Below are 54,466 nucleotides of genomic sequence, written 5' to 3' on the forward strand. Positions count from 1 at the left end.
CGCTTCAGGGTCTTGATGACGAAGCCGTAGCCGCTCTTGGTGGTCGTGCCTTCACCCCAATCGCGGGTCAGGATCAGGGTGTCGGGGTCCAGCCACTCGATCGACTGCTTGCTCTCGGGCAGCACGAAGCCGCCGGCGGCGGGGTCGACGAAGCTCTTGGTGGTCAGGTCGAACTCGCGGACCGTCACGGCGTCCTTGCCGCCGTTCGACAGGTTCACCAGGCAGCGGTCGTGGGTCTTGGGACGGCAGTCGGCGCCCTTCCAGATCCAGTTCTTGCCCTCGGCCTTGGCCAGGGCGTCCAGGTCGAGGACCGTTTCCCACTGCGGGGCGGCGGTCTTGTAGGACTCCAGGCTCGTGCGCCGCCACACGCCGCGCACATGGGTCTCGTCCTGCCAGAAGTTGAACACCGTCTTGCCGATGAAGTTCGGCATGGCGATCCGGTCCTTGGTCGACAGGATCTTCAGCGCCTCCGCCTGCAGGCCGGCATAGCGCGGATCGCCCGACAGGACCGGCAGGGTCTTGTCGTTCTGGGTCTTTACCCAGGCCAGGGAGTCGGGGCTTTCCACCGCCTCCAGCGCCAGATGCGGATCGGCGTCCTGGGCGAAGGCAGGCGCGGCGAGCATGGCGGCCAGGGCCACGACGGAACAGGTGCGGAGCAGGGTCATGGGGGGGGACGGTATCGGAAAATTTTCCCCGCGCCAGAGCTAGGCCGGGCCGATCACGCGCCGTCGTCCGGAATGTTCAGCAGGACGCCACAGGCCTTGCAGTGGACGGCGTCGGGATCGTGCCGGCGCAAGCCGCAGGCGTGGCACTGATAGATGACCTTGTGCGGCCGCAGGATCGACTGGATCAGGCCGATGAACAGCGACACCCCGCCCAGCATCACCGCCATGGACAAGAGCTTGCCCCACACGCCCGGCAGGGTGACGTCCCCATAGCCGGTGGTCGTCAGGCTGGTAACGGTGAAATAGAGGGCGTCGACATAGCCGGCGATGCCCTCGTGACGGCCGGCGAAGCTGGAATAGACGAAGCCCGTGACCACGAAGACGAAGGTGACCAGCGAGCTGGCCGCCCGGGTGATGTCCTCGATCCGCGTGTCGTCATAGCGCCGGCCGACCGTGCGCCAGAAGAACTCGCTATGGATCAGGGTCCACAGGCGCAGCACCCGCAGGAAGCCGAAGTTGAACAGCCAGGCCGGGAACAGCAGGGTGGCCAGCACGAACAGGTCCAGCCAGCTGATCGGCTTCTTCAGCCAGGATCTGATGTCGCCGTGGGCGATGGCGCGCGCGACAAGGTCCAGCGCCAGGAAGGCCGCCACCCCGTAGTCGATCAGATAGAAGGTCAGGCCGTGCCGCTGCATCAGCGGGGCGGCGATGAAGAAGGCGATGATCGCCACGTCGATCAGGATGATCGCATAGCGAAACCGCACCGCCGTCGGTGAAGCGCCGTGATAGAGGGCCCGCAGTCGGGCGCGAAGGCGAAGACCGCCCTGGTCCTGTTCGTCGCGGTGCATTTCGCTCGACTTTCCACTATATAGCCCGGCTATGAGCCGCACCTTCCTGAAGATGAACGGGCTGGGCAACGACTTCGTCGTCATCGAGACCCAGACCCAGACCTTTGAACCGACCCCCGAGGCGATCCGCGCGATCGCCAAACGGCCGGATTCTGAAGGCGACAACGGCGGGATTGGCTGCGACCAGGTGATCGCCATCGATCCGCCCAAGGCGCCAGGCGCCTCGGCCTATGTGCGGTTCTGGAATGCCGACGGCGAGGAGACCGGCGCCTGCGGCAACGGCACCCGCTGCGTGGCGTGGCTGCTGATGCAATCCGCTGGAAAGGACGCGGTGACGTTCGACACCGTGGCGGGCCGCCTGTCGGGCGTCGCGGCCGGTGATAAGCTGGTCACCGTCGACATGGGCCAGCCGGGCCTGGACTGGACCCAGATCCCGCTTTCGGAAGAGATGAACACCGAGCGAGTCGAGCTGCAGGTTGGCCCGATCGACGCGCCGCTGGTCCACACGCCGGTCTGCGTCTCGATGGGCAATCCGCACGTGGTGTTCTTCGTCGACGCGCCGGTCAGCGACGCCTTCGCCAAGGGGACGGGCAGCCTGGTCGAGCACCACCCGCTGTTCCCGGAAGGCGTCAATGTCGGCTTCGCGCATATCGCGGCGCGCGATCATATCCAGCTGAAGGTCTGGGAACGCGGCGCGGGCCTGACCGCCGCCTGCGGCACCGGCGCCTGCGCCGCCCAGGTCGCCGCCGTGCGGCGCGGCCTGACCGACCGCAAGGCGACGGTCGCATTCGAGACCGGCTCCCTCGTCATCGAATGGCGCGAGAGCGACGGTCACGTGATCATGACCGGGCCGATCACCATGGAATATGCCGGCAAGCTGCCGGAGACGGTCGCGGCCTGAGGTCATGACCACCTACACCGTCATAAAGGCGACACCGAAGCCCAAGCCCGCCCAAAATGAAAATGAGCGGGGCGAGGAAGGCGGTCCGGCCACGACGATGTCCGGCCCCGACGGCGTCGACGTGGTCACCTTCGGCTGCCGCCTGAACGCCTATGAGAGCGAGGCGATGCGGGCCCGCGCCGCCGCCGACGGTCTGTCGGACGCGGTGGTGTTCAACACCTGCGCCGTGACCAACGAGGCCGTGCGCCAGGCGCGTCAGGCGATCCGCAAGGCCCGCCGCGAGCGGCCGGGCGCCAGGATTATCGTCACCGGCTGCGCCGCTCAGGTCGATCCGGCCGCCTTCGCCGCCATGCCCGAGGTCGACCTTGTGCTCGGCAACGCCGAGAAGGCCGCGCCGGGCGCGCTGACCGACACCTCGACCCGCGTGCGGGTCAACGACATCATGTCCATCAAGGAGACCGCCGGTCACCTGATCGACGGCCTCAAGGACCGCGCCCGGGCCTATGTCGAGGTCCAGAACGGCTGCGACCACCGCTGCACCTTCTGCATCATCCCCTACGGCCGGGGAAACTCGCGCTCGGCTCCGGCGGGCGAGGTCGTCGAGCAGGTCCGCAAGCTGGCCGCCGAGGGCTATCGCGAGGTCGTGCTGACCGGCGTCGACGTGACCTCGTGGGGCACGGATCTTCCAGGCGCGCCGACCCTGGGCCAGCTGGTCGGCCGAATCCTGCGCATGGTCCCCGACCTGCCGCGCCTGCGGCTGTCGTCGATCGACGCGGCCGAGATCGATCCGGACCTGTTCAAGCTGCTCGAGACCGAGCCGCGCCTGATGCCCTATCTGCATCTGTCCCTGCAGGCCGGCGACAACCTGATCCTCAAGCGCATGAAGCGTCGCCACAGCCGCGAGGACGCGCTGAAACTGGTCGCCGAGGTGCGCCGCGTGCGTCCCGACACCGCCTTCGGCGCCGACCTGATCGCCGGCTTCCCCACCGAGACCGAAGAGGCGTTCCAGAACACGCTGAACCTGGTCGAGGAGGCGGGCCTGGCCTTCCTGCATGTCTTTCCCTATAGCGCCCGCCCGGGCACGCCGGCCGCGCGGATGCCGCCGGTGAAGGGGCCGCTGATCAAGGAGCGGGCCCGGCGCCTGCGCGAAGCCGGCCAACGCGGCCTGGAGCGTCACCTGCGGCGTCAGGTCGGCCGCACCCTGCCGGGCCTGGTGGAGCGCGACGGGGTCGCCCGCGCCGACGATTTCACCGAGATCCGCTTCACGGGCGAAGCGCCGCTGGGCGAGATTGTAACCTTCACGGTCACCGGCCACGACGGGACCCACGTCATCGCGGAGCGTGCAAACTGATCCGGTCAGCCTGGGCCCTTCTGGCGCTAGCCCTGCTGACCGCCTCGCCGGCCCGCGCCGACACCGTGAAGCCCGTGACCCTCAGCGTCATGACCTACAATGTCGAGGGCCTGCCCTCGCTGGTCCGCAAGGGCCGAGGAAAGGCGCTGAAGCAGATCGGCCGCGAACTGGCCGAAATGCGCGCCAAGGGCAAGGAGCCCGACGTCGTCCTGATCCAGGAAGGCTTCCGCGACGAGATCTGGGACCTGGTCGACCAGAGCGGTTATCCCTACGTCGCCAGAGGACCGCGCAAGGGCCAGCGCGACACCAACTATCTGAAGGACGAGAAGACCGACTACCGGCGCGTGAAGTATCGCCGCCAGGGCGAGGGCTGGGGCAAGTGGGGCTCCAGCGGCCTGTGGGTGCTGTCCAATCATCCGATCGACTGGGTCAAGTCGCACGCCTATCGCTACTGCGCGGGCCTGGATTGCCTGGCCAACAAGGGGGTGATGCTGGTCTCGATCCAGGTCGCCGGCCTGCCCACCTCGGTCGAGATCGCCGACACCCACCTCAATTCGCACGGCGCCTCGAAGGTGCCGCGGAAGCGCTACAACGAGGCGCACTTCCTGCAGACCCAGGAGCTGGGCCGTTTCCTGCAGGCCAGCCGCACGCCCGGCGCGCCGCTGATCGTCGGCGGCGACTTCAATATCCGCCGTTCGCCCGATCGCTTCGACAAGATGATGAGCGACTATCCGTTCATGGTGGTCAGCCGCTGGTGTCACGAGAACCCGGGCGCCTGCGACACCCAGATCTCTTACACGGGCGAAGCGCCATGGCTGAACACCCAGGACCTGATCGGCTTCCTGGGCGGCGACGCCGTCGAGGTCACGCCCAAGGCGGTCGAGGCCACCTTCGACGGGGCCGATGAGCCGGTGCTGTCCGACCACAACGGCTACAAGGTGACGTTCAAGCTGACGCCGAAGGGGTAGGCCTACTCGGCCTCTTCGCCGATAAAGCCCGGCAAGCTCCACCCGAACTTGATCGCGCAGGCCCGTAGGCCGAACGCCGCCACGAACCCCGCGATACCCGCCGGCCAGAACGGCGCGCCCAATAGCTGCAGCACGGCGAATACGCTGGCCCCCAGCAAGGCGGCGGTGATGTAGATCTCCCGGCGCAGCAGCAGGTTCGGCTCCTCGGCCAGCACGTCGCGGATCACGCCGCCAAAGGCGGTGGTCAGCACCCCCATGACCACGGCGCTGAACGGATGGACGCCCAGGCTGAGCGCCTTGGCGGTGCCGACCACGGCATAGGCGGCCATGCCCAGGGCGTCGAGCCACAGAAGGGCGCGGAACCGCCAGCCGCGCTTGCCCAGCAGCCAGACCACGGTGGCCGCCGCCAGGCAGGCGATGATGTAGCCCGGTCGTTGCACCCAGAAGACCGGCGCGCCGATCAGCAGGTCGCGCAGCGTCCCGCCGCCAACCCCGGTGATCGCCGCGAAGAATCCGAAGGTGATGATGTCATGTTTGCGCCGAGCGGCCGCGAGGGCGCCCGTTGCCCCGAAAACGGCCACGGCGGCATAGTCGAGCCAGGAAAGGGCGGTTCCAAGCGGGTCAAGGTGCACGTCCATGCCCGTACATCGCATGCGTCACGCCACCGCGCTAACCCCGCCCCGGTAATATCCGATTTACACTTTCGCCCGTTCCCCTAAAGGAGCGCGCATGAGCGATAAGCCCGAGCAGAAAAAAGGCTGGTTTCAGCGCCTCACGTCAGGCCTGACCCGGTCGTCCCAGCAGATGACCGACCAGGTCACCGGGGTCTTCACCAAGAAGCCCCTGGACCAGGAACAGCTGGACGCGCTGGAAGAGATGCTGATCGAGGCCGACCTTGGCCCGCAGATCGCCGCCCGTATCACCGAAGCCTTCGGCAAGGCGCGCTTCGGTAAGTCGTCCAGCGACGACGAGGTCAAGGAAGCCCTGGCCGAGCTGATCGCCGCCGAGCTCTCCGACCGCCAGGGCAGTTTCGATCCGCTGGCCGGTCCGCGCCCCTATGTGGTGCTGTTCATCGGCGTCAACGGCTCGGGCAAGACCACGACCCTGGGCAAGATCGCCGCCGACCTGACCGAGAAGGGCGCGCGCGTCCTGATCGCCGCCGGCGACACCTTCCGCGCCGCCGCCGTCGAGCAGTTGAAGGTCTGGGCCGACCGGGCCGGGGCCGACTTCATGTCCAAGCCGACCGGCTCCGACGCCGCCGCCCTGGCCTACGAGGCCGTCGAGCGCGCCAAGGCCGAACACTATGACGTGGTGCTGATCGACACCGCCGGCCGCCTTCAGAACAAGCAAGGCCTGATGGACGAGCTGCTCAAGGTCATCCGTGTCGTGAAGAAGGTCGATCCGGACTATCCGCACGAGACCCTGCTGGTGCTGGACGCCACGGTCGGCCGCAACGCCCTGGCCCAGGAGAAGATCTTCGGCAACCAGGTCGGCGTGTCCGGGATTGTCATGACCAAGCTGGACGGCACCGCGCGCGGCGGGGTGCTGGTGCCGGTGGCGCGCGCCTCCGACAGCCCGATCAAGCTGATCGGCGTCGGCGAGGGCGTCGAAGATCTGCAACCGTTCGACGCCCGCGCCTTTTCGCGCTCCCTCGTCGGCCTGAAGGACTGATCCGTGAGCGAAGCGTCCGCAGAGACTCCGAAGAAGAGCAACGGCTGGGTCCGGACGGTCGTCGACTACGGCGCGGCCATCGCTTTCGGCGTCGCCTATTTCGTCACCAAGGATTTCCAGAAGGCCACCTGGGTGCTGGTCGCGGCCTCGGCCGCCGCCCTGGCCATCGGCTTCGCGGTCGAGCGTCGCCTGGCCCTGCTGCCGCTGTTCTTCGGCGGCATGGCGCTGATTTTCGGCGCGCTGGGCCTGATCTTCCACTCCGACGTCTTCGTGAAGATCAAGGTCACGGTGATCAACCTGGCCCTGGCCGGCTTCCTGTTCGGCGGCGTCTTCACCGGCCGCCAGCCGCTGAAGCTGATCATGGGCGAGGCCCTGCACCTGTCCGACGCGGCCTGGCGCACCCTGACCCTGCGCTATGGCGGCTATTTCGGTGTCGTCGCCCTGCTGAACGAGATCGTCCGCAACACCCAGGACACCGACACCTGGGTGAAGTTCCGTCTTGGTCTCTTGCCCTTGGCGCTCGTGTTCGTCGCCACCCAGGTGCCGTTCATGATGAAGCACATGGCCAAGGGTGATGAGCCTGCCGCGGCCGAACCCCCGGACGCAGGCTTCTAGGGACGCGTCTTTCCAGAGACGCTAGCCTTCCGGTATCCGCCGTCCACGGACCGTTGTCGTCAAATCGACGTGTAAGAGTGCTAGCGTTCGTCCGTCGGCCGAGTACGGCCTGCGGGAACGGGGGCGCGAGCATGGCCAAGAGCAAGGGCGAAAAGACGGTCGGCGGTCTCCTGGAGCGCTCGCCCAGCCACCTGCTTCACCGGGTCCTGCAACTGGCCCTCGACATCTACGCCGAAGAGTGCGGCGAGGCCGGGGTCACCCAGCGCCAGTTCGCCGTGCTGGCCGCCGTGGCCGAGAACGAGGGCGTCACCCAGACCGCCCTCGTCCGCGCCACCGGCATCGACCGTTCGACCCTGGCCGACATGGTCGCCCGCATGATCACCAAGGGCCACCTCGAGCGTCAGCGCTCCAGCGAGGACGCCCGCGCCAATAGCGTCCGCCTGACCGACGCCGGCCGTGAGGCGCTGGAGGCCATCCGCCCGATGGTCGGCATGGCCGACGCTCGGATCCTGGCCCTGCTGAAGCCCGGCAAGCGCGAGGGCTTCCTCGACCTGCTGTCCGACATGGCCGGCGCCGAGCTGCACCCGGCCGAAGCCGAGCCCAAGGCCAAGAAGCCCAAGGCGGTAAAGGCCGAAAAGCCGAAAAAGGACAAGAAGCCCAAGAAGGACAAGGCCGCCAAGAAGGCGGCCTGACCCTCGGGTTAGACCACGATATTCAGCAGCGAGCCCGGACGCAGGATCCTCGTGGGCTGCGCGTCCGGCTGCACGAACGGCTTGGCCGGCGCCTGGCGCTGCTGCGGCTGGGCCATTGTCTGCATCTGCACCGTCGACGGCGCGACGGCCGGACGGGTCGGGGCCGCATCGCCCAAGGCCTGCTGGAAGAACGCCGCGCGCGTCTGGGCGACCGGACCCGCGCCACCTACACTATTAGGAGTGGCGACGGCGGTCTTCGACGGGACGGACGGCCAGCCGGCCGGGCGAACGTTGCTCATGACGCGGACTGTAACATGGTTAACAGAGGTTCGGCGAGTATGGTCAACGCCGCGTTAACGCGCTAGCTCCGCGACCTGAGAGCGCACCCTTGCGCGAGACCTGGCGTCTGGAGACCCCGTGAACCGGCAGAAGATAATCTTCCTGATCGTCCTGGGCGCGGCCGGGCTGTTCATCGCCTCGATGGTCGGCTCGATGATTCCGAGCAAGCAGGTCCTGCCGAACGGCTACCAGGTCACGGTCGGCGGGAAGGGCGAGACCTGGGTCCGTTCGCCCGACCGCCAGATCCTGGTGACCGACGTCAGCTCGGTCTGGACCTCCGCCGGCCAGATGCTGGTCGAGCGCCACACGACCGATGAAAAGCCGCCGTTCCAGCTTCTCGACTGTGACTATCAGGTCGCCGACGGGCGCGGCGCCTTGCACCCGGTCGCCAAGGCCGAGGCCCTGGCCATGCTCGCCGGCATGGAGCGCCAGACCGTGTCGCCCAAGACCTGCGTGAAGTAGCGGGCTCTAGCTTGTTGTTTTGACGCATTTTCTGACGACGAACCGGTATCCACTTCGTCGGAAAATGCTCTAGCGCGCCTTCTTCAGCAGGTCCTCGGCCGCGTCGGGCGTCAGCGGGCCGGTGTGCTTGGCGATGATCACGCCGTCCGAGCCGACGAGATAGGTCTCCGGCACGCCGGTGACCCCGAACTCAAGCCCAGCGCGGCCGTCGCGATCGACCAGCCGCTCGGCGAAGGGATCGCCCAGGCGGGTCAGGAAGGCCTGGGTGTTGGCCGGAGCGTCCTTGTAGGCGATCCCGACCACCTTCACGCCCTGAGCCTTCAGCGCCATCAGCTGCGGGTGCTCGACTTCGCAGGGGGCGCACCAGGAGGCGAAGAAGTTGACCAGGATCGGGCCGTCCGTCGAGGCGCGGATCGGAGCCGGGCGGCCGCTGTCGAGCTCGGGCAGCGACAAGGCCGGCATCGGCTTGCCGACCAGGGCGTGGGGCTGGACGTGCGGGTCGCGCTTGAGGGCGAAGCCGGCGAACAGGGCCGCCAGGGCGATCAGCACGATCAGCGGCGCGAAGGCCAGCCAGCGCTTCACGAGGCCTGCTCGTCGAGCTCTGCCTGCAGGCGCTGGGCCTCGCGCTTCCAGCGGCGGGCGGTGAGCAGGCTGTCGCCGATCATCCAGGCGAAGGCCAGCGCCGAGATGGCGAAGGCGGGCCACAGATAGACGGCGTACTTGCCGGCGTCGAAATCGAAGCTCATCGCTCGCCCTCCGCCAGCTTCATGGAGAGGCTCCGGGCCTTGCGCCGCCAGACCAGGGCTCGGATACGGACCAGCCACAGGGCGCCGAACGCCCCGAGATAGGCCAGGCCCATCAGAGCGGCCGGCCAGGCGTAGATGGCCGGCAGGCCGTCGCCGTCCTTGGCCATGAACGTCGAGGAGCCTTGGTGCAGGGTGTTCCACCACTCGACCGAGAACTTGACGATCGGCAGGTTGATCAGGCCGACCAGGGCCAGGATCGCGGCGGCGCGGGCGGCCTTCTGCTCGTCTTCCAGGGCGCCGCGCAGGGCCATGTAGCCGAGATAGAACAGCAGCAGGACCAGCACCGAGGTCAGGCGCGCGTCCCACACCCACCAGGTCCCCCACATCGGCTTGCCCCACAGCGAGCCGGTGATCAGGGCCAGGGCGGTATAGACCGCGCCGATCGGGGCGCAGGCCTGGGCGGCGAGGTCGGCCAGGGCCTGGCGGAACACCAGGGCCAGGAAGCTGGCCACGCCGAGGCAGACATAGATGAAGATGGCGAGCGAGGCGGCCGGGATGTGGATGAACATCATCCGTACCGTGTCGCCCTGCTGATAGTCCTCGGGGACCAGGAAGGTCATGACGAGACCAGCGAAGCCAGCAAGGGCCGACAGCGCGCCCAGCCACGGCGCGGCCCACCGCGAGAAGGCCATGAACCGCTCGGGATTGGTCAGGAAGTCGAACGTGTGGCGCGCGTCCATATCGGCTGCTTAGAGCGCGGCGAGAGCGTGGGCAATGGTCGTATCGCTACTGAAGCGGAGAAGGCGCGGCGGTCGCAGGCCCGCCGCGCCTTCGTGCTCGGTCGGGGTCAGCCGACCTTGCGCTCAATGACCACCTTGCGCTGGCCGTTTTTGAACACGGCCGGCCCGCCGCCGGTCTCGAAGCGGCGGACGAAGACGTGCTGGTCGCCTTCACCCTCGCCCATGCCCAGGATGTCGAAGGTCTTCTGCTGAGCCGGGGTCAGGGCCGTGTAGAAGGCGCGGGTGGCCTCGGCGCGCTTCTTCATGGCGTCCGCGGCCTTGGTCATGCGGTCCAGGCGCTCCAGCGTGGTCGGCGGGGCGCGTTCGGCGCGCTCCATCCTGTCGCCGTCCTTGTCGCCCTTGGAGACTTCGCGCTTCTCGATGACGATCTTCGGCGTGGTGGCCTCGACATAGGCCTTCAGGGCGCCGTCCTGGTCACCGCGCAGCTGCAGGATGTCGCGCAGGCGCTGGGCGCGCTTTTCGGGATCGACGTGCCGGCCCTGGTGCATGAACATCGCGTCCGGCCCCATGGCCATCATCATCTCCATCGGGGGCAGCGGCGGAAGCGGCGGCAAGGGCGCCTCGGGCGGCGGCGGCGGCGCCGGCGGCGCCGGGGGCGGCGGAACCTGGGCCAGGGCCGCGCCGGCCAGAAGCGTGGTGGCGGCGCCCGCGAGCGCCAGGCGGGTAAGGGTTTTACGCATGGTTGTGAGCTCCCTGTCGTATGATGACGAGAGCTTGGCCATCGCGATATGGCGCGAAAATGTCCGAAAACATGAACAATGTTCCATGTTTGACGAACGCCCGAAAAGGTTCCGGGCTTGCCCTCCAGCGGGCGTGCTTTATGTCAGCTGCCAGTTCCGGGATCGCCATGATCTAGAGGACGCCGGTCCCGCCGCGCGTCCGCGCCGGTCTGCCCGCGTTTCCGGCCCGGAGTCCTTGCATGAAGTCGATCGCTTTCGTCGCCCTGGCGCTGGCGGGCCTGTGTTGGGGCCTCGGCTTTCCCACCGGCAAGCTGATCCTGACCGAAATGGACGCGGCCCACATGGTGCTGCTGCGCTTCGGGGTCGCGGCTCTGGCCGCCGCGCCGTTCGCCCTGCGCTCGCCCGAGGTCCGGGCCCTGTTCAAGTCGCCCGTCGTGCTGCTGGCGGGGGTGCTCTACGGGATCGCCTTCATGGTCCAGTTCGAAGGTCTGGCGCACGTATCGGTGACGGTCGCGGCTCTGCTCGTGGGCGCCATGCCGGCCCTGATCGCGGTCAGCGCCAAGGTGCTGGGCGAGAAGGTTTCGCGGATGTCGTGGGCGGGCGTGGCGGCGGCGACCCTGGGCGCGGCCCTGATCGCCGGCAAGCCGGACGGCGCCAGCTCACCCTGGGGCGTGGCGCTGTCGCTGGGGGCGCTTTTCCTGTTCCTAGCATGGCTGCTGACCCTGCGCCGCGCGCCGAAGGCTCCGAACGCCATGGCCATCCCGGCGGTGTCGATCATCATCGCCGCCGTGACCGTCCTGCCCCTAGCCTTCGCCATGCATGGCCCGCCGAAACTGACCCTGAGCGCGCCCGTCTGGGCCGCGATCCTGGCCCAGGGCGTCCTGGCCACCCTGCTGGCCACCGCCGCCTGGCAGTACGGCGCCGCCCGCGTCGGGGCGGCCAGCGCCGGGGTGTTCATCAATATCGAGCCGCTGATCGGCGCGTGCTGCGGCGTGTTGCTGTTCGGCGACCACCTGACCGCGGCCCTGTTCGCCGGCGGCCTGCTGATCATCGGCGGCTCATTGGCGGTGGTGCTGGGCGAGAAGGCGGCGGCGCTGGGCGACGTGCAAGCGACGGTGGCCCCCACCCCCTGATCCTGGCTCCCTAGTCCAGCGCGTTCCGGCACGCCGCGCCCATGGCCAAAGGCGACAGGGCGATGGCGCCGACGCAATAGGCCAGCAGCAGCAGCAGCCCGCCCGTCCACGGCAGGCCGGCCGAATAGCCGTCCAGCGCCCCGGCCCCGAAGATCACCGGCGGGGCGAACAGCGGCAGGACGATCACCGCGACCAGCAGGCCGCCGCGCTTGCTGCCCAGGGCCAGGGACGCGCCGAGACCGCCGAGGAAGGCGAAGGCGAGACCGCCGGCCAGGGCGCACAGCACCAGCAGCGGCATCACCTTGAGATCAGCGCCCAGCATCAGGGCCGCGACGGGCGCGGCCAGGGCCAGCGGCGCGCCGGTGGCCAGCCACTGGGCCAGACACTTGGCGACCGCGACGGCTTCCAGCGGGGCGGGGCCCAGCGCCAGCAGGTCCAGGGTTCCGTCCTCGTAGTCGCGCTCGAACAGGCGCTCCAGCGACAGCAGCGCCGCCAGCGCCAGCGCCAGCCAGGCGATGCCGGGCGCGATCGCCGCCAGCCGTTCGGGCGCGCGGCCCGAGGCCATCGGCAGCAGCACGACGACGCAGGCATAGAAGGTCAGGGCCAGCAGCGGCCCGCCGCCCTTACCCCAGGCCAGGGCCAGCTCCCGCTTCAGGAGGACGCCGAACGCCTTCATGCCCCGACCTCCACGCTACGCGCCGGGATCGGCAGCGGATCGTGAACCGAGGCCAGGATCATGCCGCCGCCGGCCAGGTGTTCGGCCATCACCGTTCCGAACGCCGCGCGCTGGCCGGCGTCCAGCGGAGCCATCGGCTCGTCCAGCAGCCACAGCGACCGCGGACTGGCCGCCAGCCGCGCCAGGGCCAGGCGGCGGCGCTGGCCGGCCGACAGGCGGCGGACCTCCAGGTCCAGCAGGCGATTGAGGTCGAAGCGTTTGGCCGCGGCGCGGGCGCTGTCCTCGGTTCCGCCGGTCCACAGGGTCTGGAAGCGCAGCTCTTCCCAGGCCGTTCGGCTGGACTTCAGCCCATCCTGGTGACCCAGCAGGTGCAGGTGCTCGGCCCGCGCCGTGTCGGCCTCGATCGGCCCGGCCTCGCCCTCGAAGGCGATGGTTCCCTCGACCGGCCGCAGCAAGCCCGCCACGGCCCGCAGCAGGCTGGTCTTGCCCGCCCCGTTGCGGCCCACCAGCACCGCCGCCTCGCCGGCGCCCAGGGTCAGATTCATCCCGGAAAACAGCGTGCGTTCGCCCCGCGCGATCGCCAGTTCCTTAATGAGAACAACTCTCAACATGCCAAGACCCCGCGCGCGACATGGACGTTCGGCGGAGGTGGCGCTAAGAAGCGCGCGGTCGTCCCCCTCCAGTCGTTTTGGGTGGTACGCGGCGCGGAGGCGGAACCTGTGTGTCCCCTTCGATCAGCGCGTGATCCCGGGAGCGGTTTTCGGACGGCCGTGGACAGAGAAGGATCCTTGAGCATGGCGTCTGTTGACAGCCTGAAAGCCCGCCGCGAACTGAAGGTCGGCAACAAGTCTTACGTCTATTACAGCCTTCGCGCCGCTGAGGAAGCCGGTCTGACCGGAACTTCGTCGCTGCCGGTGTCGATGAAGGTTCTGCTGGAGAACCTGCTCCGCAACGAAGACAGCGTTTCGGTGTCGGAAGACGACCTGAAGGCCGTCGCCGCCTGGCTGCAGAACAAGGGCTCGGTCGAGCACGAGATCAGCTTCCGCCCAGCCCGCGTCCTGATGCAGGACTTCACCGGCGTTCCCGCCGTCGTCGACCTGGCCGCCATGCGCGACGCCATGGTCGCCCTGGGCGCCAACCCGGCCAAGATCAACCCGCTGAACCCGGTCGACCTGGTCATCGACCACTCGGTGATGGTCGACAACTTCGGTAACCCGAAGGCCTATGACGACAACGTCAAGCGCGAGTACGAGCGCAACATCGAGCGCTATCGCTTCCTGCGTTGGGGTTCGTCGGCGTTCAACAACTTCCGCGTCGTGCCGCCCGGCACCGGCATCTGCCACCAGGTGAACCTCGAATACCTGGCTCAGACGGTCTGGACGAACGAAGTCGACGGCGATGAAGTCGCCTATCCCGACACCGTCGTCGGCACCGACAGCCACACGACCATGGTCAACGGCCTGGCCGTTCTGGGCTGGGGCGTGGGCGGCATCGAGGCCGAGGCCGCGATGCTGGGCCAGCCGATCCCGATGCTGATCCCGGAAGTCATCGGCTTCAAGCTGACCGGCGCCATGCCGGAAGGCGCGACCGCGACCGACCTGGTGCTGACCGTCACCCAGATGCTGCGCAAGAAGGGCGTGGTCGGCAAGTTCGTCGAATTCTACGGCGACGCCCTGGCCAACCTGACCCTGGAAGACCAGGCGACCATCGCCAACATGGCGCCGGAATACGGCGCCACCTGCGGCTTCTTCCCGATCTCGGCCTCGACCATCGCCTATCTGAAGGGCACCGGCCGCACGGCCGAGCGCGTCGCCCTGGTCGAAGCCTACGCCAAGGAGCAGGGTCTGTGGTGGGAGCCGGGCACGGCCGAGCCGACCTTCACCGACACGCTGGAGCTGGACCTGTCGTCGGTGCTCCCGTCGCTGGCCGGCCCCAAGCGTCCGCAAGACCGCGTCCTGCTGTCGGAAGCCTCGTACAAGTTCCATGAATCGCTGGTCGGCGAGTTCGGCAAGAGCGACCAGCCCGACCTGCGCGCGCCGGTCGAGGGCGAGACCTTCGACGTCGGCCACGGCGACGTGGTCATCGCCGCCATCACCTCGTGCACCAACACGTCCAACCCCTCGGTCCTGATCGCCGCCGGCCTGGTGGCCAAGAACGCGGTGGCCAAGGGCCTGAAGGTCAAGCCGTGGGTGAAGACCTCGCTGGCCCCCGGCTCGCAGGTCGTCACCGACTATCTGGCCAAGGCCGGCCTGACCAAGCACCTCGATGCTCTCGGCTTCAACCTGGTGGGCTACGGCTGCACCACCTGCATCGGCAATTCGGGCCCGCTGCCGGAAGCCATCAGCAAGACGATCAACGACGCCGACCTGGTCGCGTGTAGCGTGCTCTCGGGCAACCGCAACTTCGAAGGCCGGGTGAACCCGGACGTGCGCGCCAACTACCTGGCCTCGCCGCCGCTGGTGGTGGCCTACGCCCTGGCCGGCACGATGAAGATCGACCTGGCCACCCAGCCGATCGGCCAGGACAAGAAGGGCAACGACGTCTTCCTGAAGGACATCTGGCCTTCGAACGAAGACATCGCGACCCTGCAGCGCAAGGCCATCAACGAGAAGATGTTCGCCACCCGTTACGGCGACGTCTTCAAGGGCGACAAGAACTGGCAGGGCATCAAGGTGACCGGCGGCCAGACCTACGCGTGGGAAGGCGACTCGACCTACGTCCAGAACCCGCCGTACTTCCCCAACATCTCGATGACCCCGACCCCGGTCACCGACATCGTGGAAGCCCGCATCCTGGCCGTGTTCGGCGACTCGATCACCACCGACCACATCAGCCCGGCCGGTTCGATCAAGACCAGCAGCCCGGCCGGTCAGTACCTGATCGACAACGGCGTTCAGCCGGTGGACTTCAACGGCTACGGCGCCCGCCGCGGCAACCACCAGGTCATGATGCGCGGCACGTTCGCCAACATCCGCATCCGCAACAAGATCACCCCGGAGATCGAAGGCGGCGTGACCAAGCACTTCCCGACCGGTGAAGTGATGCCGATCTACGACGCGGCCATGAAGTACCAGGCCGAAGGTCGTCCGGCGGTCGTGTTCGGCGGCAAGGAATACGGCACCGGCTCGTCGCGCGACTGGGCCGCCAAGGGCACCAAGCTCCTGGGCGTCCGCGCGGTGATCTGCGAAAGCTTCGAGCGTATCCACCGCTCGAACCTGGTCGGCATGGGCGTGCTGCCGCTGCAGTTCGTGCAGGACGGCTGGCAGAAGCTGGAGCTGACCGGCGAGGAGATCGTCTCGATCCGTGGTCTGACGGATCTGGCGCCGCGCAAGCAGCTGATCGTCGAGCTCTACCGCCCGACCGACGGCCGCATCGCCCGCTTCCCGGTCCGCTGCCGCATCGATACGCCGACCGAGCTCGAGTACTTCAAGAACGGCGGCGTGCTGAACTACGTGCTGCGCAACCTGGCCAAGTCGGCCAGCTAAGCGACGCGTTCAGACGCACGAATAGGCGGCCGGCCCCCTCGGGGGTCGGCCGTTTTCGTTGGCGGAGCGCGTGACAACGATGTCTCCCGCTTTTCTCCCCATGGACCGATGCTATTCACGGCCTCGTGAACGGCTATCTCGGGCGTTCTTGGCTTAAGTGACCCGCAATGCGTAAGGCCGCCCTCTCCCTGTTCGCCCTGGCCCTGTCCGGCGTCATCGTTCCTGCCGCCTGGGCCCAGAAGGCTCCGGTGGTGGTCGAGCTGTTCACGGCCCAGGGCTGCTCGTCCTGCGGCAAGGCCAACCAGCTGGCGGCGGATCTGTCCAAGCAGGACGGCGTCCTGGCCCTGACCTATGCGGTCGACTACTGGGACTACCTCGGCTGGAAGGACACCTTCGCCAAGCCGGGCTTCGCCGAACGCCAGCGCGCCTACGCCAAGAAGTTCGCCCTGCGCGACGTGCCCACGCCCCAGATGGTGGTCGGCGGTCGCGTCCAGGTGTCGGGCGCCAAGGCCGAGGCGGTCGAGGACCTGGTCAAGACCGCCCGGCGCTCACCCATCGATCCGCCGGACATGCTGTTCGTGGGCAAGGCGCGCGTCGCCGTGGGCTCGGGTCCGGCCCCGCGCGGCGGCGCCGACGTCTGGCTGGTCCGCTACGACCCGCGTGAGCAGGACATCGTCGTCAAGCGCGGCGACAACAAGGGTCAGACCCTGGTTCACCGCAACGTGGTGCGCGAGCTGGTCAAGCTGGGTCCCTGGGCTGGCCGGCCCAAGCTCTATCGCCTGCCGGCCTCGGCCGATGACGGGCTTGAAAGCGTGGTCCTGGTGCAGGGCGCCAAGGGCGGCCGCATCCTGGGCGTGCTGGAAGCCGCCACCCCCGAACACTGAGGTCTCCGGACTTCAATCAAAAGAAAACCCGCGTGGCCGGAGGGGACGGGCCACGCGGGTTCCTTTGCATGCCGACGAGAAGCGTCTCGTGACCGGGCGGGCTGGGGGGGCTGGACAGGAACCCCGTCCGCTCTTCGTCGACGCATCCCTTATCGCGGCTCAAACGGGCGAGGGCTGGACCAAACAAAGGTCGTTTCGGGGCGACGCGTGTCAGGTCTGAGGCAGGCGCGAACGCAAAAAAGCCCGCGCGGTGGGGGGGAATCCGCGCGGGCTCATTAGGGGGAGGGGATATAAAGTTTGTCGGCTGACCGGCCCGCGATCTGGGGGCTGGGGGGGCTGTTCAGGATCCTGGACCACAGGGTGTCCGATCAGCCGACAGTCACTTTATCGACCCGCAAACAGGCGGGCGAAGGACCGAATTAAGGTCATATCGGGGCGCGACATGGCCGTGGCGTGTCTTTTCCGCCGAGCGTGACCGGCGTGACACGAACATCGGGGTTTCGTGGCGCGAGGCTGTTCCAATCGTCCGATTTGGGACTAGATTCCGCCGATGGCCTTGGAATCCCAATCCGCGCCCCCCTCTGGTTCCGGCAGCGGCGGCGTCGTGTTCTTCGAGCGGCGCGAGCTGGACCAGCTGATGCGCCTCTACGGCCGCATGGTGGCGGCCGGCGAGTGGCGCGACTACGGCATCGCCGGCCTGTCCGACCACGCCGTGTTCTCGATCTTCCGCCACGCGGCCGAGGCGCCGCTCTATCGCGTCGAGAAGCGTCCGGCCCTGGCCCGCAAGCAGGGCGCCTGGGCCGTGACCGGCCAGGGCGGCCAGATCCTCAAGCGGGGCCACGAACTGGCCCAGGTGCTGAGGGTGTTCGAGAAGGGCAAGTTCTCGGTGGTCGACTGAAGCGCGTCAGGCGAAAGTGTGAGCGGTTTCGCCGCCCGACGCGCGCCAACAAAGAGTCCCTAAAACGAGAAGCCCAGCTTGGCGCCGACGAAGCGGCCGTCATTGTCGTAGCCGCGGGCCGTGCCGATCCCGCTGGTGTCGGCGCTGGGCTGGATGCCGCACAGAACCCCGATCCCGCCTGAAACGCCGCCCTCCCGGTGCTCGATCGCCGTCCGCGCCACGCCGCGCGGCAGGGGCGGGCGCGCCTGGGCGTAACGCAGCTCGACCGGGCCGATCGGCTTGAGGTTCAGCGGCGTGGAGAGGTTCGGCGCCTTGGCGACCGGCGGATAGGCCGGGATCGCCGTCTCGGCATGGGCGCCGGTCGCGATCAACAGGGTCGTGGTCAGGGCGAGCGCTCGGATCATCGTCGTCTCCATCCCAGTCAATGTGGGCGCGGCCGGGTCAAAGAGCCAGCGGCGCCACAAGAAAAAGCCCCGGCGGTTTCCCGCCGGGGCTTCGTCGTTCCGTAAAACCGATCCGCGTCTTAGCGACGGCTGCCCAGGATGCTGAGCAGGAACTGGAACAGGTTGATGAAGTTCAGATAGAGGTTCAGCGCGCCGTAGTTGGTGGCGACGGCCATCGACTGCTGCTCGCCGCCCAGCTGATAGTAGGTCAGCTTCAGGCGCTGGGTGTCGTAGGCGATCAGGCCCGCGAAGATCAGCACGCCCAGGACGCTGATGATGAAGCTCAGGCCCGGCAGGTGCAGGAACATCTGGACCAGCGAAGCCAGAACCAGGCCGATCAGGCCCATGATCAGGAAGCTGCCAAAGCCCGACAGGTCCTTCTTGGTGGTGTAGCCGACCAGGCTCAGGCCGCCGAAGGCGATGGCGGTGATCAGGAAGGTCGAGGCCACCGAAGCGCCGGTATAGGCCAGCAGCCACACGCCCGCGCCCGCGCCGATCGAAGCGACCAGGGCCCAGTAGAGAATGCCCGAAGAACGCGCCGTCGGGTTCTTCATGGCGAACATGGCCACCAGCATCATGGCCAGCGGCGCGAAGCGGACGATGGTGCCCAGCATGGTGAAGCCGGCCAGGCGGCCGTCGGGGGTCAGCACGTAAAGCTGGCTGGCGACCGGCACATAGGCGCTGGTCAGGAAGGCCAGGCCCGCCGACAGCAGGAGACCCAGCGCCACCTTGTTGTAGACGCCGAGCATGAAAGTACGCAGGCCGGCGTCAACCGACATGTCGGCGCGATCCGCCGGGATCGAGCGCGCGTAGTCGCGGTTGAAGTCGTTCATCGAAATAAGCCCTTGAGCTAGAGCGCCCATGATGGACGCCTGACGAATATCGGGTCTCCCGGCCGGCCGCGCAATCCCCTCACGAAAGTGTTCATGGTATGCGCTCGCGAAAAGGACGCGCCCGCCGAGGCCTCCATCGACGCGGCTTGCGGTGACGCGACGGCAGCCCTTAGAAAGCTTCCGCGAAGAAGCCGCCCAATAGGGCAAAAGAGGGGCTTGCCCATGGAGTACGCCAAACTCGGCCGCACGGACGTCTCGGTCTCGCGCTGCTGCCTGGGCACCATGACCTGGGGCTCGCAGAACACCGAGGCCGAGGCTCACGAACAGATGGACTACGCGCTCTCGCGCGGCGTCAACTTCTGGGACACGGCGGAGATGTACGCCAGCCCGCCCAGCCCCGAGACGCAAGGGCGCACCGAGCAATATATCGGCACGTGGCTGGAAAAGACCGGCAAGCGCCACGAGATCGTGCTGGCCTCCAAGGTCGCCGGCCAGGGCGCGGCCTTCGGCGGCCTGACGTGGATGCGCAAGGACGGGTCGACCACGCGCCACACGCGCGCCCAGATCGACGAGGCCGTCGAGGGCTCGCTGCGCCGCCTGAAGACCGACTATCTCGACCTCTACCAGCTGCACTGGCCCGACCGGAAGGTGCGGGTGTTCGGCGGCCAGTCCTACCGCGACTACGACCAGGACTTCGAAGCGTTCGGCGACATCCTCGAGGCGCTGGACGCCCACGTGAAGAAGGGTTCGATCCGCCATGTCGGCGTCTCGAACGAGTTTCCCTGGGGCGTGATGAAGTTCCTGGCCGAAAGCGAAGCAAAAGGCCTGCCCCGCATCGCCTCGATCCAGAACGCCTATCACCTGGCCAACCGCACCTTCGAGTTCGGCCTGGCCGAGATCGCCATGCGCGAACAGGTCGGCCTGCTGGCCTATTCGCCCCTGGCCCAGGGCCAGTTGACCGGCAAGTATCTGGACGGCGGCCTGCCCGAGGGCTCGCGCAAGGCGCTCTACAACCGCATGCAGCGCTATGAGGGTCCGGGCGCGGTCGAGGCCTTCCGCGCCTATGTCGCCCTGGCCAAGGAGAACGGCATGGATCCCGCCCAGCTGGCGCTGAAGTTCTGCGACGCCCGCCCATTCGTGACCGCCACGATCATCGGCGCCACCTCGATGGCCCAGCTGAAGACCGACATCGACGCCTTCGACCTGACGTGGACCGACGCGCTGGAAAAGGCCGTCAACGACATCCACGCCCGCCAGCCGAACCCCTGCCCGTAGGCGGTCTCCCGGGATGATCCGCCTCTTCACCGCCATCGCCATCCCGCCGGAGATCGGCCAGGGCCTGCTGTCGCGCCAGCACGGGATCGAGGGCGCGCGCTGGCGGCCGCTGGAGGCGTTCCACATCACGCTGAAGTTCATCGGCGACGTGCAGGAGCCGGTGGCGGCCGAGCTGGACGAAGCGCTGGCGGAGATCGCCGCGCCCGCCTTCGACCTGGAACTGGCCCGCGCCGGCCACTTCGGCGAGGGCGCCGACATCCACGCCGTCTGGGCCGGGGTCGAGGACAGCGCGCCGCTGCGCCGCTTGGCGAAGGCCAACGAGAGCGCCGCCCGATCGGTCGGGCTCAAGCCCGAGAGCCGCCTCTACACGCCGCACGTCACCCTGGCCTATCTGAAGCGCGCCTCGGTCACGGAGGTCGGGGCCTGGATCCAGGCCAACAACCTGATGCGCGCGCCGACCTTCACGGTCGATCGCTTCGGGCTCTATTCCAGCTGGCGGACCAGCGAGGGCTCGGCCTACCGGCTGGAGCGGGAATATCCGCTGGGGTGACGGCTGTTTGTGGGGACTGAGGGGCCTCTTTCCCCGGCGGTAGCGGCGCCGAGCCCCACGAAATCAACCGCTTCCCACTTTTTCGCACCCCTGGATCATCGGCGTTCAACACCACCGCATACTCAATGCGTCCCCGTCGCGGGGGAGGGCGTTTGGATCCGGCCCAAAACGGCGGCGGGGGTAGGTTGAGCGGGGCCGCTGGCGGTTCCCGGCGGAGCCTTCACGCCACGTCGCTTACTCTTTAGGAGCGCACGTGGGTGACGGGATCGTCCGGGATCAAAGCCATCAGCGGAGCGACAGGGCGGTGATCGTACAAGCCGCCTATCGTGGATCGTCGGGGTCGAGACGGATGTAGCCGATCGACTTGGTCCGCGCCCGTCCGGGGGCTAGTGGGGTCCCGAGCTGAAAGACGCTCACGCCCCCCATCCTCACGGGCAAGAACAGCCTGGCGGAGCGGTCTGCGAGCCGAAACACAAACAAACCCTACGGTCCCCGGGTTCGCCCGGCCGCTCCGTCGCCTCCCCAACACCTTCAGCGGCCGCGCCGCGTGAAGCCGCCAAGCCGTGCCGACTCAGCACAGGCCCCCACCTGACCTGCTCACGCAGGTCTGTCCGCCCCCAAGCGGGGCGGAGAAGGGAGCCTGGACCCCTTCTCTCCTCCCCCTGTTGGGGGAGGGGGACCGGCGAAGCCGGTGGAGGGGGTCAGCGCCACCCTTGACGCCCCTCGCCCGAGACCCCAGAAGCCGCAGGTGACCGACACCATCCCCGCCGCTCCCGCCGAAGACATCCCGCCCGCGCCCCCCCCGGCGCCCAAGAAGGGTGGCTTGCTCAAGTCGTCGGCGATCTATTCCGGCCTGACCCTGGTCAGCCGGTTCATGGGCTTCGCGCGCGATCTCGCCGTCTCGTACCGCATGGGGGCCAGCGCCACCCCGGCGGCCGACGCCTACAACGCGGCCCTGGCCTTCCCGAACCTGTTCCGCCGGTTCTTCGCCGAGGGCGCCTTCGCGGCGGCCTTCGTGCCGGCTTACGCCAAGTCGCTGCAGCGCGACGGCGAGGAGAAGGCCGACATCCTGGCGGCCGACGCCATGGCCACCTTGGCGGCCTCGACCATCCTGATCACCGTCGTCTGCCAGCTGGCCATGCCGTGGCTGATGATGCTGATCAGCCCGGGCTTCGGCTGGGGCACCGAGAAGTACAAGCTGGCGGTGCTGCTGACCCAGATCACCATGCCCTACCTGCCGTGCATGGCGATCGTGGCCCACCTGTCGGGCGTTCTGAACGCCCGCGACCGCTTCATCCTGTCGGCCGGCGCGCCGATCCTGCTGAACCTCTGCACCCTGGCCTTCATCCTGCCCCAGACCACGGCGGTGGGCGCGGCGCAGTGGGGCTCGATCGGCGTCGTGGTGGCGGGCGTCGCCCAGGCCGCCCTGCTGACCTGGGGCGTCAACAAGTCCGGCGCCCAGGTCCATTGGCGCCTGCCGCGCCTGACGCCGGAAGTGCGCGAGCTGATCGGCAAGGCCATCCCCGGGGCCCTGGCGGCCAGCGCAACCCAGGTCAACATCTTCATCTCCGGCAACCTGGCCAGCCATGTGCCGGGCGGCCGGACCTGGCTGGCGACGGCCGATCGCCTCTACCAGCTGCCGCTGGGCCTGGTGGGCGTGGCCATCGGCGTGGCCCTGCTGCCGCGCCTGTCGCGCGCCGTCCACTCGGGCGACCGGGCGGACGCCCAGAGCGCCATGGACCAGGGGATCACCCTGGCCATGGCCCTGACCCTGCCGGCCGCGGCGGCCCTGATCGCCATGCCCGGCTTCCTGTCGGACGGCCTCTATACGCGCGGCCAGTTCACGGCGTTCGACGCCAGCCAGACGGCGGCGGCCCTGTTCTTCTACGGCCTGGGCACCCCGGCCTTCGTGCTGCAGCAGCTGTATTCGCGGGCCTTCTTCGCCCGCGGCGACACCAGGAGCCCGATGCGCTTCGCCCTGATCTCGGTGGCGGTGAACATCGTCTTCGGCGTGATCCTGTTCAAGCTGGTCGGGGTCAAGGGCATCGCGGCGGCCACCGCCATCGCCTCCTGGATCAATGTCGGCCAGATGGCCTGGGCGCTGTCGGCCAAGAAGGAATACGGCCCTTCGCTGCAGACCTGGTCGCGCCTGGCGCGGATCCTGGCCGCCAGCCTGGGCATGGGCTTGCTGCTGGCGGGCGCGGCGCACTATCGCGACCTGATCGAGGCGCCGCTGCGCGGCCTGGGCCTGACCGGCCACGCCATTGGCGCCAAGGAGTTCGCCCTGGCCCTGACCTGCCTGGCGGGCGTGGCGGTCTATCCGCCGCTGCTGTTCCTGTTCGGCGGGGTCAAGCCGGCCGAGCTGAAGGCGGTCCTGCGGCGGGGCAAGGCTTGATCCGTGGCGGCGGGAAGGGTAACGAACCGGGCATGGCTCCGATCGGTCTCTTCTCGCCGCGATGGCGCGGCTCCAACTGACCTTGATCTTCGCGCTTCGGCGCGATGCGCTTTCGCGCCCATAGCCATCCCATCCGAATTCGACAGCCAAGGCTCACAGCCATGACCGATCAAGCCCCCGTCACCTATACGGGTCCCGCCCGCGTGCTCTCGGGCGTCCAGCCCTCGGGCGCCCTGCACCTGGGCAACTATCTTGGCGCGCTGGTGAAGTTCTCCCGCCTGCAGCACGAGATCGACACCTTCATCTTCGTGGCCGACCTGCACGCCATCACCGTCTGGCAGGACCCGGCGCTGCTGGCCCAGCAGACCCGCGAGATCGCCGCCGCCTACATCGCCTCGGGCCTGGACCCGGACAAGGCGACGATCTTCCCGCAGTCGGCGGTGCGCGAGCACGCCGAACTGGCCTGGATCTTCCAGTGCGTCGCCCGCCTGGGCTGGCTGGACCGCATGACCCAGTTCAAGGAGAAGAGCGGCAAGCACAAGGAGCGCAGCTCGGTGGGTCTCTATACCTATCCGGTGCTGCAGGCGGCCGACATCCTGGTCTACAAGGCCACCCACGTGCCGGTGGGCGAGGACCAGAAGCAGCACCTGGAGCTGACCCGCGATATCGCCGGCAAGTTCAACCACGACTTCGGCGTTCCGGGCGGGGCGCCGGCCTTCTTCCCGCAGCCCGAGCCGCTGATCCAGGGGCCGGGCGCGCGAGTCATGTCGTTGCGCGACGGCTCGGCCAAGATGAGCAAGTCCGATCCGTCGGACTATTCGCGCATCAACCTGACCGACGACGCCGACACCATCGCGGCCAAGATCAAGAAGGCCCGCACCGATCCCGAACCGCTGCCCGAGACGCTGGAAGAGTTGACCGCCCGCGCCGAGGCCGACAACCTGGTCGGCATCTTCGCGGCCCTGGCCGGCAAGACCAAGGCCGAGGTGCTGGCCGACTACGCCGGCAAGGGCTTCGGGACCTTCAAGCCGGCCCTGGCCGAGCTGGCGGTCGAAAAGCTGGCCCCGGTCGGCGACAAGATGCGCGGCCTGTTGGGCGATCCGGCGGTGCTGGACGCCATCCTGGCCAAGGGCGCGGCCAAGGCCTCCGAGGCCGCCGCCCCGACCCTGGCCGAGGTCAAGAAGCTGGTCGGCTTCTGGGGGGCCTAGCTTCTGGGGGGGCTTGAGGTTGCGATTGAAGCGGCGTCATCTCGCGATATGACCGACGCCGCTTCAAGTCGCCGCAAGTTCCTCGTCGTCGCCGACGACTCGCCGGAGTTCGCGGCGGCGCTGAAATACGCCTGCCGCCGCGCCCGCTCGACCAACGGTCATGTGGCGCTGCTGAAGGTGATCTCGCCGGCCGAGTTCGAGCACTGGAGCGGCGTGCGCGAGGAGATCGAGCGCCAGGAGCGGGAGGAGGCCGAGGCGCTCTTGCAGAGCCTCGCCGCCCAGGTCGTGGCCGCCACCGGCCTGCCGCCCGAGTTCATCATCAAGCACGCCGACAGCGTCCGCACGGCGCTGAGGCTGGTCATCGCCGCCGACCCGGCCATCAAGATCCTGATCCTGGCGACCTCGACGGCCGGCCGTGGCCCCGGTCCCCTGATCTCGGCCATCGCCAAGGAGGGCGTCGGCTTCGCGGGCCGCAAGCTGCCGGTGACCGTCGTGCCCGGGGACCTGACGGACGCCGAGATCGAGGCGTTGGCGTGACGCCTCCCGCCAAAGTGGCCGCCGGTTTGGCGTCAGGAGGCGTCAAAACAGATCAGTTCCGCTCCGGGATCCGGACCATCATCCGCTCGTAGCCCTTCACGAAGGTCGAATAGACCCGCTTGGGCTCTTCCAGCACCTCGATCCGGGGGAAGCGCTTGAGAATCTCTTCCCAGACGATCTTCAGCTGCATCTCGGCCAGACGGTTGCCGACGCAGCGGTGGATGCCGAAGCCGAACGACAGGTGGCGGCGGGCCTGGGGGCGGTCGATGATGAAGGCGTCGGCGTTCTCGATCACCGTGTCGTCGCGGTTGCCCGAGACGTACCACATGACGACCTTGTCGCCCTTCTTGATGGTCTTGCCCGACAGCTCGAAGTCTTCCAGCGCCGTGCGGCGCATGTGGGCCAGCGGGGTCTGCCAGCGGATGATCTCCGAGACCATGTTCGGGATCAGGCCGGGGTCGGCGCGCAGCTTGGCCTCTTCCTGAGGGTTCTTCGACAGGGCGTAGAGGCCGCCGGTCAGCGAATTGCGGGTGGTGTCATTGCCGCCGACGATCAGCAGGATGACATTGCCTAGATACTCCATCGGCGGCATGTCGCGGGTGGCCTCGCCATGGGCCAGCATCGAGATCAGGTCGTTGCCAGGCTCGGTCTGGTTGACCCGCTGGTTCCACAGATTGGTGAAATAGCCCAGGCACTCCAGCAGCTCGGCGCGGCGGGCCTCTTCGCTCTCCACCAAGCCGCTTTCGGGCGAGGCGGTGGCGACGTCCGACCAGCGGGTCAGCTTGCGGCGCTCTTCCCAGGGGAAGTCGAACAGGGTGGCCAGCATCTGGGTGGTCAGCTCGATCGAGACCTTGTCGACCCAGTCGAACGGCTCGTTCAGCGGCAGCGTATCGAGGATATGGCAAACCCGCTCGCGGATGACGCCTTCCAGGCGGCCCAGGTTCTGCGGCGAGACGATCGGGCTGACCGTCTTGCGCTGGATGTCGTGCTTGGGCTGGTCCATCGCGATGAACATCGGCAGGACGAAGTCCTCGTCGAAGTTCCGGATGGTGATGCCGCCCAGGTGCGCGTCCGACGAGAAAACCTGGTGGGTCGTGTCGACGGTCATGATGTCGTTGTAGCGGGTGATCGACCAGTAGGGACCGGTTTCCTCGTCGCCTTTCGACCAGTGGACCGGGTCTTCCTTCCGAAGCCGTTCGAAATAGGGCCACATGGCGTCGGCCTGGAACAGGGCCGGGCTGGCCACATGGATATCTTCCAGGGGCATCGCGTAGGCTTCAGCCCGCGCGGCTTCCTTTAGGTCAACCGAACCATCGCTCATCTTCAGGATCCTCCCGCGGACCATTGTTATGCCGCCATACCGCCAGAAAATGACGCCTGTGTCACTTTTAAAATTCGCCGGTCTACGGTCTTGTGAACGCGGCGGACGGTCTTGCGTCACGAGGCCGCGAGGTCCATTTCAGGGCGATGTTCATTCAGACCGAAACCACCCCGAACCCCGAGGTCCTGAAGTTCCTGCCCGGCCGCGAGGTGTTGGGTGAAGGCGCGCGGGAGTTCCGGACCCCGGAAGAGGGCGAGGTTTCGCCGCTGGCCAAGGCCCTGTTCGAGCTCGGCGACGTGTCGCGGGTGTTCTTCGGTCCCGATTTCCTGACCGTGACCAAGGGCGAGGACGCCCAGTGGCCGCACCTGAAGGCGCCGATCCTGGCGGCGATCATGGACCACTTCACCAGCGGCCGGCCGGTGTTGCTGGACCAGGCCTCGGGCGCCGATGGCGGCCATGACGAAGACGGTGTCTATGACGAGGACACCGCGCAGATCGTCGCCGAGATCAAGGAACTGCTCGATACCCGCATCCGTCCGGCGGTGGCCCAGGACGGCGGCGATATCGTTTTCTCGCGCTTCGAGCCACAGACGGGCGTGGTCTGGCTGCACATGCGCGGCGCCTGCTCGGGCTGCCCGTCCTCGTCGGCGACCCTGAAGGCCGGCGTCGAGAACATGCTCAAGCACTATGTGCCGGAAGTGACCCGGGTCGAGCAGACGCTCTGATCGCCAAGGGTTGATCCCGTCGCGCGGGCGTCTATATCGTAACCTGTAGAGTTACAGATAGCCTTCCGAAGGATCCATAATGGCCAAGATCGACGACGGCGCGCTCGCCCAGCTGTTCACCGAAGCCCGCACCCGCAACGGCTGGGACCCGACCCCGCTGCCGGAAGAGACGCTGCACGCGCTGTACGACCTGGTGAAGTTTGGCCCGACGGCCGCCAACGCCAGCCCGGCCCGGTTCTATTTCCTGACCTCGCCGGAAGCCAAGGAGCGCTTGGCCAAGCTCGCGTCGGGCTCGAACGCGCCGAAGATCCGGCAGGCGCCGGTGACGGTGATCGTCGGCTACGACCTCGATTTTCCGGAAACCCTGCCCAAGCTGTTCCCGCACGCCCCGGGCGCCAAGGACTGGTTCAGCGACATGACGGCGCGCGAGTGGGGCGCGCTGCGCAACAGCTCGCTGCAGGGCGGCTATCTGATCCTGGGCGCGAGAGCCCTTGGCCTGGACGCCGGTCCGATGTCGGGCTTCGACAATGCCGGCGTCGACGCCGAGTTCTTCGCGGGCACGAACATCAAGAGCAACTTCATCGTCTCGATCGGCCACGGTACGGACGAGGGCCTGTTCCCGCGCAATCCGCGCCTCGCCTTCGATGAGGCGGCGAAGATTCTGTAACGCACCCAAGCTTGTCATCCCGGAAGCCTCGCAGAGGCTGTCCGGGACCCAGGGCCGGCGCACCGCGGTTACCCCTGGGTCCCGGCTCTCCGCTTCGCCGCGGTCGGGATTGTCTATGAAAGGTGAGGCATATTGGTTTGGCCGGAAGCGGATCCGGGGCCGGCCAGCCTCGGATCCGCGCCCGTCGCCGCGACCGTTCCGGGATCGGGCCTCAAGCCCGTTGTCATCAAGGTCCGGCGGCGGACCGGCTTCGTTCGCTTGTTGACTTGACTGGGCCGCTAGGCGCGCCCGCAGACAATCCGAAGCCGAGACGATCATGCCTCAAACCCCTGCGCCGGCCAATGCCGGCCCGCGTGTCCTGGGCGCCGATGTGGCCAAGGACGCCATCGTCTTCCACGACAGCCTGACACGGCGCTACTGGAGCGTGGACAACGCCCCCGACGCGCTGGCAAAGGCCCTGAGACCCTACGCCGACTACGACTGGCTGGTCTGCGAGACCACCGGAGGCCATGAGCGCCGGTTGCTGGACGCCGCCGCCGTGGTGGGCCTGCGCGCCTGTCGCGCCGACGCCGCCCAGGTGAAGGCCTTCATCGCCTCGCACGGCGGCCGCGCCAAGACCGACCCGATCGATGCGGCCTGGCTCACGCGCTACGGCCAGGACCGAGCCGCTCAGCTCAAGCCCTGGCGCGCCCCAGAGCCCGAGCGTGAGGCCTTCGCCCAGCTCCTACGCCATCGCCAGGACCTGCTGGCCCAGCGCGTCCAGGCCAGGAACCGCCGCGGCGCTCCTGGCGCGGCCCGCCTGCAAGACCTGCTCGACGAGCAGATCGACTTCCTCACCCGCCAGATACGTCATATCGACGCCCAGCTGGCTCAGCTCATCCAGGCCCTGGCCGACCTGGTCCGAGACGAGCAGGCCTTGCGCGCCATTCCCGGCGTAGGCCCCGTCACCGCCCGCACCCTGCTGGCCCTTCTACCCGAGCTGGGCCGCATGGGACCAAAGCAGGCCGCCAGCCTCGCCGGACTGGCGCCCCATCCCCATCAGTCCGGACAAACGCAGCGACGGCGGCCCATGAGCGGCGGCAGAACCGGTCTACGCCCGGTTCTCTTCATGGCCGCCCTCACCGCCGCAAGGGCCCATCCGACCCTCGCCCCCGTCTATAAACGCCTCATCGACGCCGGAAAACCAAAGCGTCTCGCCCTCGCGGCCATCGCCCGAAAGCTCGTCGTCATCGCAAACGCCGTCCTGCGCGATACCCACAAATCAAGCCTCGCACTGACTTGATGACAAGCATTTTGTGCGTATCGCGAACATTGGCTAGAAGAGGGTCATGACCCTTCGCCACACCCTCCTCGCCCTGCCGCTCGTGCTGCTCGCCGCCTGCGGCCCGGCCAAGACGGACGAGACACAGCCTTCAAACGGTGCGGCGCCCGTCGCCGAGACCGGCGCGACAGCCCCGGTCCACGTCGCCATGGCGCCCTATGTCGGCGGACCGCTGAAGATCAGCAACGACGGCGTCGGTCCGATCAACGGCTCGGTCGCCTTCGACTTGCCGACTTTGAAGGTGCTGTTCCCGAAGGCCAAGGTCGACAGCGCCTTCCTGCACTTCGGCGAGGGCCCGCCCCAGCCGATCATCAATGTCGAGCAGGACAACGTTCCGCTGGCGGAGATCGGCAAGAACGATGAAGCCGAGATCGCCTATGTCCGGGTCGAGGCCGGTGACGCCCGCGGCCCAAAGGGCGAGACGCTGCTGGCCAAGTGGGCCGATCTCGGTTTTACCGTAGACCAGTGCCGCGCCGGCGAGGGCCGGGAGATCAACCAGACGATCTGCGTCCGTCCCGAGACCCCGAACGTCTCCTACGTGTTCGGCGTCCCCGGCTATACGGGCAAGACCGTGCCGCCCGAGGCGACCCTGAAGGCCAAGGGCCAGTTGAACGCGTTCATCTGGCGTCCGGCCGAAGGCGCGGTCGTCGGCGCCGGCTGACCCATGATCCTCTCGATCGACACCTGCCTCGGCGCCAGCTCGGTCGCCGTGCTGGACGGCGAGCGCGTGCTGGCCGTGCGGAGCGAAGCCATGACCCGCGGTCACCAGGAGCGCATCGGCGTCCTGGCGCGGGAAGCCGCCGCCGAGGCCAGCGTGGCCTTCACCGACCTCACGCGCATCGGCGTCACGGTCGGCCCCGGCTCGTTCACTGGCATGCGCGTTGGCCTGGCCTTCGCCAAGGGCTTGGCCACGGCGCTGTCGATCCCGTGCGTCGGGATCAATACGCTGGAGAGCCTGGCCTACGGGACCAAGAACTTCGTCGCGGCCGTGATCGATGCGCGGATGAGCCAAGTCTACATCCAGGTCTTCGCCGACGGCGTGTCGCTGATGGCCCCAGACGCTCTGGGCCTTGGCGAAGCCGCCGCGCGGCTGGCCGAGCTCTATTCCGGCGGGCCGGCGACCCTGATCGGTTCCGGCGCGCCGCTGCTGGCCGACGCGTTGAGCCAGGCGACCGTCCTGACGCCCGTCTCCCCGGATCCGGTCGCTGTCGCTCGCCTGGCCGCCACCAGGCCCGCCCCGACCCATTCGCCGCGGCCGCTGTATCTGCGCGCGCCCTATGCGACGCTGCCGACGGCCCAAGCCGAAACATGAACCTGCGTCCCGTTGGGCCCGAGGCCTCCTTCGATCTGGCCGACATCCACGACAAGGCCTTCGACCGGCCCTGGACGGCGCTGGAGTTCGACGAACTGCTGAAATCCCCGGGCGCGTTCGCGGTGCTGGGCGAGGCCGGCGAACCCGCCGAGGCCAAGGGCTTCATCCTGTGCCGCTCGATCGCCGGCGAAGCCGAGATCCTGACCATCGCCGTCGATCCGGCCGCGCGCCGTCGCGGCTGGGGCGCCGCGCTGGTGGAAATCGCCGCCGGGATCGCCGCCGAGACCGGATCCGAGGCGATGTTCCTGGAGGTCGCCGCCGACAATCTGGCGGCCATCGCCCTCTACCAGACGACTGGTTTCGCCAAGGTCGGCCTGCGGAAGGGCTATTATCCCCACCCGGATGGCGCCAAGGACGCGCTTGTCATGCGCCGGGCGCTTAACACTTAGCAACCAACCCCCTATCTTGCCGCGACTCAGACGGAGCTCCGCCGTGGATCGACTCGAAAAGGCCTGTATCGAAAAAGGCATGCGGATGACGGACCAGCGCCGCGTGATCGCGCGCGTGCTGTCGTCGGCCGACGACCACCCGGACGTCGAGGAGCTGCACCGCCGGGCCCACGCCATCGATCCGCACATCTCGATCGCCACGGTGTACCGCACGGTCCGCCTGTTCGAGGAAAGCGGCATCATCGAGCGCCACGACTTCCGTGACGGCCGCTCACGCTATGAAGAGACGCCCGACCACCATCACGACCACCTGATCGACATGAAGACCGGCAAGGTCGTCGAGTTCGTGGACGAGGAGATCGAGGCGCTTCAGAACGCGATCGCCCGCAAGCTGGGCTACAAGCTAATCGATCACCGGCTGGAGCTCTACGGGGTGCCGCTCGAGGACTGAGCGGTCGAGGGTGTGACCCTGACGAACTTGCGCCCGGGGCCGCGTGACCCCATAACCTCGCGCATGAGCGAGACCCCGCAAAAGCGCCTCTATATCAAGACCTACGGCTGTCAGATGAACGTCTATGACAGCGAGCGCATGGCCGATGTCCTGCGCCCGCTGGGCTATGGCGTGGTCGATGATCCGGAAGGCGCGGATCTGGTGGTGCTGAACACCTGCCACATCCGCGAGAAGGCGACCGAGAAGGTCTATTCCGAGCTCGGCTACATCAAGCAGATGAAGGATCGCAAGGCGCTGGACGGCGGTCGCATGACCATCGCCGTGGCTGGCTGCGTGGCCCAGGCCGAAGGCAAGGAGATCATGCATCGCCAGAAGGCGGTCGATCTGGTCGTCGGTCCCCAGGCCTATCACCAGCTGCCGGAGCTGATCGCCCGCGCCCACCGGGCGACCGGCGAGCGACTGGCCGCCGACTTCGCCGCAGACGAGAAGTTCGACGCGCTGCCGGCCGAGCGCCATGTCACCGGGGTCACGGCGTTCCTGACCGTGCAGGAAGGTTGCGACAAGTTCTGCACCTTCTGCGTGGTGCCCTATACACGCGGCGGCGAGTGGTCGCGGCCGGTGAACGACATCGTCGAGGAGGCCAAGCAATTGGCCGGCAAGGGCGTGCGCGAGGTCACCCTTCTGGGGCAGAACGTCAACGCCTATGACGGCGACGGCTCTTCCTTGGCGAAGCTGGTTCGCCGGCTGGCTCTCATCGATGGCCTGGACCGCATCCGCTATACGACCAGCCACCCGCGAGACATGGGCGACGACCTGATCGAGGCCCACGGCGAGCTGCCGGAGCTGATGCCCTATCTGCACCTGCCCGTGCAGGCGGGGTCGGACAAGATCCTCAAGGCCATGAACCGCGACCACACGGCCGAGAGCTATGTGAAGCTGATCGAGAAGATCCGCGCCGCCCGTCCGGACATCGCCATGAGCGGCGACTTCATCGTCGGCTTCCCCGGCGAGCGTGACGGCGATTTCGAGAAGACGCTTGAGCTGGTCCGCGAGGTCGGCTTCGCCTCGGCCTTCTCGTTCAAATATTCGCGGCGTCCGGGCACGCCCGCGTCCGCGATGCCCGGCCAGGTCGACGACGCGGTCAAGGCCGAGCGCCTGGAGCGTCTGAACCAACTGCTGGACGAGCAGCAGCGCGCCTTCAACACCAGCCAGGTGGGCAAGGTCATGCCGGTGCTGTTCGAGAAGTCGGGCCGTCACCCTGGCCAGATCGTGGGGCGCAGCCCATATCTGCAAGCCGTACATGCCGAGGGGCCTGAAAGCCTGATCGGCACGATCGCGCCTGTCCGCATCGAGAGCGCCGCCAAGATGAGCTTGGGCGGCGTCCTTGAAGCTAATCCCGACACTATCCAGCCCATTTGGGAGACCGCTTGAGCCGCACCCCTGAGTTCCTGCCGCTGTCCGACGACGCCGTCGTCGCCGTTACCGGTCCGTCGGGCCGTCACGCCGCCCTGATCGAAGACGCCTTCAAGGTGCTGATCGAGACCCCAGGCGGCGGCGTGACCATCACGGGAGACGCCCGTGGCCGCACCGGCGCCAAGCGGGTGCTGCAGACCCTGGCCGCCCGCGCCGACGCCGGCGAGGAGGTGGTCGAGGCCGACGCGCGCATCGCCATCGGTTCGGCGCATGAGACGGGCGGCCAGGCTTCGCCCCGCGCCGTGCGCAAGGGTAGCGTCTCGCCCAAGACCAAGGGCCAGGCCCGCTATATGGAGGCCATGGCCACTCATCCGCTGAGCTTCGGCCTGGGTCCCGCCGGCACCGGCAAGACCTTCCTGGCCGTGGCCCATGGCGCCGGCATGTTGATGCGTGGCGAGGTCGATCGCCTGATCGTCACCCGCCCCGCCGTCGAGGCCGGCGAAAAGCTGGGCTTCCTGCCGGGCGACCTGAACGAGAAGGTCGACCCTTACATGGCCCCGGTCTGGGAGGCCCTGACCGACATCATGGGCGCCGATCAACTGCGTCGGCGTCGCGAGAAACTGGAGATCGAGGTCGCCCCGATCGCCTTCATGCGCGGCCGGACGCTGGCCCATGCGTTCGTCATCGTCGATGAGGCCCAGAACTGCTCGCGCCTGCAGATGAAGATGGTCCTGACCCGGATCGGCGAGGGCGCCCGCATGGTCGTCACGGGCGATCCGACCCAGGTCGACCTGCTGAATCCTCGCGACTCGGGCCTGGCCCATGCCGTCTCCATCCTGGAAGGGGTCGAGGGCGTGTCGGTGTCGCGTTTCACCTCGGCCGATGTCGTGCGCCATCCGCTCGTCGAGCGGATCGTGAAGGCCTATGACGCCGACGCGGCCCAAAGCACGCCCCGGTAAGTGAGTACGCCCCGCTAAATGACCATCACCGTCGACATCGAGATCGAAGACGAGGCCTGGACCACGGCGGAAGCCGATACCGAGGCTCTGGTCTGGCGCGCGGCCCAGGCCGTGCTGGACGCGCACGAGGACATCGAGGGCCAGGGGATCGTGATCCTGCTGACCGATGATGACAGCGTCCGGGCCCTGAATCGCGACTTCCGCCAAAAGGACTATGCGACCAACGTGCTGTCCTTCCCCTCGCCGCGAAATCCGGAAGCCAATCCCGAGGGCCAGATCGGCGACATCGCCCTGGCCTATGGCGTCTGCGCGCGCGAAGCGGCCGAGCAGGGCAAGTCTCTGGCGCACCACCTGCAACATCTGGTGGCGCACGGCGTGCTTCATCTCCTAGGATATGACCACGAGAACGACGAAGAGGCGGAAGCCATGGAATCGTTCGAGCGCGAAATCCTGGCGGGTCTGGACGTTCCGGACCCTTACGCCGGCGATGAAGAGGGGCGCTGACAAGGGCCATGCCCAGCGACGAGCCTAGTCAACAGCCCGCCGGTCCGGTTCGCAGAAGCCGGGGCGTGCGGGCGTTTTTCCGGCGTATGCGCCGACAGCTGACCGGCGGTGAGCCCGCGCGGCCGCCCGAACCGCCGCCCGTGACCGGCGCCGTCGACATCGTCGACCAGGCCGAGGCCTTTCAGACCTTGCGGGTCGCCGACGTCATGACCCCGCGCGCCGACATCGTCTCGGTCGAGCTCTCGACCCCGTTCGAGACGGTGGTCGCCCAGTTCGCCGAGGCCGAGCACTCGCGGATGCCGATCTATCGCGAGACCCTCGACGACCCCGTCGGCGTCGTCCACGTCAAGGACATCTTCCGGCTGCTCTCCGACGAGGCCAGGCGGCCGGCGGCGGGCGACCTGGTGCTGAACAAGCTGCGCCGCGACGCGTTGTACGTGCCCGCTTCGATGAAGGCCGCCGACCTCCTGCTCCGCATGCGCACCAGCCGTATCCACATGGCCCTGGTCATCGACGAGTTCGGCGGCACCGACGGCCTGGTCTCGATGGAGGACCTGATCGAGGCGGTGGTCGGCGAGATCGACGACGAGCACGATGACGCGGCCGCCGTCGCGATCGTGGCGCGGCCGGGCGGGGTGTTCGACGCCGACGCCCGCGCCCCCCTGGAAGAACTGGAAGCCGCCCTCGGCCGCGAACTGGCCCCCTCCGACATGGAGGAGGACATCGACACGGTCGCCGGCCTGGTCGTGGCCCTGGCGGGCCGCGTGCCGCAACGGGGCGAGGTCATCGCCCATCCGGACGGCTACGAGTTCGAGGTGGTCGAGGCCGACCCGCGCCGGGTGCGCCGGGTGCGCGTACGCGGCGGTTCGTCGCCGCAGACCGCGCCGGTCGCCGAGGATGTCTCCGCTTCGTGACCGCCTGGAAGGACTTCCGTGCGAAGGCCTGGAGCGGCCCGGTCCTGGCGTTGCTCGCGGGTCTGGCCGCCGCCCTGGCCCACCCGCCGTTCGGCGTGCTGGCGGGATTGCTGGGTTACGCCGGGCTGCTCTTCCTGCTGGATGACGCCAACCCGGCCAAGCCGCTGCGCTCGGCCTTCTGGCGCGGCTGGTTGGCCGGGGTAGGCTATTTCGCCTTGAGCACCTGGTGGATCGCCGAGGCCTTCATGGTCGACGCCGCCAACCAGGGCTGGATGGCTCCGTTCGCGGTGGCGGCCATGGCCGGGGGTCTGGCGCTGTTCTGGGGCCTCGCGGCGTTGCTCTACCGACGGGTTCGGCCCGCCAACGCCTGGCGGGTCCTGACCTTCGCCGGCGCCTTCGCGGCGCTGGAGTGGGCGCGCGGCCACGTGCTGACCGGCTTTCCCTGGAACCTGCCGGGCGAGAGCTGGCGCGCGGGTTCCTGGCCGTCCCAGGCCGCCGCCCTGGTCGGCGCCTACGGCCTGACCTGGATCACCCTGGCCATCGCCGCCGCTCCCGCCGTGTGGCGCGAGGGCAAGGCGGGGAGGGTCGCGCTGGGCGGGGCGGTCGCCGGCCTCGTCGCGCTCTATGCCTACGGCGCGGTGGCCCAGTCGCGGCCGCTGGCCAAGGGGCCCCCGACGACGGTGCGGATCGTCCAGGCCGACATCCAGCAGGACGCCAAGTGGGACGCCGTCCGCTTCTCGCGGATCGTCCAGTCCTACGTCTCGCTGACCGCGACGCCCTACAAGGACAGGCCCGCGGACATCGTGATCTGGCCCGAGGGCGCCCTGCCTGCGGCGACCAACGACTATCTCGCGCCGGGGAGCTGGGTCCGCCAGGCGATCGTCGACAGTCTCCAGCCCGGCCAGTTGCTGCTGATCGGCGGCTACCGCTACGAGGGCCCGGTCCAGGCGCCGGTCTACTACAACAGCCTGATCGCTCTGCGCCGCACGGCCACGGACCTCGAAGTGGTCGGCGTCTATGACAAGCATCGGCTGGTGCCGTTCGGCGAATACCTGCCGGCTGAGAAGTTCCTCACCCTCATCGGTTTTAAGAGCCTGGCGCATCTGGGCGACGGCTTCGCCACCGGTCCGCGCCCGGCCCCGCTGCGCATCGCGCCCGACCTGCTGGTCCAGCCGCTGATCTGCTACGAGAGCCTGTTTCCGGGCTTGGCCAAAAGCGATCCGAACGTCCGGGTTTTGATCAATGTTTCGAACGACGCCTGGTTCGGCGTGACGTCCGGGCCCTTGCAGCACCTCAATCTGGCTAGCTATCGCGCCATCGAAAGCGCCAAGCCGATCCTGCGCGCAACACCGACCGGGGTCAGCGCTGTCATCGACGCGCGTGGTCGAATCGTTCCGGGAACCCGGCTCGATTTAGGCAAAAGCGGCGTCGTCGACGCGCAAATACCGGGGATTGGTGAGGTTACACCCTTCGACAACTTGGGGAATCTCGCGTTTCTCGCGCTTCTACTGGTATCTGCGGTTGCGTCAGCTCGCCTTTGGGCGGGTAAGTCCTTTTCCTCTATTGCGCACTTGAAAGACTTAGGCTGAATTAAAACCGCAATTTCAGCTATCAAGCGTGGGTATGAGCGACCTGCCGCACACCGAGCGCCACCCCAATCCCATCGACCTGCACGTCGGGGCCCGCATACGCATGCGCCGAAAGATCCTCGGCGTCAGCCAGGAGCGATTGGCCGAAGATCTGGGCCTGACCTTCCAGCAGATCCAAAAGTATGAGCGCGGGGCCAACCGGGTCAGCGCCAGCAAGCTCTACGAGATCGCCAAGAGCCTGCAGTCGTCCGTGGCCTACTTTTTCGAAGGCCTGGCCGACACCGCTAACGAGGGGGTCGCCGAGGGCGGCGAGCTTTTCGTCCACGACTTCCTGATGACGCCCGAAGGCCTGGAACTGGCCAGCCTGTTTCCCCGGATCACCAAGCCGAAAGTGCGCCGACGGATTCTGGAGCTGGTCCGCTCGATGGCCGAGGAAGCGGAAGCCGACGACGAAGAGGGTTAGTCTCTCAAGCTCCGCTTGATCGCATAAACATATCTTTATATGGTTCCTGTCTAACTGACGCCGTACCGGGCGCCTGTCCGCCTGGGCGGAATTTCATGACCGGAGCTGTCTCTTGAGCCGTTCGTCCTACATCTTCACCAGCGAGAGCGTCTCCGAAGGTCACCCCGACAAGGTCGCCGACCGTATCAGCGACACCGTCGTCGACGCCTTCCTGACCGCCGACCCCGAGGCGCGCGTCGCCTGCGAGACCCTGGTGACGACCAACCGCATCGTCCTGGCTGGCGAGGTCCGCGCCGGCAAGCCGGACGGCGACAAGAAGGCCAACAAGGAACTCACCAAGGAGATCCTCGCCTCGCTCGAGCCCAAGGTTCGCGCGGCGATCAAGGACATCGGCTACGAGCAAAAGGGCTTCCACTGGCAGAAGGCGAAGTACTCGAACTTCCTGCACGGCCAGTCGGCGCACATCGCCCAGGGCGTGGACGCCACCGAGAAGAAGGACGAAGGCGCCGGCGACCAGGGCATCATGTTCGGCTACGCCAGCACCGAGACCCCGGAGCTGATGCCGGCCACCCTGCAATATAGCCACAACGTGCTGAAGCGTCTGGCCGAGCTGCGTCACAGCGGCGAGCTCTCGGAGCTGGAGCCGGACGCCAAGAGCCAGGTGACCCTGGAATATGACGGCAATGGCCGGCCCGTGCGCGTCGTCTCGATCGTCGTGAGCCACCAGCACAAGAAGAAGATCGACGGCAAGGCCGCGACCTCCAAGCGCGTGCTGGACCTGATCAAGCCGCACATCCTGCCGGTCTTCCCGGACGGTCTGATCACCAAGAAGACCCAGTGGCTGGTCAATCCGACGGGCCGTTTCGAGATCGGTGGCCCGGACGGCGACGCTGGCGTGACCGGCCGCAAGATCATCGTCGACACCTACGGCGGCGCGGCCCCGCACGGCGGCGGCGCGTTCTCGGGCAAGGATCCGACCAAGGTCGACCGCTCGGCCGCCTATGCCTGCCGCTACCTGGCCAAGAACGTCGTGGCCTCGGGCCTGGCCGACCGCTGCACCATCCAGATCGCCTACGCGATCGGCGTGGCTCAGCCCGTCTCGTTCCACGTCGATCTGCACGGCACCGGCAAGGTCGATCCGGCGGTCCTGGAAAAGGTCCTGCCGCAACTGATCGGCGGCGCCACCCCGCGCTCCATCCGCGAGCACCTGCAGCTGAACCGCCCGATCTACGCTCGCACCGCCGCCTACGGCCACTTCGGCCGCACGCCGGACAACGAAGGTGGCTTCTCGTGGGAGAAGACCGACCTCGTGGGCGAACTGAAGGGCCTGGCGTAAGCCTTACCTTCGACCTCTCTAGACGCGGGCTCCGATCCAACCGGGTCGGAGCCCGTTTTCATTTCGACTTCAACGTTCTAAGACGCCGCCCATGACTTCCGCTCCCATTCCCCACGGACCGCTGCGCTCGTTCGGCCGCATCAAGGCGCGCCCGGTGAAGCCCCGCCAGCAGGCCTTGCTCGACACCTTGCTGCCCGAGATCGCCGTGCCGCAAGGTCCCTTCCAGCCTTTGGACCTGATGCCGGACGCCAAGGGGGTGTGGCTAGAAATCGGTTTTGGCGGCGGTGAGCACATGGCCGCCCAGGCTGGCCGCGTTCCCGACACCCTGGTCATCGGCGCCGAGCCGTTCGTCAACGGCGTGGCCAGCGCGGTGCGTCACGTCGAAGAGCAGGCGCTGAAGAATGTCCGCATCCACGAGGGCGACGCGCGCGACGTGGTCGACTGGCTGCCCGACGCCTGCCTGGACCGGGTCTTCATCATGTTCCCCGACCCTTGGCACAAGGCGCGCCACAACAAGCGCCGTCTGATCCAGCCCGAGTTCCTCGCCAAGCTGGCGCGCGTCATGAATCCGGGCGCGGCCCTGCGCTTCGCCACCGACTGGGCCGACTATGGCGAGTGGACGACCGAGCGGGTGCTGGCCGATGCGAACTTCCGCTTCGCTGACGCCAACGCCGATCGCAACGCGATCCCGGCGGACCACGTGACCACGCGCTACGAGGAAAAGAAGCTGGGCGACTGCGCGCCGGTGTTCCTGGATTTCGTCAGGATCTGACGCGCGCCCAGGTCTTGAGCAGCGGCACGGTGGCGCAGGCCGGCCCTCCGTCCTTGGCGCGGCCGGCGACGGTCGCCTCAACCACCTCACCGGTGACGAGGTCGGCTGGCAGGTCGTGCAGGTAGATCTTGAGGCGTCGCTGCCACTCTGTCTGGCAGTCGCCCGCCGCGCGGCCCGAGGCGATGTAGACGAACCGTCCACGACTGTCGTTGCGCACAAAGCCGCCGCCGGGGCGAAGGCCCCGCGGAGTCGGTGTCAGGGTTATCGGAATGTCGAAGGAGAGGTCGCCCTCGGATCTCACCGTATCGACGGGGACGTTCTTGGCGTCCTGCTTGGAAAAGGCCACGCCGGGCGGCGGGTCGGCCAGGATGATCCGCAAGGTGAGATCGATCCTGGCCATGAGCTCTAGCTAGTAGGTCTCGTTGTAGCGCTTGATCGCCGTGCGGATGATGTCGGCGGTCTCTTCGATATCGGCCCAGCCGCTGATCTTGGTCGACTTGCCCTTTTCCAGGTCCTTGTAGTGCTGGAAGAAGTGGGCGATCTGCTCGGTCAGGATGGTCGGCAGGTCGCGCCAGCTGGACACGCCCGTGTAGAACGGGTGCAGCTTGTCGACCGGCACGGCCAGGATCTTTTCGTCCGAGCCGGCCTCGTCGACCATCATCAGGGTGCCGATCGGGCGGCAGCGGATGATCGCGCCCGGCACCACGGGGGTCGGGCCCACGACCATGATGTCGGCGGGATCGCCGTCATCGGCCAGGGTGTGCGGGATGAACCCGTAGTTGGCCGGATAGAACATCGCGGTGTGCAGGAAGCGGTCGACCATCAGGGCGCCGCTTTCCTTGTCGATCTCGTACTTCACCGGCTCGCCGCCCTGCGGGATCTCGATGATGGCGTTGAGGTCGTAAGGCGGGTTGGCGCCGGTCGGGATCTTGGAGAGGTCCATTGTGACTCTTCGTCTTATGAGGTCCGCGGGGAGGCGGCCTGCGCGGTGGTCTCTATAGGCTAAAATTGCCGCGGCGCGGAAGGGGCGTGCGCCGATGGAGTCGACAAGGTTTTTCAATTCGCCTATAAAGCGTCCCACATCGTCCGTTAGCGCTAGATGGCGCTTTCGAGCGGCGGCCGAAAGGCTGCCGCTTTTTGTTTGACCGAATGGGATCTTGGATCCCGCCGGTCGTATCGAGTTGAGAAGAACGTGCGCGGCAAGACGCAGGAAGACCGTGATCTGATCGATATGCTCGATCCCGTGGCCGAAACCCTTGGCTACGAGATCGTCCGGCTGCGCCTGATGGGCGGCGCCGAGCAGCGTCGCCTGCAGATCATGGCCGAACATCCGCTGCAGGAAGACGGCAGCGGCGGCGACATGAACGTCGAGGACTGCGCGAAGCTGTCGCGCGGGATTTCCGAAATTCTCGACGCCGCCGACCCGATCGCGGGCGAATATACGCTGGAGGTCTCCAGCCCCGGCATCGACCGGCCGCTGACCCGCCTGAAGGACTTCAACGACTATGCGGGCCTCGAGGCCCGCATCGAACTCGACCGCGTGGCCGAGGGACGCAAGCGCTTCAAGGGCGAGCTGGCCGGGATCGAGGACGACCAGGTCGGCCTGAACATCGAGGGCGAGGATGACGTCACCGTCTACTTCCCCTTCGCCTGGATCATCGACGCCAAGCTCGTCATGAACGACACCCTGATGGAGCGGGGCGCGAAGCAGCGCGCCGCCCGCATCCAATCCGACAACGACGACCTGTCCGAAAGTGAAGAGGACTGACCATGGCCATCGGCATCTCCGCCAACCGGCTCGAACTTCTGCAGATCGCCGACGCGGTCGCGCGTGAAAAAAGTATCGAGAAGGAAGTCGTCATCGAGGCTATCGAGGACGCTCTGCAGAAGGCCGCCCGCGCCCGTTACGGCGCCGAGCACGACATCCGCGTCAAGATCGACCCGCGTACGGGCGAAATGACGCAGAAGCGCGTGATCGAAGTCGTCGCCGACGACACCGAGCTCGAAGGCGAGATCGGCAAGGTTCAGCTGTCGATCGCAAAGCGCACCTGGCGCGACGCCGAGATCGGCAAGGTCTACGAAGAAAACCTGCCGCCGTTCGAGATCGGCCGCGTCCAGACCCAGATGGCCCGCCAGGTCGTCATGCATAAGGTCCGCGAAGCCGAGCGCGAGCGTCAGCACGAAGAGTACAAGGATCGCGTCGGCGAGATCGTCAACGGCAGCGTCAAGCGCGTCGAATACGGCAACGTCATCGTCGACCTGGGCCGCGGCGAAGGCATCATGCGCCGCGATCAGTCGATTCCGCGCGAGAACTTCAACGTCGGCGACCGCATCCGCGCCTACATCTACGACGTCCGTCGCGAGACCAAGGGGCCGCAGATCATGCTGAGCCGCGCGCACGGCGGCTTCATGGCCAAGCTGTTCGCCCAGGAAGTGCCGGAAGTCTACGACGGCGTCATCGAGATCCGCGCCGTGGCCCGTGACCCGGGTTCGCGCGCCAAGATGGCGGTCATCTCGAACGACAGCTCGATCGACCCCGTCGGCGCCTGCGTCGGCATGCGTGGTTCGCGGGTGCAGGCGGTCGTGGCCGAGCTGCAGGGCGAGAAGATCGACATCATCCAGTGGTCGGAAGACGAGGCCACCTTCATTGTCAACGGCCTGGCGCCGGCGGAAGTCTCCAAGGTCGTCATGGACGAGGAAGACGAGCGCGTCGAAGTCGTGGTGCCCGACGAGCAGCTGTCGCTGGCCATCGGCCGTCGCGGCCAGAACGTCCGTCTGGCCTCGCAGCTGACCGGCTGGCAGATCGACATCATGACCGAGAGCCAGGAGAGCGAACGCCGTCAGCGCGAGTTCGCCGAGCGCACGACCCTGTTCCAGGAAGCTCTGGACGTCGACGAGGTCATCGCCCAGCTGCTGGTCACCGAAGGCTTCGCCGCGGTGGAAGACGTCGCGTTCGTCGAGCCGCACGAGATCGCCTCGATCGAGGGCTTCGACGAGGAAACCGCCGAGGAGCTGCAAGCCCGCGCTCGCGAATTCCTCGACAAGGAAGCCGCCGCCCTGGACGCCAAGCGTCTTGAGCTGGGCGTCACCGACGAGGTCCTGGCCGTCGAGGGCGTGACCCTGGCCATGGCCGTCGCCCTTGGCGAAGGCGATGTGAAGACGGTGGAAGACCTCGCGGGTCTGGTGCCGGACGACATGCGCGGCTGGTTCGAGACCAAGAACGGCGAGCGCGTGCGCGAGCCGGGCATCCTGGAGACCTTCAACCTGTCGCCGGAAGACGCCGAGGCGCTGATCATGCGCGCCCGCATCGTCATGGGCTGGGTCGAGGCGCCGCCGGAACCGGAATATGAGCCGGATTACGAGGCGGAAGCCGAGCATGAGGCCGAGGCCGAGGGTGAAACCGTCGCCGAGGCCGCCGCGACCGAAGAACCCGCCGCCGAAGAAGAGGCGTAAGCCTTTCGGAGTGTGGAACGACGGCCTCGCGGAGCGATCCGCGGGGCCGTTCGCCATTCCGGAGCGCGGCGTTCGCCTCGCTCCCAGCAAAAGACAAGATGACCCAGATCGACCCCAAGACCCACGCCGAAGCCAACCGTCTGCGCAAGGACATCGTCCTGGGCGAGGCGACGGACGAGGCGCGCCTGGTCCGCTTCGTGGCGGGGCCGGATGGCGTGGTCGTTCCGGACATCGCGCGCAAGTTGCCCGGACGCGGGATTTGGGTCGCGGCCGATCGGGACTCGATCACGACCGCCGCCAGGAAGGGCCTGTTCTCGCGGGCCGCCAAGACAAAGCTGACCGCACCGGCCGATCTGGCCGACCAGGTCGAGGCGCTGCTGGCGAAGCGGATCCTGGACGCCCTGGGTCTTGCGCGGAAGGCCGGGACCATTATCTCAGGCTACGAAAAGGTGGTCGCGGCGCTGGGGACGGGCAACGTCGCCTGGCTGATCGAGGCGTCCGACAGCGCCGAGGACGGTCGCCGAAAAATTCAAAACGCCGCTCGCAAGGCCCCCAAGCTGCCTCGTTTGCTGGGCGCCTTCAATTCAGATGAATTGGGTTTGGCCTTGGGCGGGGAGAATGTGATACACACCGCACTCCTTGCTGGGCGCGGCGCCGAACGTTGGACATTGGATGTCGAGCGTTTGTCAGGTTTCCGCCCGCTTTTGCCTCCCGAATGGTCGGCGAACGGACGTGAGGACGGCTAGGGGCCTTCCCGCCTTCGGCGGACAAGAAGGTCACTAGACTAAGAGGGTGAGCCTTTTCACCCTGGTCGGGCAGCCGACCGGGACGGGCTCTAGGGCTTTTGCATCCCACTGGATCCGCTTCAGTGCGATGGAAAAGCTCTAGAATCTTAGACGTTGGGCGCGGCTATTCGGGTCGCGTTCGTGGGTGAAGGGTCGGGAAACGCGCTTGCTTCGGCAGGTACGTCCAGGCCCCTTTCTCACATGGAAAATGCGGTTTTTTAGCCAGGTACCGCCTGGCGGAAGTACAAGCGAGCGCATGAGCGACGAGAACGAAAACGGCCGACCCGGCGGACGAGCCCCCATCACCCTGAAGCCCCGCCAGGGCTCGGTGAGCGCCGGGGTCGTGAAGCAAAGCTTCAGCCACGGCCGGACCAAGACGGTGGTGGTCGAAACCAAGCGCACGCGTCCGCACGCGTCCGCGACGGGCAATCTCGCCGCGCCGTCTTCGGCTGAGCGTCGCCATGACGCGCCGCCGCCGCGCCCACAGCACTCGCAAGGCGGCGGCCACGCCCCGTCGGGCGGCGGTTCGGCCGGTGGTCTTTCGCAGGAAGAACTGCGCGCTCGCCAGCGCGTCGTCGACGCCGCGCGTGAAAACCAGGCTCGTCAGGCCGCCGACCAGGCCGCCGAGGCCGCGCGGGTTCGCGCCGCTCAGGAAGCCGCTCAGCGCGAAGCCGCCGCCAAGGCCGCGGCGGAACGCGCCGCCGCGGCGCCGGCTCCTGCTCCCGTTCAAGCGCCCGTCGCTCAGGCGCCTGTCACTCAAGCGCCGGCGCCCGCAGCGCCGGTGACGCCGCCGCCGCCGGCCGCGCCCGTCCAACGGCCCGCGGCCCAGGCTCCGGCCGCGCCGCGCGCCGAGGCTCCGCGTCAGGACGCGCCGCGTCATGAAGGTCCTCGCCACGAGGGCCCGCGTCACGAGGGGCCCCGCGCGGCGTCGCCCCCCGGCCAGACCCGCAGCTACGAGCCCAGCCGCGAGCGCCGCGACGATCGTCCGAGCACGACGACCTATCGTCCGGCCCCGCAAGGCGACCGTCCGTTCAACCAGCGCGCCCCGCGTCCCGACGCCGGCGCCAACTTCGGTCAGCGCGCGCCGCGTCCCGAGGGTGACCGTCCGCGCGGCCCGCGTCCCGAAGGCGATCGTCCGCTAGGTGATCGCGGCGGCTACCGTGGCGACCGCCCGCAGGGTGATCGTCCGCAAGGCGACCGTCCGCAGCAGACCGTCCGCTACTCGGCCCTGGCCCCGCGCCCGGCGCCCGGCGCCCGCACGGGTCCCGGCGGCCCGCCGCGCGGTCCGCGTCCGGGTGTGCCGGCTCAGGCTCCGGCGACGCCGGAAATCCAGCGCGCCATGCGTTCGGCCCCGCGCCCCGGTGGCGAAGTCAGCCGCCGACCGGACGAGGATGACGATCGCCGCAAGGCCGCGAACGCGCCCAACAAGGCCGTCTCGCGCGTCAAGGGCGCTCCGCAGCGCCGCGAAGGCCGCCTGACCATCCAGGCCGTGGCCGGTGATGGGGATTCCGCCGACCGCATGCGTTCGCTGGCTTCGGTTCGCCGGGCTCGTGAACGTGAAAAGGAAAAGCGTCGCGGTGGCGTCGCCGAACAGACCCGCGTCGCGCGTGAAGTCGTCATTCCCGACGTCATCACCGTGCAGGAGCTGTCCAACCGGATGGCCGTGCGCGGCGTCGAGATCATCAAGTTCCTGATGCGTCAGGGCGTGATGCTGAAGATCAACGACGTCATCGACAACGACACCGCCGAGCTGGTGGCGACCGAGTTCGGTCACACCGTGCGCCGCGTGTCGGAAGCCGACGTCGAAGAAGGCTTCATCGGCGCCGAGGACATCGACGATCACCTGGAAGCACGTCCCCCGGTCGTCACGATCATGGGTCACGTCGACCACGGCAAGACCAGCCTGCTCGACGCCCTGCGTTCAACAGACGTGGCCGCCGGCGAACATGGCGGCATCACCCAGCACATCGGCGCCTATCAGGTTCGCCTGAAGGACGGCCAGCGCGTGACGTTCCTCGATACGCCCGGCCACGCCGCCTTCTCGGCGATGCGCGCCCGCGGCGCCAACATCACCGACCTCGTCGTGCTGGTGGTGGCGGGTGACGACGGCGTGATGCCGCAGACGATCGAGGCGATCAAACACGCCAAGGCCGCCAACGTGCCGATCATCGTCGCCGTCAACAAGATGGACAAGCCGGGGTCGGATCCGACCCGCGTGGTCAACGAGCTGCTGCAGCACGAGATCGTCGTCGAAAGCCTGGGTGGCGACACCCAGATCATCGAGGTCTCGGCCAAGGCGCGCACGGGTCTCGACGACCTGCTCGACGCCATCCTGCTGCAGGCCGAAGTTCTGGACCTGAAGGCCAACCCCGACCGCACCGCCGACGGCGTTGTGATCGAGGCCAAGCTGGACAAGGGTCGCGGCGCGGTTTCGACCGTCCTGGTCAATCGCGGTACGCTGAAGCGTGGCGACATCGTCGTCGCCGGCGCCCAGTTCGGCCGGGTTCGCGCCCTGCTGAACGAGCGCAACGAGCAACTGACCGAAGCCGGTCCGGCCACCCCGGTCGAGATTCTCGGCCTGGACGGCGTCCCCTCGCCCGGCGAAGCCTTCGCCGTGGTCGAGAACGAAGCCCGCGCCCGCGAGCTGACCGAGTACCGCATCCGCCAGAAGCGCGAGAAGTCGATGGCCCCCGTGGGCGCCGGCGCCTCGATGGCCGACATGATGGCCAAGCTTCAGGACAAGAAGCTGAAAGAACTGCCGCTGGTCATCAAGGCCGACGTGCAGGGTTCGGCCGAAGCGATCATCGGTTCGCTGGACAAGATGTCGACCGACGAGGTCCGTGCGCGGATCATCCTGTCGGGCGCCGGCGCGATCAGCGAAAGCGACGTCATGCTGGCCAAGGGCGCCGGCGCGCCGGTCATCGGCTTCAACGTCCGCGCCTCGGCGCAGGCGCGCGCCCTGGCCGAACGCGAAGGTGTCGAGATCCGCTACTACGCGATCATCTACGACCTGCTGGACGACATCAAAGGCGTGCTTTCGGGCATGCTGGCCCCGATCCAGCGCGAAACCTTCCTCGGCAACGCCGAGGTCCTGCAGGCCTTCGACATCTCGAAGATCGGCAAGGTCGCCGGCTGTCGGGTCACCGAGGGCGTGGTCCGCAAGGGCGCCAAGGTCCGGATCATCCGCAACGACATCGTCGTTCTGGAACTGGGCACCCTGGCGACGCTCAAGCGCTTCAAGGACGAGGTCAACGAGGTCCCGTCCGGCCAGGAGTGCGGTATGCTGTTCGCGGGCTTCCAGGACATCAAGGTCGGCGACACCATCGAGTGCTTCACCGTCGAGGAGATCAAGCGCCAGCTCGACTAAGAGCCGCCTGCGAGATCGAAAATTCGAAGGGCGCGGATCGCAAGGTCCGCGCCCTTTGTCTTTTGGGCGCTTAAAGCCAGACTGGAAATCGCCCCAATCCGGCGCTACCCATTTCGCATGCGCATCAAGATCCTCCTCGCCCTGACCGCCGTTGCCGCTGGCTTGAGCGCCTGCGCGACCGTGAACCGTCTCGACGCGGGCGGCGACGTGCACGACCTGCTGGTCGCGATCCGCGACAACGACCGGGCGACCTTCGAGGCCCATGTCGATCGCCGGGCCCTGAAGGCCCAGATCGAGGCGCGGCTGATGGACGAGGCGCGTCAGCGCGGCGGGCAGAGCAGCGGCGTCATGGCCCTGGCCGCCCTGGCGGCGGGGCCGCTGGCCGATGCGGCCGGCGAGGCGCTGATCCGGCCCGAGACCTTCCACGCGGCCGCCAACTACTATGGCTACACCCCCGACCGGCCGATCCCGGGCCGGGTGGCGATCGCCGGCGCGCTGCGTCCTGTCGGCGACGGTCGCGTCTGCGCGGCCAAGAAGAACGGTCCCTGCCTGCTGACCTTCACCCAGGAAGGGGCGACCTGGCGCCTGACGAGCTTCGACGCTGAGGCCGCGAACCTGCATCTGAAGCGATGAGGTCAGCCGTCTGGGGGGGCGTCGCCCTAGCCTTGCTGTCGACCTCCGCCGCTTCCGCCGAAACGCGGCTGTTCTCGTATGATCCGATCTCGGCCGACGCCAAGCGGTTGACCGGCGCGGGGGTGACCATCCTGTTCAACCAGGGCTTCATGGGCGCCAGCCGGCCGATCAAGGTCCTCGCGACCGGCGTGCCGGCCGAGGCGCGGCTGAAGGGCGGCCGCGAGAAGGACCTCGATCCGGGCGGGCTCAAGGCCATGGAGGGCGTCGACGCCGACGCCTCCCTCTACGAGGTCGACGCCACGGCGGCCCAGGGCAAGATCTATGTTCGCGCCTTCTGCCCCGGTTCGACACGGCTTTGGCTGTCGTTCAGCACGATCGCGCTGCGCCGCGACCTGCGGATCCAGGCGTTCGGCAACGACCCGAAGGCGGAGGACAAGGCCAGGCTCTGCGGCACGCTGGATTTCTCGTATCGCGGCGAGTGGCGCCTGCCGCGCGGCCGCAACGGACCGGACCCGATGTCGGACTGGACCGACAATCCGCAGCATCCCGACACAACCAACTAGGCGATCGTTCAAGAATTTAGCCGCCGCATGTCGCAACAAGAGGGGCTGGCGCGTCTTTAGAGTGGGCCGGCGATTTCCCGGCGGGAGACGCGCGATGCGGTTCATGGTGTTGCTGAAGGTCGAAACCGACGTCGGGCCGGAATTGGGCCAGGCCATGCGGGACTATGACGCCGAGCTCGCCAGGGCCGGCGTGGCGGATAGGGCGCGGTTGTCGGCCCGAGGCGCGCGGTTGGAGGCCGACGCCTCGGCGGAAGGTCGAACCCTGGCGGGGTTTTGGGTCTTCGATGTCGCCTCCCGCGAGGACGCCGCCGCCTGGGTGCGCCGCTGTCCCGCGCCGGCTGACGGTTCGGCCGAGATCGAGATCCGCCTGCTGCTTGAGCCCGGCGATCTCTCCGAACGTCCCGAGCCGGGCAGGCCCCGGCCCGCCTGGAAGCGGGCCATGGCGTTCTGACCCCCGCCGGGGGGCCTTTTGCTTTGACGCATTTTCTGATGCCGAACCGGTATCCACTTCGTCGGAAAATACTCTAGCCTTCTCGAAACAAAGAGGGGGCGGACATGGCTGACGATGTGCTGGCGGGGTTCGAGCGCTTCGACTTCGACGACGGGCGCTGGACGCGCGAGGTCTACACGATCGGTTCCGGTCCGGCCGTGATCGTCATCCACGAGGTGCCAGGCCTGCATCCGGGCGTGCTGGCCTTCGCCCGCGACCTGGCCGCCTCGGGCCTGACCGCCTACTGCCCAAGCCTGTTCGGCAAGCCCGCCAAGCCGGTGACGCGCGGCTACGCGATTGGCGAGATTCTCAAGAATATCTGTGTGCGGCGCGAGTTCAGCGTCTGGAAGGATGGCCGCTCCAGCCCGATCGTCGACTGGCTGCGCGCCCTGGCCCGCAAGGCGCACGAAGATCGCGGCGGCAAGGGCGTCGGCGCGGTCGGCATGTGTTTCACCGGCGGATTCGCCCTGGCGATGATGACCGAGCCGTCCGTAGTGGCCCCGGTGCTGTCCCAGCCCTCGCTGCCGCTGAAGGACAAGGGCGGCCTGGATTGCTCGGCTTCCGAACTTGCCTGCGCCAAGAGGCGGTTCAAGGACGAGAACCTGTCGCTGATGGCCCTGCGCTTTTCCTCGGACAAACTGGTGCCCGACGCCCGCATCGCGCGCTTGAAGGCCGAGTTCGGCGACAAGGTCGAAGTCATCGAACTGGCCGACGAGGATGCGGCGCCGGGTGTGCCGATGGCTCCGCACTCGGTGCTCACCCTGCACCTGCACCGCTCGATCCCCGACTGTGGGACGATGAAGGCCCGGGACAAGGTGATCGCGTTTTTCAAGGAAAGGACGGGACCCTAGTCCCCCTCCCCCTGTTCAGAGCGGTTTGGCCTGGTCAAGCGGCGGAGACATCGGGCCCTCATGCCACCGCGTGATCCTTCAACACGCCCAGGGTCACCACCGCCAGCATCTCCTCGTGGGTGGCGTTCAGCACGACCTGAGGGGCCATGCCGGCGTCGAGGGCTTCCTTCCAGCGGCCGGCGCACAGGCACCAGCGGTCGCCGGCCTTGAGGCCCGGAAAGGCCAGTTCGGGACGCGGCGTGGAGAGGTCGTTGCCCTGGGCCTTGGAGAACGCCAGGAAGTCGTCGGTCATCACCACGCAGACGGTGTGCAGGCCCAGGTCGTGCGGGCCGGTTTCGCAGCAACCGTTGCGGTAGAAGCCGGTGACCGGGTCCAGCGAGCAAGGGGCGAGCTCGCCGCCCATGACGTTCTTGGCGCTGTTGTCGTACCGGGTCGTGCTCATGGGGCGATCCTAGCGCCGTGAGGGACGGCGCCAAGCCGCTTCCCGTAGTGGGGAGGCTTTTGCTGCGTCGCAGCGGTGCTAGGGTCGCGTCAAGGACAAGAGAGCCGGGGAGTTTCCGTGACAGATACCGCCATCCGCCCGCGCCGCAGCGCGCTCTACATGCCGGCCTCCAACGCCAAGGCCGTCGAGAAGGCCCGGACCCTGGACGCCGACGTGATCATTCTGGACCTGGAGGACGCGGTCGCGCCGGAGATGAAGCCGGCGGCGCGCGAGGCGGCCGTGGCGGCGGTTAAGGCCGGGGGCTTTGGCGCGCGCGAGGTGGTGATCCGGGTCAACGGCATCGACACCCCCTGGGGGGCCGAAGACCTGCGAGCCGCGGCCGAGGCCGGACCGGACGCGGTTCTGGTCCCCAAGGTCAATGACGCGGACGACGTGCGGCTATACGACCAGCATCTGAACGCGGCTCGACCGGCGACGCGGCTTTGGACCATGATCGAGACCGCCAAGGCCGCCTTTCACCTTTGGGACATCGCCGGCGCGGTCCATGGGACGCGGCTGTCGACCTGGGTCATGGGCGTCAACGACTTCGCCAAGGAGATGCGGGCCCGCCAGACGCCGGACCGCGCGCCGTTCCTGCCGCTGCTGACCCTGTCGGTGGCCGCGGCGCGGGCCCATGGCTTGACCATCCTGGACGGGGTGCACAACGACATCGAGGATCTCGCGGCGCTGGAATCGGTCTGCGTCCAGGGCGTCGACTTCGGCTTCGACGGCAAGACTCTGATCCATCCCAAGCACCTGGAAATCTGCAACCGGGTGTTCTCGCCCTCGCCGGATGACATCGCCTGGAGCCAGGCCGTGATCGCCGCCTTCAACGCGCCCGAAAATGCTGGCAAAGGAGCGTTGCGGGTCGACGGCAAGATGGCCGAACGCTTGCATCTGACGCAGGCGCAGCGTCTTGTCGCGGTAGCGGAGGCCATCGCGGGACGCGGGGCAGACGCCGAAATGGGGCGCTAGAAGGTTTCGAATGCGGGCTCGGGCTATCGTTCTTTCCGTCGTCTTGTTGGCCAGCCCCGCGTTGGCGCAACAGACCCCGGCGACGGCTCCGCCCGCGGGCTATGTGCCGACGTTCGGGACCCAGGCCGCGCCGGCGCCCGCGACCGCGCCGGCTTCCGATGCGCCGGTCAGCACGGCCGCTCCCCCGCAGCGGTCCGCGCCGGCCCTGGATTCCTCGCAGATCCCGCAGGCCCTCGATCCGATGGCCGACCTGATCTCGCAGAGCGGCCAGGCGGTCGACGAAGAGACCGCCGAGACCGCCGCCAACAAGCCGGCGACGAAGCACCGGGCCGCCATCCTGCCGATCCCGCCGCGGGAGCCCGAGGCGCCGGCCGGCGGCGAGCTGACCAGGGCCCAGGTCTACGAATTGCGGGTCAAGGGCTCGATCGCGGCCGCCCAGAACCTGCAAGGCCCGCTGGACGGCGGCTGGCGGATCGTCGCCAATGACGGCGGCCAGCTCTACGCCCTGCAGATCGTCGACAAGGCCGGCGGTTATGGCGAACTGGAAGGCGCCTGGCGTGATGTCCGCCGTCAGGGGGCCGTCGGCTCGACGGGGCTGATCGACGACCTGCGCCGCGACGGCGGCGACGTCGTCGTCCGCTTCAGCCCCCGGGGCGGCCAGTCCACGACCTTGACCCTGCGTCCGTCCGGCTATGAGCGATGGTCGGGCGAACTGGTCGAGAACGGCGCGACCCAGGCGGTCAGCGCCGAACACATTCTTCCTCAGGCCCCGCCCGGCTATGAGGGGCAGGGGCGCGGGCCCTATGTCTGGCCGCCGCGCGTAGTCGCCCGTGCGTCGCCGCCGGTCGCCGCCGCCCCGGCCTGCTCGACCCGGGGCAAGAAGGGCAAGGCGCTGAAAGCCGCCAAGGCCAAGTGCGCGGTCGCGGCCAGGAAGGGCGGCAAGGCTTCCGCTCTCAAGAAGGGCAAGGGCGGCAAGGCCAAGGCCACGACCGTGAAGAAGGGCAAGGCGACCGCGGCCAAGAAAGGCTCGGCCAAGAAGAAGCGCTAGGCTTTCAAGGCTTCCCGCGCCGCCGCGATCACCGCCGCCAGGGCCTCGGTCGCATAGGCGGCGGCCGGGCCCTGGCCCCAGACGGGACCTGGCCAGGCGGGATCGTCCTGGCGGCGACCCACGACGTGGACGTGCAGCTGGGCCGTGACATTGCCCAGCGCCCCGATGTTCAGCTTGTCGACCGAGAGGCCCAACGCCGCCCCGACCGCGCGGGCGGCGCTCCCCGCCAGGACCACCTCCTCCATCAGTTGGACGCGATCACCGGTCTCGAGTTCCTCGATCTCCCGCAGGCCGGGCCGGCGGGGAATAAGGACCAGCCATGGGTAGCGGACGTCGTCGTGCAGACGCACTTCGCACAGCGGCAGGTCGGCGACCGCGTGCGAAGTGGCGACGAAGGCGGGGTCGAGCTTGAAATCAGCCACGCTTGGGAACCGCCGCCCAGTAGTCGAAGTCGAGAATGACGGCGGGATTGTAGGTCCCCTCGCTGTCCTTGTCGGGGAAGTCGTCGCAGGGGCGGTCCTTGGTCGCCACCAGCCGCAGGCGCAGGGCGCCCACGTCGCCAAGATCGGCCTTGTCCAGCACCTCGCTCCAGGCGAACACCGTGCCGCCGGCGAAGAAGGGGGCCACGTGCCGGCCGCCATTGATCGCCAGGATCAGGCCGGCGTTCTGCAGCCCGTTGAACGACAGCGCCTTGGCGGTCGAGATCACCACCCCGCCATAGATCAGACGCTTGCCAGACGGATCCTTGGCTCGCTCGAACTGGTTGAAATGGACCTTGGCGGTGTTCTGCCACAGGCGGGTGGCCATCTGGTGCTCGGCCTCCTCGACCGCCATGCCGTCGACATGATCGATCTTCTCGCCGACCGCATAGTCCTCGAAGGCATGCGGCGCGCCGGCCAGGGCCCAGTCATAGGCCGAGAATTCCAGGCCCTCGGGCGGGGTCAGATCCGCGGGGGCGACCGCCGCCGACAGGGTCGGGACCGCCTGCTCGACGATCTCGGCGTCTGGATCGCGCTTTCGCACCATCACCCAGCGCACATAGCTCAGCACCGCCTCGCCGCGCTGGTTCGTGCCCGTGGTCCGCACATAGACCACGCCGGTCTTGCGGTTCGAATTCTCCTTCAGCCCGATCACGTCCGAGACGGCGCTGAGGGTGTCGCCCGGAAACACCGCGGCCAGGAAACGCCCCTCGGCATAGCCCAGATTGGCGACCGCGTTCAGGCTGATGTCCGGCACGGTCTTGCCGAACACCACATGGAAGGCGATCAGCGGATCGACGGGGGCGGACATAAGGCCGCAGGCTCGGGCGAACTCGTCCGACGAGAACAAAGAGAAGCGTGGGCCGTAAAGCGCCGTGTACAGCGCGACGTCGCCCGCCGTGACCGTCCGGGGCGTGGCGTGGACCAGCCTCTGGCCGAGCCTGAAGTCCTCGAAGAAATGGCCTAGATCGGTCTTGTTCATCCCCGGCGCTCCTTATCGTTGTTCAGCCATCTTTGCCGCGGTGCAGCGAAACCGGAAAGAGGGCTTGAGGCCGAGCCGCGACGGGTCTAGACCGCGCCCGACATTCCACTGTCCACAGCCTTGATGGAGACCCCATGGCTCGCGCGAAGATCGCCCTTATCGGCGCCGGCATGATCGGCGGCACCCTGGCCCACATCGCCGCTCGCGAAGAGCTGGGCGACGTGATCCTGTTCGACATCGCCGAAGGCACCCCGCAGGGCAAGGCGCTGGATATCGCCGAAGCCTCGGCCGTGTTCGGCAAGGACGTGACCCTGAAGGGCGCCAACGCCTACGAGGACATCGCCGGCGCCGACGTCTGCATCGTAACCGCCGGCGTGCCGCGCAAGCCGGGCATGAGCCGCGACGACCTGCTGGGCATCAACCTGAAGGTCATGAAGGCCGTCGGCGAAGGCATCAAGGCCCACGCCCCGAACGCCTTCGTCATCTGCATCACCAACCCGCTCGACGCGATGGTCTGGGCCCTGCAGCAGTTCTCGGGCCTGCCGAAGGAAAAGGTCATCGGCATGGCCGGCGTCCTGGACTCGGCCCGCTTCGCCTACTTCCTGGCCGAAGCCACCGGCGTGTCGGTCGAAGACATCCACGCCTGGACCCTGGGCGGTCACGGCGACGACATGGTGCCGATGGTCCGTCACTCGACGGTCGCCGGCCTGCCGCTGCCGGAACTGGTCAAGCAAGGCTGGCTGACGCAAGAAAAGCTCGACTCGATCGTCGAGCGCACCCGCAAGGGCGGCGGCGAGATCGTCGCCTTGCTGAAGACTGGCTCGGCCTTCTACGCCCCGGCGGAATCGGCGATCGCCATGGCGACGTCGTACCTGAAGGACAAGAAGCGCGTCCTGCCGTGCGCCACCTTCCTGACCGGCCAGTACGGCCTGAAGGACCTGTATGTCGGCGTGCCGGTCGTCATCGGCGCCGGCGGCGCCGAGAAGATCGTCGAGTTCGAAACCAACGACGCCGAAAAGGCGATGTTCGCCGCTTCGGTCGCCTCGGTGCAGGGACTGATGGAGGCCTGCAAGGCCATCGACAGCTCGCTGGTCTAAGCGAACCTCGA

60 protein-coding genes (1 of these 60 cut by a window edge) are annotated in these 54,466 nt (G+C 67.9%); 42 read left to right on the forward strand and 18 right to left on the reverse strand.

Going from position 1 to position 54,466, the window contains the following annotated elements; genetic code table 11:
* Together ACW175_RS24295 and ACW175_RS24300 are read right to left on the reverse strand one after the other, a co-directional pair.
* A protein-coding gene (locus ACW175_RS24295; protein ID WP_492102459.1) for a prolyl oligopeptidase family serine peptidase crosses the window boundary here: on the reverse strand, nt 1-665 show its beginning. 1,453 nt of this gene lie to the left of the window's left edge; only the first 665 of its 2,118 coding nucleotides appear in the window; its start codon is at nt 663-665; its stop codon lies off the left edge, out of view.
* 53 nt (nt 666-718) lie between these two features.
* Nucleotides 719-1,513 (reverse strand): potassium channel family protein, encoded by a 795-nt coding sequence (locus ACW175_RS24300; RefSeq protein ID WP_492102460.1) that lies wholly within the window; start codon nt 1,511-1,513, stop codon nt 719-721.
* A gap of 31 nt (nt 1,514-1,544) precedes the next feature.
* On the opposite strand from ACW175_RS24300, the gene dapF reads away from it, so the two are divergent.
* The 3 genes from dapF to ACW175_RS24315 all read left to right on the forward strand — a co-directional run bounded on the left by dapF (nt 1,545) and on the right by ACW175_RS24315 (nt 4,733).
* Nucleotides 1,545-2,414, forward strand: coding sequence for a diaminopimelate epimerase (gene dapF, locus ACW175_RS24305; RefSeq protein WP_492102461.1), 870 nt, complete (start codon nt 1,545-1,547; stop codon nt 2,412-2,414).
* A gap of 4 nt (nt 2,415-2,418) precedes the next feature.
* Complete coding sequence (gene mtaB / locus ACW175_RS24310) at nt 2,419-3,765, forward strand: tRNA (N(6)-L-threonylcarbamoyladenosine(37)-C(2))-methylthiotransferase MtaB (RefSeq protein WP_492102462.1); 1,347 nt, start codon at nt 2,419-2,421, stop codon at nt 3,763-3,765.
* Nucleotides 3,766-3,839: 74 nt separating this feature from the next.
* A complete protein-coding gene (locus ACW175_RS24315) occupies nt 3,840-4,733 on the forward strand; it encodes an endonuclease/exonuclease/phosphatase family protein (RefSeq protein ID WP_492102463.1) in 894 nt (297 codons plus the stop codon).
* 2 nt (nt 4,734-4,735) lie between these two features.
* Here the strand turns inward: ACW175_RS24315 and ACW175_RS24320 are convergent, their stop codons facing one another.
* Nucleotides 4,736-5,371, reverse strand: a complete 636-nt coding sequence (locus tag ACW175_RS24320; protein WP_492102464.1) for a trimeric intracellular cation channel family protein — start codon at nt 5,369-5,371, stop codon at nt 4,736-4,738.
* Between the two features lie 91 nt (nt 5,372-5,462).
* Here ACW175_RS24320 and ftsY point away from each other — a divergent pair, with 91 nt between their 5' ends.
* The 3 genes from ftsY to ACW175_RS24335 all read left to right on the forward strand — a co-directional run bounded on the left by ftsY (nt 5,463) and on the right by ACW175_RS24335 (nt 7,711).
* Nucleotides 5,463-6,404 (forward strand): signal recognition particle-docking protein FtsY, encoded by a 942-nt coding sequence (ftsY, locus tag ACW175_RS24325; protein WP_492102465.1) that lies wholly within the window; start codon nt 5,463-5,465, stop codon nt 6,402-6,404.
* A gap of 3 nt (nt 6,405-6,407) precedes the next feature.
* A complete protein-coding gene (locus ACW175_RS24330) occupies nt 6,408-7,019 on the forward strand; it encodes an inner membrane-spanning protein YciB (protein ID WP_492102466.1) in 612 nt (203 codons plus the stop codon).
* A 131-nt stretch (nt 7,020-7,150) separates the two neighbouring features.
* Complete coding sequence (locus tag ACW175_RS24335) at nt 7,151-7,711, forward strand: MarR family winged helix-turn-helix transcriptional regulator (protein WP_492102467.1); 561 nt, start codon at nt 7,151-7,153, stop codon at nt 7,709-7,711.
* A gap of 8 nt (nt 7,712-7,719) precedes the next feature.
* Here the strand turns inward: ACW175_RS24335 and ACW175_RS24340 are convergent, their stop codons facing one another.
* Entirely contained in the window at nt 7,720-8,010 is a 291-nt protein-coding gene (locus tag ACW175_RS24340; protein ID WP_492102468.1) for a hypothetical protein, read from the reverse strand.
* Nucleotides 8,011-8,128: 118 nt separating this feature from the next.
* On the opposite strand from ACW175_RS24340, the gene ACW175_RS24345 reads away from it, so the two are divergent.
* Entirely contained in the window at nt 8,129-8,512 is a 384-nt protein-coding gene (locus ACW175_RS24345; protein WP_492102469.1) for a hypothetical protein, read from the forward strand.
* 69 nt (nt 8,513-8,581) lie between these two features.
* Here the strand turns inward: ACW175_RS24345 and ACW175_RS24350 are convergent, their stop codons facing one another.
* The 4 genes from ACW175_RS24350 to ACW175_RS24365 form a co-directional block, all read right to left on the reverse strand.
* Nucleotides 8,582-9,094 (reverse strand): DsbE family thiol:disulfide interchange protein, encoded by a 513-nt coding sequence (locus ACW175_RS24350; protein WP_492102470.1) that lies wholly within the window; start codon nt 9,092-9,094, stop codon nt 8,582-8,584.
* Nucleotides 9,091-9,258 (reverse strand): heme exporter protein CcmD, encoded by a 168-nt coding sequence (ccmD, locus tag ACW175_RS24355; RefSeq protein WP_492102471.1) that lies wholly within the window; start codon nt 9,256-9,258, stop codon nt 9,091-9,093. Before ccmD ends, ACW175_RS24350 begins: the two co-directional genes overlap by 4 nt.
* Nucleotides 9,255-9,998: a heme ABC transporter permease CcmC gene (gene ccmC / locus ACW175_RS24360; RefSeq protein WP_492102472.1), complete on the reverse strand. Its 744-nt coding sequence runs from the start codon at nt 9,996-9,998 to the stop codon at nt 9,255-9,257. Before ccmC ends, ccmD begins: the two co-directional genes overlap by 4 nt.
* Before the next feature lie 107 nt (nt 9,999-10,105).
* Entirely contained in the window at nt 10,106-10,738 is a 633-nt protein-coding gene (locus ACW175_RS24365; protein WP_492102473.1) for a Spy/CpxP family protein refolding chaperone, read from the reverse strand.
* A 239-nt stretch (nt 10,739-10,977) separates the two neighbouring features.
* Here ACW175_RS24365 and ACW175_RS24370 point away from each other — a divergent pair, with 239 nt between their 5' ends.
* A complete protein-coding gene (locus ACW175_RS24370) occupies nt 10,978-11,871 on the forward strand; it encodes a DMT family transporter (RefSeq protein ID WP_492102474.1) in 894 nt (297 codons plus the stop codon).
* A 10-nt stretch (nt 11,872-11,881) separates the two neighbouring features.
* Here the strand turns inward: ACW175_RS24370 and ccmB are convergent, their stop codons facing one another.
* Both ccmB and ccmA read right to left on the reverse strand, forming a co-directional pair.
* Nucleotides 11,882-12,547, reverse strand: a complete 666-nt coding sequence (ccmB, locus tag ACW175_RS24375; RefSeq protein WP_492102475.1) for a heme exporter protein CcmB — start codon at nt 12,545-12,547, stop codon at nt 11,882-11,884.
* A complete protein-coding gene (gene ccmA, locus ACW175_RS24380; protein WP_492102476.1) occupies nt 12,544-13,158 on the reverse strand; it encodes a heme ABC exporter ATP-binding protein CcmA in 615 nt (204 codons plus the stop codon). Before ccmA ends, ccmB begins: the two co-directional genes overlap by 4 nt.
* Before the next feature lie 183 nt (nt 13,159-13,341).
* Here ccmA and acnA point away from each other — a divergent pair, with 183 nt between their 5' ends.
* The 3 genes from acnA to ACW175_RS24395 all read left to right on the forward strand — a co-directional run bounded on the left by acnA (nt 13,342) and on the right by ACW175_RS24395 (nt 17,814).
* Nucleotides 13,342-16,032: an aconitate hydratase AcnA gene (gene acnA, locus ACW175_RS24385; RefSeq protein ID WP_492102477.1), complete on the forward strand. Its 2,691-nt coding sequence runs from the start codon at nt 13,342-13,344 to the stop codon at nt 16,030-16,032.
* A 167-nt stretch (nt 16,033-16,199) separates the two neighbouring features.
* Nucleotides 16,200-16,916 (forward strand): DUF1223 domain-containing protein, encoded by a 717-nt coding sequence (locus tag ACW175_RS24390; RefSeq protein ID WP_492102478.1) that lies wholly within the window; start codon nt 16,200-16,202, stop codon nt 16,914-16,916.
* A 550-nt stretch (nt 16,917-17,466) separates the two neighbouring features.
* Nucleotides 17,467-17,814: a DUF2794 domain-containing protein gene (locus ACW175_RS24395; RefSeq protein WP_492102479.1), complete on the forward strand. Its 348-nt coding sequence runs from the start codon at nt 17,467-17,469 to the stop codon at nt 17,812-17,814.
* Nucleotides 17,815-17,873: 59 nt separating this feature from the next.
* On the opposite strand, the gene ACW175_RS24400 is transcribed toward ACW175_RS24395, so the two are convergent.
* Nucleotides 17,874-18,218: a hypothetical protein gene (locus tag ACW175_RS24400; RefSeq protein ID WP_492102480.1), complete on the reverse strand. Its 345-nt coding sequence runs from the start codon at nt 18,216-18,218 to the stop codon at nt 17,874-17,876.
* A gap of 119 nt (nt 18,219-18,337) precedes the next feature.
* Nucleotides 18,338-19,090 (reverse strand): Bax inhibitor-1/YccA family protein, encoded by a 753-nt coding sequence (locus ACW175_RS24405; RefSeq protein ID WP_492102481.1) that lies wholly within the window; start codon nt 19,088-19,090, stop codon nt 18,338-18,340.
* A gap of 222 nt (nt 19,091-19,312) precedes the next feature.
* On the opposite strand from ACW175_RS24405, the gene ACW175_RS24410 reads away from it, so the two are divergent.
* The 5 genes from ACW175_RS24410 (at nt 19,313) to ACW175_RS24430 (ending at nt 25,055) form a co-directional block, all read left to right on the forward strand.
* Nucleotides 19,313-20,365: an aldo/keto reductase gene (locus ACW175_RS24410; RefSeq protein WP_492102482.1), complete on the forward strand. Its 1,053-nt coding sequence runs from the start codon at nt 19,313-19,315 to the stop codon at nt 20,363-20,365.
* A gap of 13 nt (nt 20,366-20,378) precedes the next feature.
* Nucleotides 20,379-20,915: an RNA 2',3'-cyclic phosphodiesterase gene (thpR, locus tag ACW175_RS24415; protein ID WP_492102483.1), complete on the forward strand. Its 537-nt coding sequence runs from the start codon at nt 20,379-20,381 to the stop codon at nt 20,913-20,915.
* A gap of 748 nt (nt 20,916-21,663) precedes the next feature.
* Complete coding sequence (gene murJ, locus ACW175_RS24420) at nt 21,664-23,310, forward strand: murein biosynthesis integral membrane protein MurJ (protein WP_492102484.1); 1,647 nt, start codon at nt 21,664-21,666, stop codon at nt 23,308-23,310.
* Between the two features lie 161 nt (nt 23,311-23,471).
* Entirely contained in the window at nt 23,472-24,518 is a 1,047-nt protein-coding gene (gene trpS, locus ACW175_RS24425) for a tryptophan--tRNA ligase (protein ID WP_492102485.1), read from the forward strand.
* Nucleotides 24,519-24,566: 48 nt separating this feature from the next.
* The gene (locus ACW175_RS24430) at nt 24,567-25,055 is read left to right on the forward strand and encodes a universal stress protein (protein WP_492102486.1); all 489 of its coding nucleotides are present in this window, start codon (nt 24,567-24,569) and stop codon (nt 25,053-25,055) included.
* A gap of 52 nt (nt 25,056-25,107) precedes the next feature.
* Here ACW175_RS24430 and ACW175_RS24435 read toward each other — a convergent pair whose 3' ends face one another.
* Complete coding sequence (locus ACW175_RS24435) at nt 25,108-26,376, reverse strand: cytochrome P450 (RefSeq protein WP_492102487.1); 1,269 nt, start codon at nt 26,374-26,376, stop codon at nt 25,108-25,110.
* A gap of 146 nt (nt 26,377-26,522) precedes the next feature.
* Here ACW175_RS24435 and ACW175_RS24440 point away from each other — a divergent pair, with 146 nt between their 5' ends.
* The 15 genes from ACW175_RS24440 (at nt 26,523) to trmB (ending at nt 39,251) form a co-directional block, all read left to right on the forward strand.
* Nucleotides 26,523-27,101 carry a NifU family protein gene (locus tag ACW175_RS24440; protein WP_492102488.1) on the forward strand — a complete coding sequence of 193 codons (579 nt, stop codon included), beginning with the start codon at nt 26,523-26,525 and terminating at the stop codon, nt 27,099-27,101.
* A gap of 79 nt (nt 27,102-27,180) precedes the next feature.
* Complete coding sequence (locus ACW175_RS24445; protein WP_492102489.1) at nt 27,181-27,768, forward strand: malonic semialdehyde reductase; 588 nt, start codon at nt 27,181-27,183, stop codon at nt 27,766-27,768.
* A 316-nt stretch (nt 27,769-28,084) separates the two neighbouring features.
* Entirely contained in the window at nt 28,085-29,050 is a 966-nt protein-coding gene (locus ACW175_RS24450) for an IS110 family RNA-guided transposase (protein WP_492102490.1), read from the forward strand.
* A 46-nt stretch (nt 29,051-29,096) separates the two neighbouring features.
* The gene (locus tag ACW175_RS24455) at nt 29,097-29,750 is read left to right on the forward strand and encodes a DUF1131 family protein (protein ID WP_492102491.1); all 654 of its coding nucleotides are present in this window, start codon (nt 29,097-29,099) and stop codon (nt 29,748-29,750) included.
* A gap of 3 nt (nt 29,751-29,753) precedes the next feature.
* Nucleotides 29,754-30,401 carry a tRNA (adenosine(37)-N6)-threonylcarbamoyltransferase complex dimerization subunit type 1 TsaB gene (gene tsaB, locus ACW175_RS24460; RefSeq protein ID WP_492102492.1) on the forward strand — a complete coding sequence of 216 codons (648 nt, stop codon included), beginning with the start codon at nt 29,754-29,756 and terminating at the stop codon, nt 30,399-30,401.
* A complete protein-coding gene (gene rimI / locus ACW175_RS24465) occupies nt 30,398-30,850 on the forward strand; it encodes a ribosomal protein S18-alanine N-acetyltransferase (protein ID WP_492102493.1) in 453 nt (150 codons plus the stop codon). Before tsaB ends, rimI begins: the two co-directional genes overlap by 4 nt.
* 43 nt (nt 30,851-30,893) lie before the next feature.
* The gene (locus ACW175_RS24470; RefSeq protein ID WP_125158899.1) at nt 30,894-31,301 is read left to right on the forward strand and encodes a Fur family transcriptional regulator; all 408 of its coding nucleotides are present in this window, start codon (nt 30,894-30,896) and stop codon (nt 31,299-31,301) included.
* Nucleotides 31,302-31,364: 63 nt separating this feature from the next.
* Nucleotides 31,365-32,732, forward strand: a complete 1,368-nt coding sequence (miaB, locus tag ACW175_RS24475; protein WP_492102494.1) for a tRNA (N6-isopentenyl adenosine(37)-C2)-methylthiotransferase MiaB — start codon at nt 31,365-31,367, stop codon at nt 32,730-32,732.
* Nucleotides 32,729-33,673: a PhoH family protein gene (locus ACW175_RS24480; RefSeq protein WP_492102495.1), complete on the forward strand. Its 945-nt coding sequence runs from the start codon at nt 32,729-32,731 to the stop codon at nt 33,671-33,673. Before miaB ends, ACW175_RS24480 begins: the two co-directional genes overlap by 4 nt.
* Before the next feature lie 36 nt (nt 33,674-33,709).
* Nucleotides 33,710-34,177, forward strand: coding sequence for an rRNA maturation RNase YbeY (gene ybeY, locus ACW175_RS24485; RefSeq protein ID WP_492105044.1), 468 nt, complete (start codon nt 33,710-33,712; stop codon nt 34,175-34,177).
* Nucleotides 34,178-34,185: 8 nt separating this feature from the next.
* Nucleotides 34,186-35,091 carry a hemolysin family protein gene (locus ACW175_RS24490; RefSeq protein ID WP_492102496.1) on the forward strand — a complete coding sequence of 302 codons (906 nt, stop codon included), beginning with the start codon at nt 34,186-34,188 and terminating at the stop codon, nt 35,089-35,091.
* A complete protein-coding gene (gene lnt / locus ACW175_RS24495) occupies nt 35,088-36,680 on the forward strand; it encodes an apolipoprotein N-acyltransferase (RefSeq protein ID WP_492102497.1) in 1,593 nt (530 codons plus the stop codon). The genes ACW175_RS24490 and lnt overlap by 4 nt, the downstream gene beginning before the upstream one ends.
* 34 nt (nt 36,681-36,714) lie before the next feature.
* The gene (locus ACW175_RS24500) at nt 36,715-37,143 is read left to right on the forward strand and encodes a helix-turn-helix domain-containing protein (RefSeq protein WP_492102498.1); all 429 of its coding nucleotides are present in this window, start codon (nt 36,715-36,717) and stop codon (nt 37,141-37,143) included.
* Between the two features lie 112 nt (nt 37,144-37,255).
* Complete coding sequence (gene metK, locus ACW175_RS24505) at nt 37,256-38,479, forward strand: methionine adenosyltransferase (protein ID WP_492102499.1); 1,224 nt, start codon at nt 37,256-37,258, stop codon at nt 38,477-38,479.
* Between the two features lie 91 nt (nt 38,480-38,570).
* Nucleotides 38,571-39,251: a tRNA (guanosine(46)-N7)-methyltransferase TrmB gene (gene trmB / locus ACW175_RS24510; protein ID WP_492102500.1), complete on the forward strand. Its 681-nt coding sequence runs from the start codon at nt 38,571-38,573 to the stop codon at nt 39,249-39,251.
* On the opposite strand, the gene ACW175_RS24515 is transcribed toward trmB, so the two are convergent.
* Nucleotides 39,241-39,651 (reverse strand): DUF5990 family protein, encoded by a 411-nt coding sequence (locus ACW175_RS24515; protein ID WP_492102501.1) that lies wholly within the window; start codon nt 39,649-39,651, stop codon nt 39,241-39,243. The genes trmB and ACW175_RS24515 overlap by 11 nt on opposite strands.
* Nucleotides 39,652-39,660: 9 nt before the next feature.
* A complete protein-coding gene (gene ppa / locus ACW175_RS24520) occupies nt 39,661-40,194 on the reverse strand; it encodes an inorganic diphosphatase (protein WP_013077233.1) in 534 nt (177 codons plus the stop codon).
* 249 nt (nt 40,195-40,443) lie between these two features.
* On the opposite strand from ppa, the gene rimP reads away from it, so the two are divergent.
* The 8 genes from rimP to ACW175_RS24560 all read left to right on the forward strand — a co-directional run bounded on the left by rimP (nt 40,444) and on the right by ACW175_RS24560 (nt 49,393).
* Nucleotides 40,444-41,019 carry a ribosome maturation factor RimP gene (rimP, locus tag ACW175_RS24525; RefSeq protein WP_492102502.1) on the forward strand — a complete coding sequence of 192 codons (576 nt, stop codon included), beginning with the start codon at nt 40,444-40,446 and terminating at the stop codon, nt 41,017-41,019.
* Between the two features lie 2 nt (nt 41,020-41,021).
* A complete protein-coding gene (gene nusA, locus ACW175_RS24530; RefSeq protein ID WP_492102503.1) occupies nt 41,022-42,704 on the forward strand; it encodes a transcription termination factor NusA in 1,683 nt (560 codons plus the stop codon).
* A 98-nt stretch (nt 42,705-42,802) separates the two neighbouring features.
* Nucleotides 42,803-43,450, forward strand: coding sequence for an RNA-binding protein (locus tag ACW175_RS24535; RefSeq protein ID WP_492102504.1), 648 nt, complete (start codon nt 42,803-42,805; stop codon nt 43,448-43,450).
* 295 nt (nt 43,451-43,745) lie between these two features.
* Nucleotides 43,746-46,856 carry a translation initiation factor IF-2 gene (gene infB / locus ACW175_RS24540; RefSeq protein ID WP_492102505.1) on the forward strand — a complete coding sequence of 1,037 codons (3,111 nt, stop codon included), beginning with the start codon at nt 43,746-43,748 and terminating at the stop codon, nt 46,854-46,856.
* Nucleotides 46,857-46,973: 117 nt separating this feature from the next.
* Nucleotides 46,974-47,489, forward strand: coding sequence for a DUF2939 domain-containing protein (locus ACW175_RS24545; RefSeq protein WP_492102506.1), 516 nt, complete (start codon nt 46,974-46,976; stop codon nt 47,487-47,489).
* Complete coding sequence (locus ACW175_RS24550) at nt 47,486-48,052, forward strand: hypothetical protein (RefSeq protein WP_492102507.1); 567 nt, start codon at nt 47,486-47,488, stop codon at nt 48,050-48,052. Before ACW175_RS24545 ends, ACW175_RS24550 begins: the two co-directional genes overlap by 4 nt.
* 94 nt (nt 48,053-48,146) lie before the next feature.
* Entirely contained in the window at nt 48,147-48,503 is a 357-nt protein-coding gene (locus tag ACW175_RS24555; protein WP_492102508.1) for a YciI family protein, read from the forward strand.
* Between the two features lie 104 nt (nt 48,504-48,607).
* On the forward strand, nt 48,608-49,393 hold the full coding sequence (locus tag ACW175_RS24560) for a dienelactone hydrolase family protein (protein ID WP_492102509.1): 786 nt from the start codon (nt 48,608-48,610) through the stop codon (nt 49,391-49,393).
* Nucleotides 49,394-49,451: 58 nt separating this feature from the next.
* Here ACW175_RS24560 and ACW175_RS24565 read toward each other — a convergent pair whose 3' ends face one another.
* On the reverse strand, nt 49,452-49,835 hold the full coding sequence (locus tag ACW175_RS24565; RefSeq protein WP_492102510.1) for a DUF2237 family protein: 384 nt from the start codon (nt 49,833-49,835) through the stop codon (nt 49,452-49,454).
* A 117-nt stretch (nt 49,836-49,952) separates the two neighbouring features.
* Between ACW175_RS24565 and ACW175_RS24570 the strand changes: the two genes are divergently transcribed.
* Nucleotides 49,953-50,849, forward strand: coding sequence for an HpcH/HpaI aldolase/citrate lyase family protein (locus ACW175_RS24570; RefSeq protein ID WP_492102511.1), 897 nt, complete (start codon nt 49,953-49,955; stop codon nt 50,847-50,849).
* Between the two features lie 10 nt (nt 50,850-50,859).
* Nucleotides 50,860-51,897 carry a hypothetical protein gene (locus ACW175_RS24575; RefSeq protein WP_492102512.1) on the forward strand — a complete coding sequence of 346 codons (1,038 nt, stop codon included), beginning with the start codon at nt 50,860-50,862 and terminating at the stop codon, nt 51,895-51,897.
* On the opposite strand, the gene ACW175_RS24580 is transcribed toward ACW175_RS24575, so the two are convergent.
* A complete protein-coding gene (locus ACW175_RS24580) occupies nt 51,894-52,319 on the reverse strand; it encodes an HIT domain-containing protein (RefSeq protein WP_492102513.1) in 426 nt (141 codons plus the stop codon). The two genes, ACW175_RS24575 and ACW175_RS24580, sit on opposite strands and share 4 nt — an antisense overlap.
* Nucleotides 52,312-53,358: a MaoC family dehydratase gene (locus ACW175_RS24585; protein WP_492102514.1), complete on the reverse strand. Its 1,047-nt coding sequence runs from the start codon at nt 53,356-53,358 to the stop codon at nt 52,312-52,314. Before ACW175_RS24585 ends, ACW175_RS24580 begins: the two co-directional genes overlap by 8 nt.
* A 134-nt stretch (nt 53,359-53,492) precedes the next feature.
* Between ACW175_RS24585 and mdh the strand changes: the two genes are divergently transcribed.
* The gene (gene mdh / locus ACW175_RS24590; RefSeq protein WP_492102515.1) at nt 53,493-54,455 is read left to right on the forward strand and encodes a malate dehydrogenase; all 963 of its coding nucleotides are present in this window, start codon (nt 53,493-53,495) and stop codon (nt 54,453-54,455) included.
* Nucleotides 54,456-54,466: the final 11 nt, after the last annotated feature.

The sequence above is a fragment of the Caulobacter sp. FV1ye6ST genome (assembly GCF_058681225.1).

Bases quoted from the DNA above. Each gene is read 5' to 3' on its own strand.
- ACW175_RS24300 (WP_492102460.1), bottom strand. From the start codon at position 1,513: ATGCACCGCGACGAACAGGACCAGGGCGGTCTTCGCCTTCGCGCCCGA.
- dapF (WP_492102461.1), top strand. From the start codon at position 1,545: ATGAGCCGCACCTTCCTGAAGATGAACGGGCTGGGCAACGACTTCGTC.
- mtaB (WP_492102462.1), top strand. From the start codon at position 2,419: ATGACCACCTACACCGTCATAAAGGCGACACCGAAGCCCAAGCCCGCC.
- ACW175_RS24320 (WP_492102464.1), bottom strand. From the start codon at position 5,371: ATGGACGTGCACCTTGACCCGCTTGGAACCGCCCTTTCCTGGCTCGAC.
- ftsY (WP_492102465.1), top strand. From the start codon at position 5,463: ATGAGCGATAAGCCCGAGCAGAAAAAAGGCTGGTTTCAGCGCCTCACG.
- ACW175_RS24335 (WP_492102467.1), top strand. From the start codon at position 7,151: ATGGCCAAGAGCAAGGGCGAAAAGACGGTCGGCGGTCTCCTGGAGCGC.
- ACW175_RS24340 (WP_492102468.1), bottom strand. From the start codon at position 8,010: ATGAGCAACGTTCGCCCGGCCGGCTGGCCGTCCGTCCCGTCGAAGACC.
- ccmD (WP_492102471.1), bottom strand. From the start codon at position 9,258: ATGAGCTTCGATTTCGACGCCGGCAAGTACGCCGTCTATCTGTGGCCC.
- ccmC (WP_492102472.1), bottom strand. From the start codon at position 9,998: ATGGACGCGCGCCACACGTTCGACTTCCTGACCAATCCCGAGCGGTTC.
- ACW175_RS24365 (WP_492102473.1), bottom strand. From the start codon at position 10,738: ATGCGTAAAACCCTTACCCGCCTGGCGCTCGCGGGCGCCGCCACCACG.
- ACW175_RS24370 (WP_492102474.1), top strand. From the start codon at position 10,978: ATGAAGTCGATCGCTTTCGTCGCCCTGGCGCTGGCGGGCCTGTGTTGG.
- ccmB (WP_492102475.1), bottom strand. From the start codon at position 12,547: ATGAAGGCGTTCGGCGTCCTCCTGAAGCGGGAGCTGGCCCTGGCCTGG.
- ccmA (WP_492102476.1), bottom strand. From the start codon at position 13,158: ATGTTGAGAGTTGTTCTCATTAAGGAACTGGCGATCGCGCGGGGCGAA.
- acnA (WP_492102477.1), top strand. From the start codon at position 13,342: ATGGCGTCTGTTGACAGCCTGAAAGCCCGCCGCGAACTGAAGGTCGGC.
- ACW175_RS24390 (WP_492102478.1), top strand. From the start codon at position 16,200: ATGCGTAAGGCCGCCCTCTCCCTGTTCGCCCTGGCCCTGTCCGGCGTC.
- ACW175_RS24395 (WP_492102479.1), top strand. From the start codon at position 17,467: ATGGCCTTGGAATCCCAATCCGCGCCCCCCTCTGGTTCCGGCAGCGGC.
- ACW175_RS24400 (WP_492102480.1), bottom strand. From the start codon at position 18,218: ATGATCCGAGCGCTCGCCCTGACCACGACCCTGTTGATCGCGACCGGC.
- ACW175_RS24405 (WP_492102481.1), bottom strand. From the start codon at position 19,090: ATGAACGACTTCAACCGCGACTACGCGCGCTCGATCCCGGCGGATCGC.
- ACW175_RS24410 (WP_492102482.1), top strand. From the start codon at position 19,313: ATGGAGTACGCCAAACTCGGCCGCACGGACGTCTCGGTCTCGCGCTGC.
- thpR (WP_492102483.1), top strand. From the start codon at position 20,379: ATGATCCGCCTCTTCACCGCCATCGCCATCCCGCCGGAGATCGGCCAG.
- trpS (WP_492102485.1), top strand. From the start codon at position 23,472: ATGACCGATCAAGCCCCCGTCACCTATACGGGTCCCGCCCGCGTGCTC.
- ACW175_RS24430 (WP_492102486.1), top strand. From the start codon at position 24,567: ATGACCGACGCCGCTTCAAGTCGCCGCAAGTTCCTCGTCGTCGCCGAC.
- ACW175_RS24435 (WP_492102487.1), bottom strand. From the start codon at position 26,376: ATGAGCGATGGTTCGGTTGACCTAAAGGAAGCCGCGCGGGCTGAAGCC.
- ACW175_RS24440 (WP_492102488.1), top strand. From the start codon at position 26,523: ATGTTCATTCAGACCGAAACCACCCCGAACCCCGAGGTCCTGAAGTTC.
- ACW175_RS24445 (WP_492102489.1), top strand. From the start codon at position 27,181: ATGGCCAAGATCGACGACGGCGCGCTCGCCCAGCTGTTCACCGAAGCC.
- ACW175_RS24450 (WP_492102490.1), top strand. From the start codon at position 28,085: ATGCCTCAAACCCCTGCGCCGGCCAATGCCGGCCCGCGTGTCCTGGGC.
- ACW175_RS24455 (WP_492102491.1), top strand. From the start codon at position 29,097: ATGACCCTTCGCCACACCCTCCTCGCCCTGCCGCTCGTGCTGCTCGCC.
- tsaB (WP_492102492.1), top strand. From the start codon at position 29,754: ATGATCCTCTCGATCGACACCTGCCTCGGCGCCAGCTCGGTCGCCGTG.
- rimI (WP_492102493.1), top strand. From the start codon at position 30,398: ATGAACCTGCGTCCCGTTGGGCCCGAGGCCTCCTTCGATCTGGCCGAC.
- miaB (WP_492102494.1), top strand. From the start codon at position 31,365: ATGAGCGAGACCCCGCAAAAGCGCCTCTATATCAAGACCTACGGCTGT.
- ACW175_RS24490 (WP_492102496.1), top strand. From the start codon at position 34,186: ATGCCCAGCGACGAGCCTAGTCAACAGCCCGCCGGTCCGGTTCGCAGA.
- ACW175_RS24500 (WP_492102498.1), top strand. From the start codon at position 36,715: ATGAGCGACCTGCCGCACACCGAGCGCCACCCCAATCCCATCGACCTG.
- trmB (WP_492102500.1), top strand. From the start codon at position 38,571: ATGACTTCCGCTCCCATTCCCCACGGACCGCTGCGCTCGTTCGGCCGC.
- ACW175_RS24515 (WP_492102501.1), bottom strand. From the start codon at position 39,651: ATGGCCAGGATCGATCTCACCTTGCGGATCATCCTGGCCGACCCGCCG.
- ppa (WP_013077233.1), bottom strand. From the start codon at position 40,194: ATGGACCTCTCCAAGATCCCGACCGGCGCCAACCCGCCTTACGACCTC.
- nusA (WP_492102503.1), top strand. From the start codon at position 41,022: ATGGCCATCGGCATCTCCGCCAACCGGCTCGAACTTCTGCAGATCGCC.
- ACW175_RS24535 (WP_492102504.1), top strand. From the start codon at position 42,803: ATGACCCAGATCGACCCCAAGACCCACGCCGAAGCCAACCGTCTGCGC.
- infB (WP_492102505.1), top strand. From the start codon at position 43,746: ATGAGCGACGAGAACGAAAACGGCCGACCCGGCGGACGAGCCCCCATC.
- ACW175_RS24545 (WP_492102506.1), top strand. From the start codon at position 46,974: ATGCGCATCAAGATCCTCCTCGCCCTGACCGCCGTTGCCGCTGGCTTG.
- ACW175_RS24550 (WP_492102507.1), top strand. From the start codon at position 47,486: ATGAGGTCAGCCGTCTGGGGGGGCGTCGCCCTAGCCTTGCTGTCGACC.
- ACW175_RS24555 (WP_492102508.1), top strand. From the start codon at position 48,147: ATGCGGTTCATGGTGTTGCTGAAGGTCGAAACCGACGTCGGGCCGGAA.
- ACW175_RS24560 (WP_492102509.1), top strand. From the start codon at position 48,608: ATGGCTGACGATGTGCTGGCGGGGTTCGAGCGCTTCGACTTCGACGAC.
- ACW175_RS24565 (WP_492102510.1), bottom strand. From the start codon at position 49,835: ATGAGCACGACCCGGTACGACAACAGCGCCAAGAACGTCATGGGCGGC.
- ACW175_RS24575 (WP_492102512.1), top strand. From the start codon at position 50,860: ATGCGGGCTCGGGCTATCGTTCTTTCCGTCGTCTTGTTGGCCAGCCCC.
- ACW175_RS24585 (WP_492102514.1), bottom strand. From the start codon at position 53,358: ATGAACAAGACCGATCTAGGCCATTTCTTCGAGGACTTCAGGCTCGGC.
- mdh (WP_492102515.1), top strand. From the start codon at position 53,493: ATGGCTCGCGCGAAGATCGCCCTTATCGGCGCCGGCATGATCGGCGGC.